The sequence below is a fragment of the Intestinibacillus massiliensis genome, assembly GCF_900155735.1.
GTDB lineage: Bacteria > Bacillota > Clostridia > Oscillospirales > Butyricicoccaceae > Intestinibacillus > Intestinibacillus massiliensis.
This window is the reverse complement of the sequence record NZ_LT707059.1, coordinates 75376-133046: the sequence shown is the minus strand read 5'-3', so window position 1 is coordinate 133046 and position 57671 is coordinate 75376. Positions and strand designations below refer to the sequence as shown.

The following is a 57671-nucleotide window of genomic DNA, read 5'->3' as shown; positions in this document are numbered from 1 at the left end:
GAAGTACACGCCTTCTTCCTTGATCTTGCGCAGTTCCGACAGGGAGAACACCTGGAACCCGCCCGAATCGGTCAGCATGGGGCCGTCCCAGCGCATAAAGCGGTGCAAGCCGCCCATCTGCCGCACGATTTGGTCGCCCGGGCGCACATGGAGATGGTAGGTGTTGGACAGTTCGACCTGGCAGCCGAGCGCCTTGAGGTCGAACGCGTCGACCGCCCCCTTGATCGCGCCAGCTGTGCCGACATTCATAAACACCGGCGTCTGCACCGTGCCGTGCGCGGTTTGGAACACGCCGCGGCGGGCGGCGCCCTCTGTTTTTAAAATCTCAAAGTTTCCTACTTCCATAATTCCCTCTCTGTGTTTTGGTGTGATCCTCTTGCTGCGGCCTGATCGCGGCGCAGCATGCAGTCCCCCAGCATCTCCAGCAGGCGGCTGACCTCGATAGGCTTGGACAGATGCCCGTCCATGCCGCTGTCCATGGAACGCCGCGTATCCTCGTCAAAAGCGTTTGCCGTCATTGCGATGACCGGCACGTTGCGCGAATCCGCCTTGCCGAGCGTACGGATGCGCCGGGTAGCCTCCAGCCCGTCCATGACCGGCATGCGGATATCCATGAGGATCGCATCGTAATAGCCCGGCTCGCTTTCTTCAAATTTATGGACCGCTTGCAGCCCGTCCACCGCGGTTTCGACCACCATCCCGTTCATGCCAAGGATTTCCTCGGCTATTTCACGGTTCAGATCGTTATCCTCTACCAGCAGCACCCGGCGGCCGTGCAGGTCGCACAGACCTTCCTTCGCCGGCTGCGGCTCCACAGCAGCCTGGTCGGGCGCGTACGGGAATGTCAGCGTAAAATAGAACACCGAACCCTTGCCCGTTTCGCTGTCCACCGCGAGCTTGCCGCCCATCATCTGTACGATGCGGCTCGAAATCGACAGCCCCAGCCCGGTGCCGCCGTATTCCGCGGCCGTGCTGCACTTCTCCTGCTCAAAAGCATTAAAAATGCGTTCCTTCGCCTCTTCCCCAATGCCGATGCCGGTATCCTGTACGGAGAAACGGAGCGTGATGTCCTGTGGGCGCATCCGCACCTGTTCCAGCCGCACGTCTATCCGGCCGCCGGAAGGCGTGAATTTGATCGCATTCCCGATGATGTTCACCAGCACCTGGTTGAGCCGCAGCATGTCCGCGACGACGCGGCGGTTTTCCTTGTAGCCGTTTTCCACCCGCAGGGCAACCCCCTTGGCTTCCGCCTGGGGGCGCAGCATGTCCATCAGGCTTTGCAGCATTTGCGCCAGATCGGCATTCTCGAGGTTGAGCTCCATTTTGCCGCTTTCAATGCGCGACATATCCAGGATATCGTTGATCAGCTCTAACAGATAGGCGTTGGCCCTTTCAATCTTATGCAGGCATTCCATCGCCTTCTGCTTGTCGTCCAGCGCGTTTTCCGCAATCACCGTCATGCCGGAGATCGCGTTCATCGGCGTGCGCAGCTCGTGCGACATGCGCGACAGGAAATCGGTCTTGGCCTTGCTGACCGCGTCGGCGCGCGCCTTCATGATAAAGGATGGGATAATCCGCACCAGCTCCTTGAGCAGCTTGCGTTCTTCCTCGCTCCATTCATAGCCTGCCTGTTCCCGTTCAAAGCCCAGGGAACCCACAAAGGCGCCGTGGTTCCAGATAGAAGCGTGCAGGGCGGCGGCAAACCGGGACGGGTGCCCGGCCATCGCGCGGCTGGAAAGCCCCTCCGCGTCATACTGTTCCGCAGTTGCACGGTACTCTTCCTGTGTGATATAGACCACTTCACCCATGCGTAAGTCGGCCTTATTCTGCGCCCACTGGTAGCTGAAGCGGCAGGTGAGGAATTCGGGGTCGACTTCAAGCAACGTCACACGCCCCAGGCCGTACGCCTTGCCCACGCGCGAGAGCAACAGCGTAACCGCGTCGTCCAGGTTTTTTGACTTGTCCAGCAGTTCCAGCGCAAAGGAGACAAGGTCGGTACTGCGCGATGCGGCCTGCCGCTCGATCGCGTTTACGGGATGCCTGTCCGTATATAGGTCGGTCAGCATCACGCCCAGCTCGTTCGAGGTGTCCAGGTAGCACGCGGCGCGCCCCTTGCCGTGCGCCTTGACGTATTTGAGCGTGCTTTCCGCGCAGCGGTACAGGCCGCTGTAATCCTCGACAACTTCGGTCACGCACATGCCGATGCTGACGGAAACGGAAACCGCCTTTTGCGAGGTGAGCAGCAGCCCATGCACCTGCGCGGCAATCCGCGGGCCGAGCACAGTGGCGCGCGCCTTGTTGCAACCCTTGAGGAACAGCATAAATTCGTCGCCGCCGAGCCGGATCCGGATATCATCCTCCCCGGTTTCGGCACGTAGCACGTCCGCGACCTCCTGCAGGACGGCGTCTGCGAACACATGCCCCTCCTCCTGGTTGATCGACCGGAAGTCGTCCATATCCAGCAGCATGAGGCCACAGACCTCGTCCGGGCGCTTGTTTTCCAGGTACTCCCTCACCATGCGGACGCCGGTTTCTTTATTGTAAAGGCCGGTCAGGCTGTCCCGGCTGTGCGCCTCCTGCAGCGCAAATTCCTTTTCCTTTTCCGACTGGATATTGGAAATCTTGCCGATGATGCGCCGCAACGCGCCCTTGCGGTCCGGCACGCGCGTGATCGTCACGCGCGCCCACACCGTGTCCGCGCTACCGTAATACGGCGCCATCTGCAGCTCCATCTGGTTCCCGTTATCCCCTTCCAGCAGGCGGCGGAAGCCCTTCTGGAATGGCGCGCGGACCTGTTCTTCCATATGCTGCGCAAGGTATTGCGTCTGCGCCAGCTCCACGTTATGCTTTTCCACGCCCTGCTCCAGCGTACCATACGCCGTGTACCGGTCATTCTCCAGGTCGTATTCAAACACCACCACGGGCGTGCTCTCGACCGCGACGCGGAAGCGCTGCCGCTCCTCCTCCAGCGCAAGCTCCAGTTCCTTCTTGTCCGTGATATCGATCATGATACGCTGGATCGCGGTATCCCCGTCCGCTGCACAGATACGCTCGGTCGTGCCATATACCCAGATCGTGCCGCCATCCGGCCGGCAGATCTGGTATTCGTCGTGGAAGCTGCTGCCCGGCTCATGCAGGCGCGCAAGCTCCTGCCGGACCCGGTTGCGGTCGCGCTCATGGATACGGCTGTAAAACGCCTCCACCCCCAGTGCAAAACACTCGCTTTCCGAGGCGTATCCAAGCATTTTCAGCGCCTCATTGTTCATTTTGACGGAAGTGAACGCGCCGCCGTCTAGCTGGTACTGCACAATGCCGCACAGGATCGAACTGTAGATGCTGTCCAGGTACTCCTTTTGCTCGGCGATCTTCTGGTTGGCCTGTTCAATTTCGGTCACGTCAAGATAGATGCTGTTGATAATGGTCACGCCTTCCGGCTCCCGCACCTTTTTCCCGCTGTCGATGATCCACTTCAGCGAGCCGTCCTTGCAGCGCACGCGGTATTTGATCGCATACTCCACGCCCCCGTTTGCAAAAGCCTTGTCGCATTCCCCGAGCACACGCGGCAAATCCGGCGGGTAGACCGCGCCGACCGCCGTACCGCCTGTAGCCTTCATAAATTCATCGCGCGTATAGCCGAACAGCGCGCACAGCTCTTCGCTGACATAGGCATAGGAAAAGTTTTCGTCGTCCCGGCTGATCTTCAGGCCGCCCTTGATCGCCTGCAGGATGACCTGCATCTGGCGGTTTGCCTGCGCCAGTTCCTCGTATACCTGCTTCTGCGCCTGCACCGCTTCCACCATGGCCGCATTCTTCTGGCGCAGCGTATCCTCCATCTCGGCGATGCGCTTCTGTAAATAGTCGGCGTTGCGGTGCGCCGCCTTTTCCGGGAACAGCTCGTCCCCCTCCAGGTCTCGGTACGGGTTGGAATTGTGGATATGGACGCATTCCAGCCGCCCGCCGGCCTCGCGGAAGATGTAAGTGACACGCTGGTGCGCCTCCAGCAGCCCGGTCGCAGGGTCGTCCACCGCGACCCAAAACACGCCCATGCATAAATACAGGCCGCCGCCAAGTTTGGAAACCGTAAATGTTTCATCCCATATGCGGCACTTCGGCAGCACCCCGCGGAAACGGCGGAAAAACGCGGCGGTTTCCGCATAGCCGGCCGCCTGCTGCCCTTCCCCCGCGCCGATCCAGGTGATATCAGGCGCAAAGGATGCAATGACAGCTTCCACATCGTTGCCACTATAGTGTTTATGCAATAATTCGCTGGCAAAACGCCGTATTTTTTGCTCATCCACGGCCTGATGCCTCCTTTCACGCCCCTAAAAACAGGTGCAAAATAATGATGGTGTTATTATATCATACATCGCGCCCTAATTCCACCAACGCCTGCCAAAAGTGACAAAACGCCTGCCAATGTAAAAAACGGGCGGCGCAGTGCATCCTGCGTCGCCCTTTTAAGGCCCTGCTTTTATAAGATCAGCATCGAATCGCCAAAGGAAAAGAAGCGGTATCCCTCCCGGATTGCCTCCCCGTAGGCCGCCATAATGGTTTCGCGGCTTGCAAATGCCGAAATCAGCATCATCAGCGTGGATTCCGGCAGGTGGAAGTTCGTAATCAGATGGTCGACCAGTTTGAAGCGGTAGCCCGGATAAATAAAGATATCCGTCCAGCCGGACTGCGCGCGCACGCGCCCCGCATCGTCGGCAATGGTCTCAAGCGTGCGGCAGGCTGTCGTGCCGACCGCAAAAACATCGTGCCCGGCGTCCCTGGTGCGGTTGATCAGCGCCGCCGTATCCTCGTCCATCATGTAGAACTCGGAATGCATCTTGTGGTCGGTAATCTCGTCTTCCTTTACCGGGCGGAACGTGCCAAGGCCGACGTGCAGCGTCACATAGGCGAGGTTTACGCCCTTGTCCGCAATTTTTTGCAACAGCCCTTTTGTAAAATGCAGGCCCGCGGTCGGCGCCGCCGCCGAACCGGGGGTCTTGGAATACACCGTCTGATAGCGCTCCTGGTCGTCCAGCTTTTCCTTGATATACGGCGGCAGGGGCATGGTGCCCAGCTTTTCAAGCAGCTCCAGGAACACGCCTTCATAATGGAAACGGATCATGCGGTTGCCGCTTTCCGGCTCGACTGCCTCGACCTCGCCTGTCAGCAGGCCGCCCCCGAAGGACAGCTTGGTCCCCACGCGGGTCTTTTTCCCAGGGCGCGTCAGGCACTCCCAAACGCCCTCCCCCTTGTCGGTCAGCAGCACTACCTCAATCGGCGCCGTGCGCCCCTCGGCCGCGCCCATCAGGCGCGCCGGAATTACGCGGGAATTGTTCATCACCAGCGTGTCGCCGGGCTGCAGGTAATCCAGCAGGTCGGTAAAGTGGCGGTGGGCCACGCCGCCGCCCGCAGCGCGGTCCAGCACCAGCAGGCGCGACGCGTCGCGCTGGTCCAGCGGGTGCTGGGCAATCAGGCGCTCCGGCAGGTCAAAATAAAAATCGCTTTTTTTCATTACAAAGGCGTGGGTACCCATGCCGGGCACCCACGCTGCCTCCTTTTTGTCTTATCGTCGTCACTGCCCGGCAATTTCAATGCCGGTGTAGTAGAATTTTAAAATTTCATCGTACTTTTTGCCCTGTTCCGCCATGGCCTTCGCACCGTACTGGCTCATGCCGACATGGTGCCCCCAGCCGCGGCCGGAAAAGGTGAAGCTGGTGGAAACCGCGCCGGGCGCCGCGCTGCCGGACGGCGTGCCGCCAGAGAGCTTCCCGCCGGTAAACGCCGCCTTCGCGCCGCCCAGGATATTGCCGCCCAGCCCCTCCGTCGCCGCCGTGGACGCGGAACCGCCGCTTGCGGCGTTGCCCGTCACGCTGTAACGCTGGCTGTTGAGGCCGAAGACCGAGCGGGTCTTGGCCTTTTCGATCGTCACGCTCTTGCCCGCGGTGTCGGTCACCGTGACTTTGAGCACATTGCCCATATCGGTCGTTTCCGATACCCGCACGTCCGCCACCGTGCCGACCTGGTAGCCGGCGGCCTTAAGCTTGTCCCCGACCTGCGCGGCGGTCATCGTGACCGTCCAGATTGCGTTCTGCGCCTTTTCTGTATCCTCGTAGGGGTCCTTGACGCCCTTGAGGTAGCCATAGTCCCCGCCCCAGACGTTGGCCGCGTCCTCCGTCGCGCCGCCGTCCGCCGCGAAGTAGTAGCCCACCACCGGCTTGCCGTTATAGGACAGCGTCTGCCCCGCGGTCTGGTCGACGGCGGTATCGGAATTCGCGGTCGCCTGGTTCGCGCCCTTGTAAACCTGGCAGTCCGTGCTGTTGCACACGTCAAAGCCGAGGGACGCGTGTTTGCCCTCCCCGCTTACCGCGAAGGAACGCGCGCACACCGCCTGCGCCTTGAGCGCCTCGACATTCCAGGACGGGCTCATTTCATAGGGGATAACACCTTTCACATAATCCTCAAGCGGCACATAGTTTATAACAGAAAGGTTGCCGCCGTCCTTGCGCGGATAGGCGAAATTCCCGTAGTACTTAAACCCCTTCGACCAGGTCAGCGGGTGGCTGCCCTGCGGCGCCATGGCGAAAATGCCGTTGCTGTCGTACTCGAACAGGATGTTGCCCGTGCCGGTTTCCACCACCGTGACGCCGGCCGCGGAGCCGCCGACCACCGAACCGCCCGCCGCAGAGGCCGCCGCCTGGGCGGCTTCCGCGGACGGGTACTGGCCGGTACGCACATAATAGGTGCCGCCTAGGTAGGCGGCAAAGGCCCCCGTGCCCGCCGCCTGCACCGCAGCGCGCGCCGCATCCGCCGTATCGTAGCTCTGGGGCAACTGGACATGGTACGCGCCCACGGTGTCCGCGCCGCCCGAGACCCCCTCCGCGTAGGTATTGTCGGCATTCAGGATGTAATTTGCATCCTTCAGCATGACGACCTTTTCCTGGGAAATCGGGTAAAGGCTGTGGAACACGGCGCCGCCGTCGTAATAGCCGGCCTGATAGCCGCTGCCCTCAAAATTCTGGAGCTGGGGCGCGGCGAGCGCGGCCGAGCCGTAATACAGGCCGACGCGCACGGCCTCCCCCGCATCCGCCGCGGCGGCCGGGACGGCAAGCAGCGACGCGGCCAAGCATACGCCCGTCACAATGCTCAAAAAGCGTTTCATGGTTTATGTCTCCTTTGCGTTTCTCACTATTGACAAAAAAGGTACCGTACTCTAAAATAAGGAGTGAAATACACATATATAAACGGATAGAGGCGCGGTTTTCATCAGTACCGTTCGTGAGGGCGCACCCCCTTCGACCGGATGGGAAAGGGAAGTACCGCCGAAGCCAGCCGGGGCGGTGCGCGTACGGCTGTGCTGGATGGCCCGGAGAAGATCCCGCCGTCTGTCACCGCACAACCGGTGGAGTGCTATCACGATAATATACGGAGCGACTGCTCCTATCTATTATAGTATAGCTGGAACCGGTTTTTCAACCGGTTTTTTCTTTTTCCGGCGTATTTCCACAGAAGCGCGCGCAAACGTGCATCCTGCGGGCTCATATGCGGCAAGTTCATATTTTTAGGAGGAATATAGAGACATGAAACAGTATAACGTAGGCATCGTCGGCGCGACCGGTATGGTTGGCCAGCGCTTTGCGACTATCCTGCAGGACCATCCGTGGTTTAACGTCGTCGCAGTCGCGGCAAGCGCGCGTAACAAGGGCAAGACCTACGCCGAGGCTTGCGAGGGCCGCTGGAAGATGGCCGCCCCGATGCCGGAAAAGATGAAAAATATGATTATGCTCGACGCGGACGCCGACGCGGAGGAGCTTGCTTCCCAGGTCGACTTTATTTTCTGCGCCGTCGATATGAAGAAAGACGAAATCCGCGCGCTGGAGGAGCGTTACGCCAAGCTGGAGTGCCCGGTATGCTCCAACAACTCCGCAAACCGCTTCACCCCCGACGTGCCGATGATCATCCCGGAAATCAACCCGCAGCACGCGGAGGTCATCCACGCGCAGCGCAAGCGCCTGGGCACCAAGCGCGGCTTTATCGCCGTCAAATCCAACTGCTCGATCCAGAGCTACGTCCCGGCGCTGACCGCGCTGATGGAGTTTGAGCCGACCGAGGTCGCCGTGTGCACCTACCAGGCGATCTCCGGCGCGGGCAAGACCTTCGAGTCCTGGCCGGAAATGCTCGACAACGTCATCCCGTATATCGGCGGCGAAGAGGAAAAGAGCGAAAAGGAGCCGATGAAGGTCTGGGGCCGCGTCGCGGGCGACCACATCGAAAACGCCGTATCCCCGAAGATCACCGCGCAGTGCCTGCGCGTCCCGGTCTCCGACGGCCATATGGCGGCGGTGTTTGTAAAGTTCGCCAAGAAGCCGACCCGTGAGCAGATGCTCGAGCGCTGGAAGGGATTTTCCGGCCGCGCGCAGGAGCTGAACCTGCCGTCCGCGCCCAAGCACTTCCTTACTTATTTTGAAGAAGACAACCGCCCGCAGACCCGCCTGGACCGCGACCTGGAAGGCGGCATGGGCGTTTCCATCGGCCGCCTGCGCGAGGATTCGATTTACGATTATAAATTTGTCAGCCTGTCCCACAACACCCTGCGCGGCGCAGCGGGCGGCGCGGTCCTGATGGCCGAGCTGCTGTGCGCCGAAGGCTACATTGACTGAGGAGGTCCCTTATTATGAAGAAGCCTGTATTCACCGGCGCCGGCGTAGCGGTTATTACGCCCTTCAAGTCCACCGGCGAAGTCAATTATGAAGAGTTCGGCAAGATCATCGACCACCAGATCGCCAACGGCACGGACGCGATCATCGTCTGCGGCACCACCGGCGAGGCTTCCGCGCTGCACGACGAGGAGCACCGCCGCGTGCTGTCCTGGTGCTGCGAATATGTCGACCACCGCGTGCCGGTCGTCGCGGGCGTAGGCTCCAACCACACCGACTATGCCGTTGCGCTGACCAAGTTCGCGGCGGAGTGCGGCGCGGACGGCGGCCTGTCCGTCACCCCGTATTACAACAAGACCACCCAGCGCGGCCTGGTCGCGCATTTCACCGAAATCGCGGACTGCTCCGACCTGCCGATCATCCTGTACAACGTCCCGAGCCGCACCGGCATCAGCTTCACGGCCGAGACCCTGTATGAGCTGTCCCGTCACCCGAACATCAACGGCCTCAAGGCGGCTTCCGGCAACTTCTCGCTGCTGGCGGAAACCATGGCCATGTGCGGGGACGACCTCAACGTCTGGTCCGGCAACGACGACCAGATCGTACCGCTGATGTCGCTCGGCGGCAAGGGCGTCATTTCGGTGCTGTCGAACGTCGCCCCGCAGGTGACGCACGACCTGACCCAGCTTTGCCTCGCGAGCAACTTCCCCGAGGCCGCCAAGCTGCAGCTCAGCCTGCATAACCTGATCAACGCCCTCTTCTGCGAGGTCAACCCCATCCCGGTCAAGAAGGCAATGGAGCTGCTCGGCTGGGACGTCGGCGGCCTGCGCATGCCGCTTGTCGAGCCCAGCGAAGACCATATTGCGTTTATCCGCCGCGAGCTGGAAGCCGCGGGCTGCAAGATTTAACGAACCGTACGTCCCGCAGGGGCATCCCGCCCCTGCGGGCGTGCTTATTGGAAGCCAAGGAGTTTTAAAATGCTAAGAATTGCGCTTTCCGGCTGTAATGGCCGCATGGGCCGCGTCATCACGGACATCTGCGCGCATAAGGACAATGTGAAGATCGTCGCCGGGTTCGATCTTGCCGGGCAGAAGCTGGCGGATTTCCCGGTCTATGCCGACCCGCATGAGTTCACCGGCGCGTGCGACGTGATCATCGACTTTTCCAACGTCTCTTCGACCGATTCCCTGCTGGATTACTGCCTGAAGAACAAAACCCCCGTGGTCATCTGCACGACCGGCCATGACGAGGCGCAGCTTGCGCGCATCGCGGCCGCTTCTGCGGAAATCCCGGTTTTCCGTTCGGGCAATATGTCGCTCGGCATCAACCTGATGCTCGACCTGCTGCGCAAATGCGCCAAGGTGCTCGGCGAGGGCTTTGACGTCGAAATCGTGGAAAAGCATCACAACCAGAAGCTGGACGCCCCTTCCGGCACCGCGCTTATGCTCGCGGACGCGGTCAAGGAGTCCCTGCCGTATGAGGCGGAATACGTATACGACCGCCACGAGCGCCGCGAAAAACGCCCGGCGCACGAAATCGGCATTTCCGCCGTGCGCGGCGGCACGATCGTCGGCGAACACAGCGTGCTGTTCTGCGGCCGTGACGAGGTGATCGAAATCCGCCACAGCGCCCAGTCGCGCGAGGTCTTCGCGGTCGGCGCGGTCAACGCCGCGGTGTTCCTTGCCGCCTGCAAGGCGCCCGGCCTGTATAACATGCAGGACGTCATCGCCTCGCTGTAAGCGGCGGCTAAAAGCCCCGGAACCATGGGTTCCGGGGCTTTTTATATTGTAACTTCCCCCTTCGTGCGCGGCATGATAAAATCAGGATAAGGAGGTGCATGATGATGAAAAAATTGCTCCGCGGCGCGTTTGCCGCCCTGTTTGCCCTGGGCTGCCTGTCTGTTGGCGCGCTCGCTGCCGGCGAGGGGTTTTCTACGGTGCGCGTCGATCTCGCGCCGGACGCCGGGCTTCATATGAGTTGGCACGAGCAGGAGATGCTGCGCCTCCGCTACGCCGACGATAAGGCCCCGGTCCCGCTCTCCTTCTACTATGACGGCAGCGTTTTCGGCACGGTACCGGACGTATGGAAAGGCCGCCCGGTCGAAGCCTACCAGGCAGAAGGCCTGCAATTTACAGACAGCACTGCCGAATCCTCTTACCGCTTCCATTGGCTGATGGAGTTATCCCGCACCGGCGTGATCACCGGCAACGGGAAGGGGGAAGCCCTGCCCGGCCAGCCTATCACCCGCGCGGAAGCCGCCGCGATCCTGGTGCGCGCGCTTGGCGTGCCTATGGCGGACGGCGCCGCATCGGGCTATCGCGACGTGCCCGCGGACGCCTGGTACGCCCCCGCCGTCGCGACGGCCAAGGAATACGGTATCGTTGCCCCGGATACTTCCTTTGCGCCCGGCCGGCTGGTCAGCCGCGAAGAGCTCGTGACCATGGCCGCCCGCATGTTTGCGCGCCTCGGCATGGCACGCCTCGACCCGGACGCCGCGCCCGGTACCCTGTACCAGGATGCGGACGACATTTCCGGCTGGGCGCGGCCTGCGTATGCCGAATTCGAGATCACCTCATACGCATATTCCCAAACCGAAACGGATGAGGAGGGCGCGCCGTTGGTCTCCTACTACGCCCACCCGCAGCAGCCTGCGACCCGCGAGGACGCCGCCGAGCTGCTGGGGCGCAATATGGAAAACCGTCCGTGCTACCCGTCCGCGGCGGCGCGCGCCTTTGGCTTTGACCAGGCGATGCCGTCCATCGACGGCTCGACCTCGACCCATCCGTTTACCGATGCCGTTTACGGCGCCCTGTTCCGCAACGGCACGCACCATCCGCAGTATCCGGCAAAACACAGCAAAAGCCATGCGTCCTATGAGCGCCTGATTAACGGCGAAGTCGATATGCTGTTCGCATCGGTATATCCCGCGAGCGATATCCTCGCGCTGGCCAAGGAGAAGGGCGTGGAGTTGGAACTGATCCCGATCGCCTATGATGCAATGGTCTTTTTCACCAACGTGGGCAACCCCGCCACCGGCCTTACTTCCAAACAGATCAGCTCTATTTACGTGGACAACGCATACGGCAACTGGAGCGCGCTCGGCGGCCCGGACGCGCTGCTCTATCCCTATTGCCGCAACAACGACAGTGGCAGCCATGCGCAGATGGAGCGCCACTTCCTGGACGGGCACGAGATCCATCCCGCCATCCGCGCGGAAACGACTTCGCTTTCCATGCAAAGCGTGCTGACCGACGTGATCAGCGCCGAAACGCAGGAACCGCGCGGCTACGGCCTGGGCTACAGTATCTACTACTACTTCTGGAATGCGGACACCGTCCTCGGCACCGCGCACGACCTCAAGCTGCTCGCGGTCGACGGTGTGGCGCCGACCGATGAAACCATTGCGGACGGCTCTTACCCGCTGTCAAACAACACCTATGTTGTGCTGCGCGCGGATACCCCCGCGGGCGCGCCTGCGCGCCAGATGGCGGACTTTATGCTGACGGAAGCCGGGCAGGACTGCGTGCGCAGCGCCGGGTTCGGGCCGCTGTCCCCCGCCTCGCTGAAACCGCATTGACCCCCTCCGCCCGCGTCCCCCTCCGCGGGCAAACCAACCGCCTATCGTTGAAAAGGCGTGGGCTGTGTAATGTACACAGCCCACGCCTTTTGCATGCCCGGATGCGTTTAGCAAGACGGGGCTGTCCCCGTCCCGTCCCACGTGGGGATAAAGCTTTCGCCGATTGCTTCGCCTTCCTGCAAGTACCCGGCAAGCCCCAAATCCTGAAAAATCTCGACCGCATCGGCGTATTCCCGCTCGGTCAGCGTGCGGTCCAGCTCCGGGTAGTCCCGCTCCATGCCGAACGGCGTATACTGCCGCATCAGGCTGACGAGGATCCGATCCCCAAACCGTCCCGCCAGATGGCGCAGCACCTGCGCCGTGTCCCCGGCAAGCCCGGGCAGCATCAGGTGCCGTACCAGCACGCCGCGCACGAGCAGCCCTTCCCCGTCGAATACCGGCGCGCCGGCCTGCCGTACCATCTCCGCGACCGCGTCGGACGCCACCTCAAAGTAATCGTCCGCGCCGGAATACCGCGCGGCATAGTAGCTGCTGTAGTATTTGAAATCCGGCAGGTAAACGTCTACCAGGCCGTCCAGCAGCCGCAGGGTTTCCAGCGCTTCATACCCCCCGCAGTTATAGACGACGGGGATTTGCAGCCCGTCCGCTTTTGCCCGCCCCAGCGCGCGGGCGATGTGCGGCGCATAGTGCCCCGGTGTTACCAGGTCGATATTATGCGCTCCCTGCCGCTGCAAATCCAAAAAGATCGCCGCCAGCCGCGCTTCATCCACCGGCACGCCGCTCCCCTGCCGCCCGCTGATCGCGCGGTTCTGGCAATAGACGCACCCCAGCGTGCAGTGCGAAAAGAATACCGTCCCCGCCCCGCGTGTGCCGGACAGGCAGGGTTCCTCCCATTGGTGCAGCGCGGCGCGCGCCACATGTACCGTATTGTCCGCGCCGCAGAAGCCGCGCTGCCCTGCCGCACGGTCGACGCCGCACCGGCGCGGGCACAACATACATCCTTCCATCCCGATCCCCTCCTATTACCCAGTGTACCATAAAAACTTTTTCTGCAAAACCCCTTGACGCATCGTGTCTATTGTGTATAATGAGTATATACAATATTGTACCGGATCACAAGGAGGCACCCATGGACCTTATCATCAGCAATGCGGACGGGCGGCCCATCTACGAACAGATCGCAACACAGGTCAAAGGCTTGATCCTGACCGGCGGCCTGCGCCCCGGCGACGCCCTGCCATCCATGCGCACGCTTGCCAAGGATTTACGCATCAGTGTCATCACCACCAAACGCGCCTATGAAGAACTGGAAAACGACGGATATATTTATTCACAGACCGGGCGCGGCAGCTTCGTTGCGGAACGCAACCCGGAATTGCTGCGGGAAGAGCAGCTCCGTATCATTGAAACGCACCTGCAAAAGGCGGTGGACGCCGCACGGCTCGGGCAGCTCACCCTGTCCGAATTTCTGGATATCGCCACAACCCTGTTTCAGGAGGAATCATGATGGAAAACGCACTTGAAATCAAAAATCTCTGCAAGCGGTATGAACGCTTTGCGCTCGACCAGGTTTCCTTTACCCTGCCGCAAGGCTGCGTGATGGGGTTTATCGGCGAAAACGGCGCGGGCAAATCCACAACGATCAAAGCGGTGCTGAACCTCATCCGGCACGACAGCGGCACGGTCACCGTCCTCGGGATGGACAGCGTCAAGCACGACCAGGAGATCAAGCAGCTTTTGGGCGTCGTGCTGGAGGACAGCACCTTTCCCGCATTTTACCGCGCCAAGGATGTCAACGCCGTTTTGCAGGGCGCCTATCCGGCCTGGCACCCGGAACAGTTCTACGATTACCTCAAACGCTTCAAAATCGACGAACGTAAAAAAATCTCGGAGTATTCCAAGGGCATGCGCATGAAACTTTCGATCGCGGCCGCACTCTCGCATGAAGCGCGCCTGCTGCTGCTCGACGAGCCGACCAGCGGGCTTGACCCGGTCGTGCGCGACGAGGTGCTCGACCTATTTTGGGAGTTCCTGCAGGACGAAAACCATTCCGTGCTGATCTCCTCCCATATCACCAGCGACCTGGATAAGATCGCGGACTATATCACCTTTATCCATGAGGGGCGCATCCTGCTGTCCGAGCGGCGCGACGAGCTGCTGGATACGCTCAGCATCCTCAAATGCCCGGCCGGGGCGCTGGCCGGCCTCGACCCCGACGCCATCGTCGCAACGCGTACCGGCGCTTACGGCGCGGAAGCGCTCGTGCGCCGCAAGCACCTGCACGGCAACTACACGCTTGAACCCGTCAACATCGAACAAATCATGCTGTTTTTTACCAGAGGTGATCATAAATGAAAGCGATCCTGCGTTCCGACTTCCTGAATATGCTGCAATCCGCGAAGACCATGGGGATATTGGTCATATTCTTCGCCGCCCTCGCGCTATTCACGCAAAACGTCAGCTTCCTGGGCACCTTCCTGGTGATGGTCTGGCTGATCGTACCGTTTAACCTGTTCAGCTACGATACCGCCTACGGCTGGGATAAGCTGACGCTCTCCCTGCCCATCTCCCGCAGCAGCGTTATCCTGAGCAAGTATTTGCTTTGCGCCGGGCTCGGCCTGGCCCTGTTAGTATTTTCCGGCGCGGTGAGCGTCCTGTATTGCCTGCAGTATCCCGGCGAATCCCTGCCTTCCCTGTTTGCCATGCTGCTCCTATGTACCTCCGTGGCGCTGCTGCTCCTTGCGATCATGCTGCCGCTGGTCGTCAAATTTGGCGTGACGAAAGGGCGGTACATCCTGCTTGCCGTGGTCTGGCTCCCGATCCTGCTGCTGTTCTTCCTGAAGGGCAGCGGCACATCGAACCCGTTTGACGGGCTTGACGCCCTGCAAGCGGTTGGCCGCCTGCTCCCCTTTTCGGCGCTGCTGCTCGTCGTATGCCTTGCCTGCTATGCGGTGTCCGCGCTGCTGTCCATCCAAATCTACCGCCGCAAAGAATTTTAAAACAGAAGCCCGCCGGTTTCCCGGCGGGCTTTCCCCTGTCATTTATGCGGTTTTCCCGGACCAGGCGCGAAAGGTCGGGATCTTTTGCAGGACGGGCAGCAAAACCAGCGCGATCAGGATGCCGGAAGCGCCCTGCACGATGTTGAATATCACCCCGGCGCCCGCCGCCGTCGCAGCCGCGGCAAAGCCGCTGCCGGCAACCATCGTCATACCGGTTTCGTAAAGGTAGTAGCCGCCCACCATAACGGCTTCGCCAACCAGGCCGCCAAAAGCGATGCGCACGCTGTTTTTGCCGCGCAGGCCGCGGTAAAGCATGCCCGCCGCAACCGCCGTCAGCAGCTTGATCACCAGCGTGCCGAACGCATAGGAAACGTACCCGGAAAACAGGTCTGCCAGCATGGAGCCGATCCCGGCCGCCAGCCCGCCGATCCCCGGCCCCAGCAGCGCGCCGCACAGCAGCACCATGCCGTCGCCCGGGTGGATATATCCCATGGTTGGCGTGGGGATTTTTATCACCATGGTCGTCACGCAGGTGAGCGCTGCGAAAAGCGCCGCGACCACGAGCTTTTTGGTATCTTTCATTCGTTTTCCCTCCTGTCATGTCACCCAGTATACCGCCCGATTGGCTATATTAAAATGCTCAGTTTTCGTTTTTTTAACCATGCCAGTCAGGGGCGAGGCATCCGCCCGCCCCCTGCCGCCACACCGCCATGGCGCGGCGGGACTGCGCAGAAGCCCGCCGCTTTGATGCAGGAGAAGCGATACCCCTCCCTTTCGCTCCCCAAATTTCGCCATAGCAAATTATCGAAACATATTAGCAAAGAATCTTCTTCCTTTGCCTTCCCGCGTCCCCTATAATTAAGCCATCATAAAACAACAAAACAACGGATTTGTTTCAGGGGAGGAACCGACTATGACATCCCGGGAAAGAGTGCTTGCCGCCATCAACCACCAGCAGCCCGACCGCGTGCCGATCGATTTCGGCGCGACCGGCCAGACTGGCATCAGCGTTTGCGCGCTGGCCCGCCTGCGCGAATACCTTGGCCTGCCGAAAAAGGATATCGATGTTTTTGAAATCTGCCAGATGCTCGGCGTGGTCGACGAGGATGTCCGCCAGATGATGAAAGCCGACGTTATCGGCATGAACCATCCGGAGGACAGCCTGGGCGTTCCCTATACCGGCGAAAAAAAGGTATTTACCATGCCCGACGGCACCCCCGCCCTGGTCAACGCCGGGAATGAGTGGGATGTGCTGCCGGACGGCGGCATTAAAATGTACCCGCAGGGCGACCGCAGCGCGCCGCCGTCCATCTACATGCCCTCCGGCGGCTATTTCTTCGATATCATCGACCGCGCGCCCGAGTTTGACGAGGACGACCTGACCCCGCGCGAGGATTTCGAGAACTTTTTCTCCGTTATGAGCGATGAAACCGCGCGTTACTACGAGCAGGAGTCCCGCCGCCTTTATACAGAGACCGATTATGCGGTAATCGGCAACCTCGCAGGCGCGGGTTTCGGCGATTCGGGGGCGATCCCGGCGCCGTTTGAAAAACACCCCAAGGGCATCCGCAAATTCGACGAGTGGTGCATGGCGCAGCTCCTGTATCCCGACTATGTCAAAGAGGTCTTTGAGATGCAGACCGAATTCATGCTCAAAAACCTCGAAATCTACAAGCAGGCATGCGGCGATAATATCCAGATCGTCTGGATCAGCGGCACGGACTTCGGCACGCAGAATGCGGAGTTCATGTCCTCCGACCTGTTCAAGGAGCTGTATAAGCCCTATTACAAGCGCGTCTGCGACTGGGTGCACCAGAATACCCAGTGGAAGACCTTCTTCCATACCTGCGGCTGCGTGGTCAAGCTGCTCGACGACTTCGTGGACATGGGCATGGATATTATCAACCCCGTGCAGCTTTCCGCGGCAGGTATGGACGCGCACATGCTCAAGGAAAAGTACGGCGACAAGCTGGTATTCTGGGGCGGCGGCGTGGACACGCAGAGCATGCTGCCGAACGGCACACCGGACGAAGTCGCGGCGCAGGTTATCGAGCGCCTCGACGTCCTGTCCAAGGGCGGCGGCTATGTATTCAACACGATCCACAACATTGTCGGCGATACCCGTGCGGAAAATATCTGGGCCGCTTTCCACGCGGTACACGAATATAACGACAAGCACGCGCGATAATACCCCCTAACCCAACCAAGCCAAACGGCGCGGGCGCCCCTTCCCTCGGGGCGCCCGCGCCGTCGTTTCCGTTTTATAATAAAAGCGCAAGGGCACTGCCAAATCTGGCGGTATCCTTGCGCTTTTTCATGGTATGAGCAATTCTATAAGCCGGGTTCTGTATTGAGCGATCATCTATCTGGGACGCGCGTCGCCGCGCGCCTCAAGCCATCGGTCGGGACGGCCGGGCAAGCCATGGTCCCGGTTGATGTTGCTGCGGATAGAGTTTACAGGCCCCCCATGTTACCATGGGGCGCGGTGAGCTCTTACCTCGCCTTTCCACCCTTACCATATCGCTATGGCGGTATTTCTCTGTTGCACTATTCCTAGGGTCGCCCCCGGCAGACGTTATCTGCTATCCTTGCCCTGTGCAGCCCGGACTTTCCTCATGGCGCAAGCGCCACGCGACCGCCTGAATTGCTCATGCCCTTTATTATGACGGAAATCCTGTGTTTTGTCAAACCATATTCCTTGAAAATTATCTGAAAGGCGTGTAGAATAAAGGATACTGATTGTATTATTAGGAGGCGCTCTATGAATATCGGGCAGTACTTACAGGATATACAGGGAAAACAGATTGCGGTGATCGGCGCGGGCGTCAGCAACATGCCGCTCATCGGGCTGCTGCGGGAGGCCGGCCTGCCGGTGACCGTGCACGACAAAAAAACGGCCGAAGCGCTGGGCGGTCAGTATGAGGCGCTGTGCGCGCTGGGCGTGGAAACCGTGCTGGGCGAGTCCTATCTCGAAACCCTGCCGGAAGATATCATTTTCCGTACCCCCGGCCTGCATCCGCACCATCCGGCGCTCGAGGCCGCGCGTGCGCGCGGCGGCGTGGTAACCAGCGAGATGGAGCTGTTTTTTGAGGTCTGCCCCTGCCAGATTATCGGTATCACCGGTTCCGACGGCAAGACGACCACCACAACGCTCGTGTACGAGATGCTGAAGCATGCCGGCCGCACCTGCCATTTGGGCGGGAACATCGGCGCGCCGCTGCTGCCGAACGTCTCCCGGATGCGCGAGGGGGATATCGCAATCGTAGAGCTTTCCTCCTTCCAGCTCATGGATATGAAAAGCAGCCCCGCCATTGCCGCTATCACAAACCTCAGCCCCAACCATTTGGATTATCACAAGGATTTCAACGAATACGTGCTGGCAAAGACCAATATCTACATGCACCAGCAGCCGGGCGACCGCCTGATCCTGAACCTGGACGACGAAACCTCGATGCGCCTGCCCGCAGAGGACAACAGCGTCGTTTCCCTGTGCTCCATGCAGCGTCCGGTCGATACCGGCGCCTTCCTGCACGACGGCACGCTGTACCTGTCCTATATGGGCAATTCCCGCGCGCTGCTCGCGGCGGACGAGATCCGTATCCCGGGTATGCACAATGTGGCCAATATGCTGATGGCGTCCGCGATTGTACAGGGCATGTGCCCGGACGAGGACATCTGTGCGGTAGCGCGCAAATTCCCCGGCGTACCGCACCGTATCGAGCTGGTACGTGAAAAGGGCGGCGTGAAATATTACAACGATTCCATTGCGTCCAGCCCGTCCCGCACGATTGCCGGGCTCAACTCTTTTGCGGAAAAAGTGATCCTGATCGCAGGCGGGTACGACAAGCACATCCCCTACGACGCGCTCGGGCTGCCGATTTGCGAGCATGTAAAATCGCTCATCCTGACCGGCGCGACCGCGCCTAAGATCCAAGCCTGTGTGGAACAGGCGGACAGCGGCGAAAAACCCGCTATCCATTGTGCCGCCGACCTTGCCGACGCGGTAAAGCAGGCCGCGGCCATCGCGCGCCCCGGCGACGTCGTTATCATGAGCCCGGCCAGCGCATCCTTCGACGCCTTTAAAAACTTTGCTGAGCGCGGGGATACCTTCCGCGCGCTGGTGCAGGCGCTTTGACCCCCCAGCCCCATTTTCAACCGATAAACCGATAAAAGCCCCGTCAAACCTACGATTGTGTGGTTTGACGGGGCTTTCGCCTTATATCCCTTTTTATTCCACGTCATAATATATTAAAACTCCATTTACTTTATGGACATATTGTTTAAATCCTCTTTACATTTGTCGTCATTATATACATAAATCAACGTGTTATTATGTGCTATATTCATAAATTCCGACTCTAGCATTTTGTTGCACCATAGGGTATTATAATATCACAAAGAACGAAAGGAGGGAAACAGCATGAACGTAAAGGAATTTTTCCGTGGACTCGTCAGCGCACGCGAACTGGAACTTCGCATCAACAGGGTTCCTTCCCGTACGGGCAGGAAGTAAAACAACGTCATCCGAAAGGGGTCTTGAACAATGTTGAAAGAATTTTTTAACGGCCTGGTAAGTGCCCGTGAGCTGGAACTCCGTTCCACCAGGATACCTGCCTATAAAAATAAAAAGTAAAACCATCTCGATCAGAAAGGGGATTTCAAATGTTTAAAGAGTTTTTTAACGGCCTGGTAAGTGCCCGCGAGTTGGAATTAAGGGCAAACCGCATCCCGTCTAAGCGTATCAAGAAGTAAGGACGGGGATCGAAGATATGGGAACGGAACAGCCGCAGAACTAAAGCCTCCTGTTGCACTTTGCAGCAGGGGGCTTTTCATCTTTTAGCTGCAAAAGCCCTTGTACCGGGCAAACTATAAATCCTTTTCACCCGTACTTCGGTATAAAACATAAGGGAAGCCCCGTATTCCAATTGAATACGGGGCTTCCCTATGGTGCCGGTGACCGGACTCGAACCGGTACGCTGTTGCCAGCGGTGGATTTTGAGTCCACTACGTCTACCAATTCCATCACACCGGCAGGCACGATTTATTATAAACTACCCGGCCTTAAAAATCAAGTGGATTGCTGGAAAAAGCATGCTATGCATCAACCTTGCAAATCAAAGCAGGAGAACAGGTATGCCTGATGCTCCCCAGACCACGGTACCTTTGCAATATGGATACGCACCTCACGGGACAGCAAATAACTGAACATCGTGCCGCCGCCTTGCCCATCGTCCCGCATTTCCCGGAGCGGGCAATTTTCACAGGGCGCGCCCCGCTTAAAGAACGCCTCATAACAGCAGGTTTCTGGCGCCAGGCACGGCAGGAGCTCCTGCATTTTCCGGTTCATATACAGGATGCGGTGCGTTTCAGCTTCTACCGCATAAATCCAGCTATCCTGGTGATCCAGGATTGCCGTCAGGTTTTGCAGCATTTCCGAAGTGTGGCTTTGCGCACGGCTTTTGAGCAGGAAAATGCTGATGATCTCTGCAATCATGGAAAGCGCGCTGATTTGCTCCTGCGTCCAAAAGCGGTTCATACGGCATTCATCGAAGCCGACAAAGCCGCGGTTCCGGCCGTTATCGCGTATCGCACATTGCAGCAACGACTTGATATCCTGCTCCTGCAGCATGTCACGCGGGTTTGCGGGCAAGAGCCCGACATCGCGGCAGTAAAATACGCCGTTTTCGTCAAACAGGGTATAGTAATCGCCCAACAGCTCGGCATAGGAAACCTGCTGCAGGTTGTCCTTTTGCGGCTCGCAGTCGGCGCTGCACCATTCATAGGTATTATTGCAATAGGAACCGTCCGCGCTATCCTCGAAGACATAGACGCGGCTCACATCAAACTGCCGCCCGACGATCTCTAAAATCGGCGGGATCGCGGACATGATATCCTCCGACTGGTACAGCACATGGAATACATATTCCGCGAGCTGCGCCTTGATACTGGGGGCTTCCCGCTCGGAATCAATCGTCTTGCTCACGGCGGTACCATATCCGGCGCGCCCTTCCCGTGCGCCCAGGACAGGCAGTTCTGGCGAGTAGAAGGCAAACTGGTTTTTGCCCTTCATCTTTGCATGGTAGAGCGCGGTATCCGCCTTTTGGTAAATTGTCTGAAAATCCATGCCGTCGGCAGGGGCAAGGGAAATGCCGATGCTGCAGGAAAGGTTGCACCCCTCCTGCTGCGCGTTGAGTAAATGGGAAAAAGCATATAAAATGTCCTGTGCCTTGATCGGGATGGCGCCGATGTCGCTAATGTCTCGCATCAGTACGGCAAATTCATCCCCGCCGATACGCCCCAGCACGTCATGGCCGCGGAACATCTTTTGCAGCATCGCACCGATGTCCGACAGCATTACGTCGCCGCTCAAATGGCCGAATACGTCGTTGACATATTTAAAATCATCCACATCGATGATCATAAAGGCGCAAAGGTGCGCACTGTCCGCTTCGGAAATATAGCGCTCCGCGAGCGCCTGCGCCGTGCCCTTGTTATAAAGGCCGGTCAGCGTGTCCCGCTCCGCCCGCGCCAGCAAATTCTGCGCCGTACGCTTTTCTTCATCAATGTCTACGATGACGCCGATCGCCTTGGTAATGCGCCCGTCGCTGCCCTGCTGCGGCGTGACGCGCGCGCGGCACCAAATATATTGGCCGCTGTCCTTCATGATGCGGAACTCCACCTCGACATATGCCGGGGACGATGCAATGCGCTCCATGGCCTCGCGGATCTTCGGCAGGTCGTCCGGGTGCAGGTGCGTCGGCGCGGAAAACAAGCTGGTACTGATCTCGCTGCAAACCGGCCGGTAACCGAATTTCTTCTTCCAGTTCTGGGAAAGCACCAGGCTATCGCTTCCAATATCCCACTCAAATATAATGTCCGTGGTCTGATCCATGATGATTTGGTAGCGCTCAAAGCTCAGGCGCAACGCCTCAAGCGCCTGCTTGGTCTCCGTCTCATCGATCAGGATACAGCAAAAGACGGGCTTCCCGCCCTGTATCATGAGCTGCCCACGGTCGAGGACGGATATCAAGCGCCCATCCTTGTGCTTCACGCGGTATTCAATCTGCTTGGTATTGCCCTTTGCCATCTGCCGCCGGACGTCCGCCCAAGTGGCTTCTATGTCCTCCTGCCAGATCATCTCGGAGAAGCGGTTGTGAAAGCGGGTTTCAATTTCCTCCCGCGAATATCCGAACAGCGTCAAAAACCCATCGCTGTATTGGATGAGGTTCAGTTCCGGCGTCGCATCACAGGACATGATCCCGCCGGGCAAGTTATTGGTCAGCATGTTGAGGTCCCAGCTATTTTCCGGGGCGGGCACTGCCACGGCCACCGTTCCGCCCTTGCGCGCACGGCACTTGCGGATCCGCCTGATATTCATGCCGTCCCCCCTTTCGGAAATCCCATGTACGCCGGCGCGCACCCTTTTTCTGGTTACACGCCGTTATTGGTATGGGGCTTATGTAACAACCCGGACATCTGTCCCCATACAAGACGATGTATCTGGAATGTTATACTTATTTTACCTGATCCCGCCGCAGAACACAACTGCAAAAACAAAAATGTATCATCCCGCTGCTATACGGGTACAGCGCCATGATTGCGGGTTTCAGGACGTTTTTCGGAAACGGCCTGATTTCGCCCCGCCTGTCTTGACATATGACAAGTTTATGGTATATGATAGCGGGGAAAGACTGTTACCGTCTCAGGAAGGATGAAAAAAATGTTAAATGCGGCTGTAATGGGTACAGACGCCCTGGAACATATGAAAAACCGCGCGGAAGAATTGCTCGCTACGCGCGGTTTTACCATTGACCATAAGCTTTTGTGCGCCGTACTCGCCGAACGCGGCTGCCTGGTGGACGGCAACCGCGTCCGCATCCCCCGCGAGGTGCTGCGCCGCGCGGTCGCCGAAGTCCCGCGGCAGTTTACACTATACTCCCCTTCCGGGGAATACGACCTGCCGTTCCCCCGGCCGGACGGCGGTTTTTATACCCGCACCAATACCGGCGCGCCCAATTTTCGCACGGTGGACGGGGATACGCATGCGATCCGGCTGCACGAGGCCGACGCGTGGTTCACGCTGATCAACGCGCTCCCCAATATTGATTTCTGCGCGCTCCCCTCGGTCTCCGGCGACGAGGTGCCGCCCGAGGCGGTCGACCTGTGCACCCTCGAACGCGCCCTCAAATTTTCCAAAAAACACATCTGGGTACAGCCCTACGAAGCCAAAAACGTGCGCAGCCTGATCACGCTTGCCGCCGCGGCCGCGGGCGGGGCGGACAAGCTGCGGGAAAAACCGATCGTCAGCTTCATCTCCTGCAGCGTGCCGCTGCTTACCTTTAAGCACATGGACGCGGAGATCATCTACCGCTGCGCGGAAGCCGGCCTGCCGGTGCAGCCCTGTTCCCTGCCGACCGCGGGCGCAAACACGCCCGTCACCGCGCAGGGCACCGCGCTCGTATGCTGCGCCGAAGTGCTTGCGCAGATCGCCATGCTCGAGCTGCTGCACCCCGGCCTGCCCGTGATTGCCACGCCGCTGCCGTTTTCCATGGACATGATGACCACCTACACCCTGCAGTCCGCGCCCGAGACCACGCTCGGCCGCCTGCTGTGCATGCAGTTCTTTGAGCAGGGCTACGGCATCCCGGCGCACACCTACGCCACGGGCACGGACAGCCTGACATTGGACGGGCAAAACCTGATCGAGCGCACCTCCCTGGCGCATATGCTGGCGCTTTCCGGCGCTTCGGTGCTGGGCGGCGCAGGGCAGCTGGAAACCGCCAAAACGCTGTCCCCGCTCGCGCTGATTACAGACGACGAGATCTTCGGCATGGTGCAGCGCCTGCGCCGCGGCCTGACGGTCGACGACGAAACCCTGGACTGGGAAGAACTTTCCGGCGACCCGGAGGAGATTGCAGACGGCTTTATCATGACGGACCACACCCTGCGCCATTACGCCGAGACGACGCGCCCCGCGCTGTTCAGCCGCGTCGGCGTGCCGGTCTGGCAGGAACAGGGCTGCCCCACCATGGAAGACCGCGTCCGCGCGCGGTATCAAGAAATCATGGCCGACCCGGAACGGCTGGAACTGCCGCAGGAGCGTGCCCAGGCGATTGATGCCGCGCTTGCGCAGGGGCTGCGCGAGGTCGTCGGCACCGGCCGCGAAACATCGTAAGGGGGCGGTACCTGTGAAAGTAACAAAGACGGAAAAAATCTGGCTCGGGCTGACCGTCCTCTTTTTCGCACTCTATAACCTGCCCGGCGTGCCCGCCTACGGCGATGCGCGCGGCCTTCTGGTGCACGCGCTGCTGACCGTCCTACCCCTGTGGATTTGCGTCTATGCCGGGCTGTTCAAGGTGCTGCGCCGGTACAAGCTCAAAAAGAAGAAGTAGGAGGGGCATATTTTGTTACATCAAAGCGCTATTTGGATCGCGTTCGCGGCCTACCTGCTCTTCCTGCTCGTGGTGGCCGGCTATGAACACATAAAAGAAAAAAACCGCAGCGCACGCGGCTTCTTAACCGCCGGCGGCTCCATCCCGTGGCCGCTGCTCGTCATGACCTACCTCGCCTCGCTCATGAGCACCTGGGTCTTTTTCGCGGGTCCAGGCGGCTATTACCGTGGCGGGCTGGGATACTGGGTTTCCGAACTGAGCTATATCGTCCTGTTCCCGGTCGTGGCGCACTTTACCATGAACAAGGTCTGGCTTTTGAACCATGCCCGCGGCTATACCACGCCCGCGGATTTTTATGACGACCGCTTCAAAAGCCCGCTGCTGCGCGTCATCCTGTCTCTCATTTTCCTGGTGTCCTCCTTCCCCTATATCGCCTCCGTGCTGGTCTCGATCGGGCAGGCGGCCGGGGTCGCGACAGGCGGCGCGATGGACTACCGCGCGGTGATCTGTATTGTCGGCATCGTCATTATCCTGTACGTGATGATCGGCGGCATGAAATCGGTCGCCACGACCGATACGATCCAGGGGCTGCTGTTCATTTCCCTGCTGTGGGTCATCGCGGCGGCCTGCCTGCTGATCGGCTTCGGCGGCTCGCTCTCCCGCGCGGTGTCCTCCATATGGGAAAATACGAACGCCTGGTTCTCCTATCCGGGGCCGGACGGCTGGGTGCCTTACGGCTCTAGGCTGGGGTATCCGCTGTCCTGTGCGATCGGCTGGACGATTATGCTGCCGCATGTATTCGTGCGCTCCGGGTATTCCGGCAAGGACTTACGCACCCAGCGTAAGCTGATGGTGCTCACGCCGGTCTTGCAAGCGTTCGTGTGGACGGGCACCATGGTGATCGGCCTTGTGGGTATCGCCCTGCTGCCGGGGCTTGCCCAGGGCGATACCGAGCTGATTATCCCCTATATGATCAATAACGTCATCCAGAATATCAACCCGCAGCTTGCCGTATTCCTGATGCTGGCGTTCTTCATCGGCGCGAGCGCGGTCGGCATTTCCACTGCGGATTCCTTCCTGCTCGTGTCCAGTTCCATCGTGTATGAAGACATCATCCACCACACCCTGGGCATTGAACTGTCGGAAAAGAAAAAGATGCTGGTGATCCGTATCACAATCGCCGTCATCGGCGGGATCAGCGTGCTGCTCGCCCTGCGGCCGCCGCAGCTCATCTATACGCTCATTATGTTTGCCATTGCAATCGTCATGCCCCTCTTCCCCATCCTGGTGTTCGCCATCTACTGGAAACGCGCGACCAAACAGGCGGCCATCGTTTCCGCGGTGCTGGGGACGGCGCTTGTGCTCGCCACCTATTTTGTATGGGATATCGGCGGCACCTGGTACGGTGCAATCGGTATGTTGGGCTCGACCGTGAGCATGGTGGCCGTCAGCCTGCTGACAAAGCCGGATGAAGCCGCAAGCCGTGAGTTTTATCAGGCGCTGGAACAGACGGCGGACGAATTTTATGAAACGGAAAATATCGCATCTGGCGACAGGCATTGTGAATCCGCCTCGGCTACGGATTAAAAAAAGCGGCGCCCATGAGGGCGCCGCCTTCCCTTGCTGCATCGGGCGCAGGAATGGGCAAACCGCGGGCCTTTCCAACTCCGAGCCGGGTGCAGCCCGTAACGGTATGCGAAAAAGGGGAACCGGATTTCCGGTTCCCCTTTTTAATACTATGATAGGATGGAATTAGCCGAAGTAACGGTTCAGCAGGCCCTCGAAAGCCTTGCCATGTCTCGCTTCGTCCTTTGCCATCTCATGAACGGTATCATGGATCGCATCGAGGTTCAGCTTCTTTGCCAGGGCAGCGAGCTCCTTCTTACCAGCGGTTGCGCCGCATTCCGCATCGACACGCAGCTCGAGGTTCTTCTTGGTGGAATCGGTGACGACCTCGCCCAGCAACTCCGCGAACTTGGCAGCGTGCTCAGCCTCTTCAAAAGCAGCCTGCTTGTAGTACATGCCGATCTCCGGATAGCCCTCGCGCATTGCAACGCGGCTCATCGCCAGATACATGCCAACCTCGGTGCACTCGCCCTCAAAGTTCATGCGCAGGCCCTTGATGATCTCCTCGTCGACACCCTGGGCTACGCCAACCTTGTGCTCGTCCGCCCAGACGCGCTCGCCAGACTGCTCGGTGAACTTATCCGCCGGGGCGTGGCAAACCGGGCACTCAGCCGGGGCGGAATCGCCCTCGTGAACATAACCGCAGATCGAGCATACAAACTTCTTCATAACATTTTCCTCCTGTGTAATTAAGTTTTTGGATCAATTCTTTTCATGTATCAGGTAAACTGGTCGAGCGTTACACTATACAGCTCCTTGCGGAGGTGTGCATTGATCGAACCAAACACCTTGTGAAAGTCGCACTCGCTTTTGCGAGTCACCCTGCTGCAATCAAATTCGTTGCTCAGGCAATGGTTAATCATAATCGGGCCGTCGATACATTCGATAATCTGGCCGAGGCTGATCTCGTTTGCCGGGTGGTTAAGGATATAACCGCCGCTGACGCCTTTGAATGATTTAATCAGGTCATCTTGAATGAGCTTGCGCAGGATTTTTAAAGAAAACCGCAAGGTCACGCCCGTTTGCTCCGCAATATCCTTTGCGCTGAGGCGCTCGCCCGCAGCAGCCAGACAATACATCACACGAATGGCGTAATCCGCTTCATGTGTGATTCTCATTTGCGTTCCCTCCGTCTCTTGTTTACGTTTTTAGTATACATTCCTATTCCTGATTTGTCAACACTTCAAGATGTTTAAAACTACACTAAATCCGTATTTGATTTTTGTGCGATTCGATCAATTCCGCATAGATGGAAAAATCCTTGAAAAATTTGCGGAAAATCGTTGACAAATTAAGGGGCATTAGATATAATACATATTGTCGCTGACAGTGAAGCGGCAAAAAGAAGTGTATATGCGAGTGTGCTGGAACTGGTAGACAGGCACGTTTGAGGGGCGTGTGTCAATCGACGTACGGGTTCAAGTCCCGTCACTCGCACCACTCAAACTTAAAAATGTAATATGCAGATGTGGCGGAATGGCAGACGCGCTAGCTTCAGGTGCTAGTGTTCGCAAGGACGTGAGGGTTCAAGTCCCTCCATCTGCACCAAAAAGGATTTGGAGTTTTCCAAGTCCTTTTTTATTACCCTCATCCAAAACCATAATAAAAAGCCCGGTATACAGATACCGGGCTTTTCCTATTCCTGCTCTTCCAAGAAATACGCCTGCAACACCAAGCGATTTGCATCGCTGACCGTACAGGTCGATAATGTGATGTACCGTTCCACCTGCGCGGGTTCGACTTCCGGCGTGATGTTGGAACGCCTTGCCGCCCGCTCGATCTCCGCCGTGCGCGCCTGTGCGCCGTCAAAGCTGCGGGTATAGCATTGATCCACGGCCTGCGTATCATATACGGCGAATACGCGGTAAACCAGCGTCTTTTCCGGCGTAATGATATATACGAGCCGATGCCCATCCGCAAATGCCTGGTCGCGGTATTTTTTCAGCGTGCCAAACATCGAATGATCCTTCATGTTGTGGCCGTAAATGATGGTATTTTCATCGCTGAAATCCCCGTTGTTGCGCGCATCCATAAAGATGCTGCCGGACACGCTGTGTTCTCCGTTAAACGCCGTGTCCAAATACCGTTCGTTGTTGCTGCCATGCAGGATCGGATATGTAATTTGCGTGCCCGGCATCCACAGCCACGCACAAATATCGCTGTTGATCTTTTGCAGCGATGCAAAATCCACTTCCGGCGGTACCGGCGGCGCAGCCGGGACGTCTGCTTCCGTCTGCTCCGGTTCGTCCGCCTGTGGCTCCGTCTGCATATGCACAAAGGCCTGCGCCTGGTCATTCCGGGCACGGGCGTCCATATACTGCTTAATATAACCTGCAAGGATCGCTGCGCTGCCAATGAATATAAGCAGCAAAAGGATCAGCAGCACCTTGCGAATACGTTCCCGCTTCATGAAACCCCTCCCTGTGCGGCCTGCCACTACGGCTTAGGTCACTCTTTTCCCGCAGTTAGCGCGCTGTCCATCAGGAATATAAGCTCCAAGGCACTGCGGAACGTTTCTTCGCTCGCCCCCTCGCTCCAGGTAACCATCCCCTGCCAACTGGCGTTCTGCCGGAACATCATGCGTACAAAAAAGGTTGCCAGACGGCCGGTGCGGGGCTCGTCCCCCGCGTTTTCCTGGGACAATACCGCTGCACTTTTGCTGAATGAGCGGCGCTCGTTCATTGCGCGCGGGAAGTCCATATCCTCTAAAATATGTTCGACCGTCAGCAGGAGCTGCATCAGGTTATCGAAACGCCTGCCACCCGCGATCGTCTGATGGTACACGAACCCTGACATTTCCCGGCCCTTATAGGCATCCACACAAATCTGTATTGTTTTCATCCCTTCGGCAACGGTTTTCTTCTGGGCTAATGACATAATCCTCCACCTCCGCCTTCATCAATCCTTGTCTTATATTAATACTATACCACCCGTCAGTTACGGCATAGTTACAAATTCACAAAAGCGGCTTGTTTTTACACAGTTCTGTAAATTACATCCAGCATCTTCCCGCCGGACTTGCAACTGCACCCCCTGAAACGCATAGGATGTAACACAGTCTATCCGGGAAAGGCGGGATTTACATGATTTTTACCGCGACAGCGGCGCTGCTGGCCAGCGCCGTCTTTTTCATTTTACGGACCCAGGCCTCCGGTGGCACCTTCCCCCGTCCGCTGTCCGCGGATGAGGAACAGGATTGCCTCCGGCGGCTGGCCGACGGGGAGGAGCACGCCCGCACCGAGCTGATCGAACACAACCTGCGGCTGGTGGCGCACATCGTCAAGAAGGGATGAAGCGGAAGGAGAGAAACCCCACAAAGCCTTTACTGATACGGCTTTGCGTGATTTGATTAGGGATAAAGCAAAAGTAGAAAATTTCTGGAAGACCAGTGGACAAGCGATATTCAGGATTTGTCAAGGGGAAATGCAGTACCACTATTCCGCGATGTTGACGCTCTGACACACCAAAAAGCCGACTTTTGGATAAATTCCAAAAGTCGGCTTTTTCCGTATGCTATCTGTAGCATAATAGGATTGCTATCGTGGGGAGGCATGCAATATGAGGAAAAATGGGCGCAGGCGCGTTTGGCTGTATGGCCGCCACCAAATTGACATTAAATTTTTGTTGGAGCGTCAAATGGCTTTGGGAAATACTGTCCTTGGATGTTCCGTCCTTCAGACGGATTCGACATTTCCGTTGGCGGGGCTCACACAGGCAATGCAGGCAGCAATACGGGGCGATTTGGATGAACTTGTGCTGTCGGACAATGGGCTTCTGGGAAGTAGCACGGCAGCGGTGTCACTGACCGAGATTTTTACAGGTTATGGAGTTGCCGTCAAATCCGCCAGCAGCGATGGCAGAAGCAATTCCTGATATCCGGCGCGCTTTTGATGCAAAATGGCAGCGGCTGTGGCTGTGAGCCGGAAATCCGTCAGAGTTCGCAGCGGCTGCAGACGGCTGTCCGGTAAGTTGACCTCCGGGCAAGTTCGTGCATAGTCCTCCGGCGCCATGTGCCATGTTCGCAGCAGCTTTGGATAGCGGGTCATGAGCCGTGCCGCAATGGAAAGTCCTTCGCCGTCAAAGTCACCGGAATAATAAAACTGTGTTCCGGCCGTCGCCAAAAGATCCAAAAGGCGCAATACCGCCACCTGCGGCTGACCAGAGGTGCAGATCAGAGGGGAGTGAAACCGCTTCGCCTGATCGCAGAGCTGTGAGAATACCATCTGGTTTTCCACCAGATAGGCCTGCCCGGACGGGCTATGCCCAGATGAGAGTGCGGCAAGATTCATAAGTGTTAGCGTACAGCTCTCATGCCGCTCACGAAATGCGCGAAAGGCCGGGTGTTCACCATTTTCATCGCATAAAACCAACCCGACTTGGGTCACCGAGCTGGCGATGCTGTCACAGAGGATGCCAGCTTCATAATACAGCGAATCCCGGTCCTCTGCAACGGTCGAAAACACGCGTCCTTCCAGAGCCGCCAGAGCGTGCAGAAAAAGCTTTCCTGCAAGGCGGCCGCCGTCCAGTGCATGGGGGTCCGAGGTGGCACGGGCGCTGAGCACAGCCAGCCGAACCACTTCTCCTGGATGGAGCGCCAGCCAATCCACACCGCGGCATGCCTGACGCAGCGCGGGTTCTGCGGTTCTATCACCCATAGATTTTCGCAAGAGCTGGTAACCGTCGTTTTTATCACCCAAGCGCGAGAGCCAATCACGGCCGGCACTGCTCTGCGTTTCGGACGAGACGCGGGTGAGCATCTCAGAAAAGTCGAGTTCGACTTGACGTTGGATCTCTTTTTTTGTCCGTATTGTTGTATGGAAGTAGGATTCCAACAGCTTTTTCAACGTCACGCCTTGGAATTTCGTCTGCTGCAATGCATTGTCGAACGCCTGCAGCTTGAAACGCAGAGGAGGGGCATAGGGCCTGCCGAAAAGGGCCTGCGCCGCCTCACACTCCTCCTCTGTCGCATCGACTATGGAGACTTGCCCCACGGGACCGCCATAGGCTTTGTATTTCTTTAACATCTGCTCCAGAATGCGGTGATAGCCCGGACGACTTTTAAAATAGGCAACGCATTCGCTGATCTGTCCGCTCATGTGGCGTTCTCCATAAGAACCCGCTCGGTTCCATCCCAGTGATAGCGCAGGATCGTGACGACCTGCGCGTTGGACGGACGGTGAAGCTCCGCAATGTCGAGACTTTTCACCCCGGCATAGCAGCCCCAAAGCGCTTGAGAATTCATGATGTAATCAAAGTCCAGCACATGAACCAGCTCAAACATGGCGCTGATATTTCTGTCATCCACTCCGGCAAAGGCCTCATCCAGCGCCAGGAGCATGGGGCAGCTCTCGCCGCCCTTTTGATACTGAGCCGAGACTGCCGCAAACAGCGGCACATACATGGCCATCGCTTTTTCACCGCCGCTGAATTTGTTGAAGACCCGGTCGGTTAGCTCCTTTTTCCCCTCGCTGTCCCGCTGATAGAACAAAAGAAACTCATACCAATCCCGATAGTCCAGCACTTCACGGATCAGGTCGGCGTAATTTGTCTGCAATTCCTGCTCTGCCGCGTTTTGACGGGCTTTCTTTACTTTGGTACGGAAATGAGTGGAGACACGTTTGCTATCTTCTGGAGTTAAGAGGGCTCTGTCTTTGCTCAGAAGCTGAACCAATTGCGCGGTATCCAGCTCCGCTGCTTCCTCCGCCTTTTTTGCTTTCCAGTCCAGACTGAACACCAGGCCCATGGAGGTTTTCAGCGTACCCATCAGCGCCGTCATGGCTTGTGCCCACTGCTGACTTTCATTGATGCGCGCACTCAGCTTATGGCTGATGGTCTCGGTTAGAATATCCTCAAAAAGCTCCCGATCTTTTTCTTCCAGCAGCGTTGTGGTCATGTCGACATCCATTTGCAGCCGAGCGATGAACTCCTGCAGGGAGAGCTCCTTCCCATCCCGCTGAAGCGTGATGCACAGGCGCTGGCGCAGCATGGTTTCCCGGGACGGCGGTTCAAAGACAGGTTCAATCTTGGGCTGATATCTTAAAAGAGAGTTATTGTGCTGTTGATAGTTGTTCCGCAGAGAATCTTCAATTTGCATCTGTGTACGCTCGCGGTCAGACGCCTGAATTTTGCTCTGCGCCTCCCGGGCGCATGCGGCAAGGCCGGCTTCACGGTCAAGCGGGAGTAAGCCCAGAGACAAATCTTCGGAGAAATAGGTCTCATAATCCTGCTCATCCATGACGGCCTGCGTGAATGCCTGACGGCGGAGCTGAAGCTGGTCGCGGGAACTCTGGATCTGACTGCTCAGTACGGCGGTCCGCTTGTCGGCCGAGTGTTCTCGTTCCTGCTGACGCTCGATCTCGTCGGAAAGCTCCGCCAGCCGCTTTGCACGTTCCCGGTTCTCGGGCGCATCTAGAACGGCTTGTATCTCCTGTATGGCGGCATCCGCGCGTTCGATCTGCGATTTGGTGCCGCGGTTTGTTTTTTGTAGTGCGTCCGCCTGATCCCGCTGTTCGGCAATGCTGTCCTCCAATGCAAGCAGAGACTGCCGAGAGTAGTCCAGTTTCATGGCAGTCTGCGACAGAGCCGTCAACTGCACCAGATATTCTTCTGCGGCGTCCAGAGCCTCCTCGTATGCCGCAGAGGCTCTTTCATATGGAAGTCCGCGGCTCAGCGTGCGGCACTCCTGATCCAATTGTGCGGCAAAGCGCTTTGCGGTCTGCTCCGCGCTGGAGCACTTTTGTACGGCGGCCTCTGCGTCGACCAACGCTTTGCGGGCCGATGAGAGCATCTCCAGGGACTGATCCAGGTCGATGGCCGTTGGCATGTGCTCGCGTTCCTCCCGCAGCAGGTTCAGCCGCCGCTCCAATTCCACCGTAGCAGCATGCCTTTCGTCCAGCTTTGCCTGCATTTCTGCCAGCTGCTGTTCCAATGCCTGTAATTGGCGCTCACGGTTTGCACGGCGGGCCGCTGCGCCCACAAAACCGGCGGGTTTCTCCGCTTGGCTGTGACCGTTAATCATCCCGCACTTGAAGCGCCCGTCCGGCAGCAGTGCGGTATGTGCGTTCAAATCAGATTGAGAAATACTGCTCAAACAGGCGGCTGCCATCTCCTGGTAGTGGGAGTCACCATCCGGCTGGAGACCTGCGATCGGATCGTCTGAGGGGGGGCCGGGGAGCAGAAACCTGTCCGGATATTGGCGGAGAAGCCCCTGAATTTGCACAAGCGCCGTCTCCGGGACGATGAGAGCGTCCAATAAACCGGCGTCGGATAGCTGTGCTTCCAGCAAATTGCGTGCCTCCTGAGACAGATCCGGAGAAAAATCCACCGTTTCATAAAATGCGGCGTGGGGAATTCCCTGCATGGTGAGCTGGATACGCGTAGCCTCGATCTGTGAGTTGCGAAGAGGAACGGGGTCCGGGTTGTTAAGCAGCTGATTCTGAGTCCGCCGAAGTGCGTCACACTCCTTTTGAAGCGCGTTTAACTCGGATTGTAACCCCAGCTTTGCAGTTTCAAGAGCGGTGCGTTTTTGGTAGGTGCAGCCATCGATCTTTTCCCGGATAGCGCTCCAATCGGCGGGAGAAGCATATCTTGCGATAGCCTGCCGCAGAGCCAAGAGCTCGCCCTCCGAGAATAGGAGCTCTTCATTCAGAATTTGACGGTGTGCGATCCCCTCAATCAGGCGGTCACGCTCCTCCCGCTCTTGGGTTTCCGCGTCCCGCAGCGTCACGCGGGCTGCCGATTCCCCGGTGCGGGCCTCATCCAATGCCTGACAGGCGGCATCGTATGCCTCATTCGCTTGCTCAAGTTTTCGTAAGGTGGATAGCGTTTCTGAAATTTGTTTCTTCCGCCGCTGGAGCGCGGTATGTACACATTCAAAGTCGGTGTTCTGCTCCGACTTGAGGCGCGAACTGTAATCCGTGTGCTCCGGACCCAGTTCCAAAATGGCATTCTGCGCTTCCAGCCCCCGTAACGCCGAACGCAGCGCCGCGCGCATGTCCTCCACCGCCCGCGTCAGCTCCCGGAGCTTGACTTCCCGGCTGTATATCTGTTCTTGCAGCTTCTGCACACGCGCCGTCCCCTCGTCCAGCTGCTCCTGATAACGCCTGAGATCCTCCTCCTCGCGTTTCAGACGTTCTTGCTGGATGGTGAGATCATCCTCACCCAGAGCCTCCTTTTGTGCCTTTGCCTGTGCGAGCCGGGACGCAGCCTCTTCCTTGACCTGTACGCAGGCCGTAATCTCCGCCTCCTGCGCCGTTAAGGTTTCCTGCTCCGTATTTACCTGGTTGCTTAACCGCACAGTCTTTTCCAGCGCCTCCAGGTAGGCCTGCCCCTTCTTGCCCAGCATATACTGGTTGTAGCGGGTATACTCATTGCGAATGATCATCGCGTCCCGCATCGCGGTTTGATAATCCCGCAGCGTATCCTCAAGAACGTCCATGCGCTCCATGGTGCTAACCATGGCGGAGAGATCTTCGTCGGTCAGCACGCGCAGAGAATCCTTCAGTACGGCTTTTACCGCCGTGGGACGAAAGGCCTCTTTGGAGAGCTTTGGCGTGCGTACCTTGATAAGTAGTTGAATCAACTGCTCGTACTGACGAACGTCCCGAAACCGGAAAATCCGGTCATTCACAAGCTGCTTATAAATACTGGGACTCTCGGCCCAGTTATTTTCATCATTGATTAGGTTTTTAAGCTTCTGTTTGCTCAGAGGAAGAAGCTGCTTGCCCAGCGTCTCGTACAACTCCACGCCGCCTTTTTGAATCCGTCTGCCGTCGCACAGGCAAAATCCCCAGAAGTCAATGTTCTTCCCCTTCTGGGCGCGCATACCGACCCCGATGGTGCTGTACTCATCCAATCCCTCTTTTTTGAATTCCAGGTACAAATAACCCGTGGACTCTTCATGCTCTCCGTCCCCCAGAAGATAATAGTCCATCTTACGGTCGCGGGAACCGAACGGATCCAGACGTTCAGGACTTTTGTTCCCGTCCAGCAAAAACGGGATAAAGCTCTGAGTTGTAATGGATTTCCCGGAAGCATTATCCCCCCGCAGAAGAAGGTGTCCGCTGTCCAGGATAAATTCCTCTCTGTCGTACAGCCAGAAATTCAGGAACCCCAGTTTATGCATCCTCCAGCGGTTCATCGAGCGACTCATCTCCAATCTCTCCGTGATAATTGGCAGGGAAGCTACCGGTCCATCTGGCCACGGCGGGGCAGAGGTACAGCATACCGCCGCGCTCAGTCAAAAGCATCCAGTCCCGCATATAGGTCGTCAGCTCCTGACACAGCGCTTCGTCGGATACCTCCCGCAGGCGGCGGCCCAGGCCGTTTCCGTACCGCCCACGGCATTGGCTGACCTGTTGGCGAAACTCTCGCGGCGTCAATGGAACCGTATCATCCGGCTCTCGGGAGAATTCACCCTGTCGTACGCATTCCCGAAGCTGTGCGCAGAGCAAAAGCACGGCGTCGCAGAGCGCCAAATCCCGCGGATGCACCATACCAAAGCGCTGTGTTTCATCCAGTACAAAGAAGGCGCCGTTTTTGTAGACCTCCAGAGTTCCGTTCAACGCGTCCCCCATGTTTCGGGCGATCCATGCGCGTTGATTCTTAACGTACTCGTAGTCGCCCCGCTCCTCCTCCGACCAGTAAAATGCAGGGGCTAAGGTAAGCTGCTGATAGACGCGGTGAATCCGCTGCCGTCCCCGTTCGGCCTCATCACCCTCCCAGGAAAAGGCCTCGAAGTCCGCAATGGATTGGCAATGCAGAATATCACGCCCAAAATGAACCGTAAAATGCCTGGACAGCCCTGTGTTTTCGTAGAGCACCTCCTGATTTTGGTCGCTACCAAAGCCGTCGCTGTTGCCGTCATACACAAGGAGCAGCCCCATCTCCTGCGCATATCGAAGAACCCGCACCAGAGCTTTCCGATGGAGAAACTTTGTCCAGTCAACCGCACGATATTGGGTCATAAAATGTTCGATTGCCTCTGTCAAATAGGAGAGCAAGAACTGCTCCCCATCATCCAAATCAGATAAATACAGCAGCAGGGCGCATAGAAGGCAGTAGTCCAGCGTATCTTGAAACGCTTGGATGCCCATCCAGGGCATCGACTTGGGCGGAACTTTTTCCAGCTTGACCACGGACTCGTTGATCACTAGGTTCCAGCCAAGCTGCTCATTGAGAAATCTGCGATATTGGGGTAGCGCGCGCTTCACGTTGAAATAAAGCTCTTTGTTTTCATTTCGTGTGACCCAAAAGCGATCCAGCAAATAGCGAAACTCATACATTGGCAGTCTCCTCAAAGAGAAGGATGCAATTTGGCATCGTCAGCACCCCGTCTGTACAAAGCATCTGACAGGTTTCATCGCCGCTCTTTTGCAGTGTAAAGCGCTGTCCATATTCCGTGCGTCCACACCGATCCGGGCTCAGATTCGCCATTGCGACCCAGGAGAGCAGGACTGTCCGCGCCTCGGGCGGTACAGGCTCTGAAAGCGCGGCGAACTCCAGCTTACCGTTGTGGATATACCCCATGAGCTGCCTGCGAAGCCGCTGTGCCTCTTCCAGAATTTGCTTACGCTGGGCGGCTTTTTCCTCGCTCTTGTCGGCAAATCCGCTCCGATCCATACGAGGCTTATAGGTGCGCACTCTGGGCGCCAGTGCATATTTCAGCGGTTCTTCCTCATACGTACTTACGTCAATTCGCTCCGTCTTTTTTTCATCGTTCACGTAAAAATGTCGGCAGCTCTGGGCACCAAATACCAGTGCTGACAGCCGATGTGCTTCCTCCATTGTTTCGCAGTTTGCAAACAATCCCAGCAGATGCTGCAATTCCGCTTTGTTGCTGACGCCCATGTTCTGCATCTGTACCAGAAGCGACGCATTCTGCACTACCCGCCGGATGACTTCGTTTGTGACCTCCATGACCTGTCTGGCGGTGGCGTTTTCCCCTGAAAACCATCCGACCAGCGACTGCCACACTCCCGCATCCTGCATCTTGAGTTCTGCCTCCCAATTGGGTGTGTGCCGTGAGTTGGGGCGGGGAATTTCCAATTGACTCTTATGAACCACTGCAAGGATGTGCTGCGCCTGCGCGGGGGAAATGGCTTCCAGCAGTGCGCCGATTTGTGCGGAACTGCTTTGAAGCTCTTGAATGAACTCCTCCAAATAGCGGATCAACCGCTGCTTATAAAGGATAAAATCGGTCGATTTCATCTGTTGGTCGGCACTGGGACTGTAGAATTCACGCAGATAATCCTGATAGTTCTGACTGAGACGCTGAAAATCCTCCTGCAAATCCTGCCACCATATGCTAACTTCCTTCAATGACATGTCATCCAGATGAGTTGCCTGACGCAGAGCGCTCTGAATCCGGCGGAACGCGCTGGAGGAGAGGCCGGCAGTGCGTGTGAAGAGGTTTTCCAAGGTGATTGTCATTCGTTCTATTTCCAAAGCGGACTGCGTCATCATGTACTGGAACTGTCGGTTTTTAAAGTCGGCGACGGTGTAGACTTTATGCGGGTCTTGAATGGGTGTGAGATTTTTCCAGCTTACCAACTGATCCAAATCGGCATTCAGTTGTTCGGGGGTATACTGGGCAAAGATTGCCTCTTCCCGGAGATGGGAGATGATCATATTTTTGTCCATCTGGTAGTGCATCTGCTGGTGTTCCAGATAAAATATCCGCATAATGGATCGATACTGTATATAATGCTCCGCCGACAGGTACCGCGTCTGTGGGATATTTTCCAAAAGTTCCGCATGAAACGCCATTACCAATCCTCCGTCCAAGAATTTCTCCGCGGGTGGTGGAATCATTCCACTTATATTATTCGTAATAGCAAAACGTACTGCCGAATGGCAACACAATAGGTGGAAGAACTCGGCCGATTTTTCCGTATTCTCCCTATTTCAACTTTATTATACCCGTATGTGCTATGAAGCGCAATCATTTTTAAGTTTAGACGTAGCTTCTTTTTCGCAACAAGAACTCCGGAATCTGGTTTGTGCTCCATCTCTCTTTGCGCCGCTGAATCCTTCTTGCACAAGGGTTCGGCGGTCTTTTTTGTCCACGTGTTTCCGGAACGTCCGGATGACACTTCCTCTCATTTTAAGAGAAGAAACTATTAAAATCTGTTTTTAGAACCCTCAGCTCCGGCTACTTTCTAAATCATGTAGTTGAAAGTCCTGTTCAACCCGGTTGGGAGTTTTGTAATGCAACGTTCTATGCGGTCGACCGTTATTATAGAAATCCATGTAGTCGAGGACCCGCCGTCGAAACTCCGCTTCTGAATGATAATTGGTTCGGTATAGCTCTTCTTTTTTGAAGGACGCAAAAAAGGCTTCCGCCACGACGTTGTCATGGGGCGTCCCCGGTTTAGAAAATGATTGCGTCACCCCCAGCGTCTTTAGGAGCTTGCGGAAAGCATAGGCGGTATACTGCGCCCCCTGGTCGCTGTGGAAAATCAGGCCCTTCTTTGGCCTTCGCTCCGCAAATGCTTGTTTAAATGTTGTGGTAATTAGCCGGGTACTGTTTTTCTGCGAAATGCCACAGGCGACTACTTTTCGGGAAAACAAGTCGATCATCACACAGATATAAAACCATCGATCCTTCAGCCGAAAACAAGTCACATCGCTGACCCATACCTGATTTGGCTCTTGCGTTTGAAATTGCTGCTTTAAAATGTTTGCTTTCTTCTCGTAGCTCTGCAATCTCTCGTAATCCCGCTTGGCGGTGACGCGGATACTGGAAAGCCCCATCTCCCGCATCAGTTCCGCCACCAGCTTCTGACTGACCCTTTGACCACGTTCCACCAATATGGCCCGAATCTTACCCGCGCCAAACAATTGCCTGTTTTCCTCGTAAACATCGCGAATCTGCACCCGAAGCTCTTCACGGCGCATGGCGGCGGCTGAATTTCCCGGCTTACTTTGAAACATGAAGTTGTAAAAGGTACCGCGGGAAACCTCCATGGCCTCGCACAAAACGTGTACGCTGAATTGCCCGTACAGCTTTTCCAGCTCCTTCAGCTTCTCCTGCAAGGGTGCGGACACCGTGCAACCCGCTGTTTTTAATACCGTAAGCATCTCTTCCAACTTCTGTACCCGCCGCCGGAGAAACTCAAACTCCCGCGGCGTCATCACCTGACCGCTCAGGGTCCTGGTTTCCCGGTATTGTCCAATCCACTCATTGGACGCACCCACCTCCGCACACAAGGACTTGACCGGTTCACCAGACTGGTAACGGGCTACCAGTCTCTGCTTTTCCTCTGGCGTCAATCGCTTTTTCATCAAACCACTCCTTTCCGCGTTGATACTATAATCATACCACATCTTTATGCCGGACGGCTTGGCCGCCCGGCATTTTTGTGTTCCCACCCTCATACTTTGAAAAAGAGGTGATGCAATTTTGGAGAGCGCACAGAGAGAGGTCGTCAGCGTCCTGCTGGGACGCGTTTTTTCCCTCGGCCTTATATCGAAATCCACCTATTCTCACGCGGAAGATTTGGTGCATTCTGTGATAGACTTGCCGGAGCTTTTTCGGTATCCTGTGTGCTTGACAGAGGAGGCGAACAGGCATGAATGTACTGAAAATACGCAATGAGATGAGAAGCGGGAAGTCCATCTTCGACCTCCCATTGCGCGTGACATTCTACGCGCGGGTATCCACAGATAAGGATGAACAACTCAACAGCCTGGAAAACCAGGTACAATATTATACCGAGCTGATCCAGAGCAAGCCAAACTGGACCTACGTCGAGGGATATATCGACGAGGGGATCAGCGGGACAAGTACCAAAAAGCGGGATAGTTTCAATCGGATGATCTCGGACGCCAAAGCGGGACGCTTTGACTTCATCATCACGAAAGAAATATCCCGCTTTTCCCGTTCCACCCTGGACAGCATCCAGTACACCCAGGAGCTGCTGGAACACGACGTGGGGGTTTTGTTCCAGAACGACAACATTAACACCCTGGATTCAGACAGCGAATTCCGTCTGGTGGTCATGGCCGGCGTGGCTCAGGATGAGGTGCGCAAGCTCTCCGAGCGGCTGAAGTTCGGCTTTCGTCAGGCCATCAAAAATGGCCATGTGTTAGGTAACGACAAGCTGTGGGGCTATTATAAGAAAGACTGCGTACTGACCATCAACGAGGAGGAGGCCCGAGTGATTCGCCGCATCTTCGACCTCTACGCCAACCAGCAGATGGGCATACGGCGCATCTCGCAGACATTATTCGATGAGGGGTTCACCAGCCGGAAGGGCAACGCCTTCAACGTACTGACCATCCGGCACATCCTCTGCAACCCAAAGTACAAGGGCTGGTACTGCGCCAACAAGTCCCAGACGGTGGACTACCGCAGCAAACGGAAGGTCTTCCTGGACGAGAGCGAGTGGGTCATGTACCCGGACCCCTCCATCCCGGCCATCGTGTCCGAGGAACTGTGGGACCGGGCCAACGCACTCTACAAACGGCGCAGCGAGCAGATGATGTCCCACCAGAGCGCCGCCGAATTTCACAACCGTTATCCATACAGCGGTAAGATCATCTGTGAGGAGCATGGCACCAGCTACCACCGGCAGGTGCTAAAAAGCGCCAAGGGAGAGAAAGAGGTCTGGCAGTGCCGGGTCTACCGCAACCGGGGCCGGGCGGCCTGCTCCGCGCCCCAGCTCCGCACCACAGAGCTGAACCAGATCATGGCGCACATCTTCGACCAACTGGCCCAGAATAAACAGGCTATCGTGGATGCGGTGGTGAAGGTGATCCAGTCGGTCCCCGACGAGCACGACTATGGACGGGACACTCTGCGGATCGAGGAGGACTTGTCCGCCATTCACGCAAAAAAAGACCGTCTGTTGGAGATGAGCATGGCGGAGGCTATTACCATCGAGGAGTTCAAGTGCCGAAACGACGGCTTCAACGAGCAGATTAGAGGGTTGGAGGAGCGGCTGGAGCTTCTGAAAGCGGAAGAGCAAAAGGGCAAGCGCTCTGTGGAGCAGCTGGAGCAAATCCGCACCGCTCTCGAACAGGAGCTATCCTTCGAGAACGGCATCAATTCCGAGCTGGTGACCACCATCTTAGACCACATCGTGGTCAAAAAAGGCTCTACCCGCGAAGAAGTACATCTGGACATCCACCTGAAATTTGGCGGCCCCTATGGGGTCGTTTTTGACCGGGAAAATTCCTCCTTTCGTTTCAGCCGTTTAAGAAATACTACGCCATGCCCTGCGACCAGGACGACCTGATTTCCATCGGCACGATCGGCCTGATCAAAGCGATCAGCACCTATAAGCCCGACAAGGGCACGCGCCTCGCCACATACGCCGCACGCTGCATCGAAAATGAAATCCTGATGCATTTCCGGGCAGCGCGAAAAAGCGCTTCAGACGTGTCCCTGTCCGAAGCGCTGGACACCGACGCAGACGGCAATTCACTGGCGCTGATGGACGTTATCAGCTGCGAGGACGAAGGGCTCCTTCAGGTGGAACAAAACGACCATTACGCGCAAATGCACCGCTTCATCGACCGCTGCCTCGACGACCGGGAAAAAGAAATCCTTACCCTGCGCTACGGCCTGCATGGGAGCGAACCGCTGACACAGCGCGAGATCGCCAAGGCGCGCGGGATCTCCCGCTCGTATGTCAGTCGGATTGAGAAGAAAGCTGTCGAAAAGCTGCGCCGTGAGTTTGAAAAATACAACAGCTGACGCGCCGTCCTATGCGCGTTCCTGCTGTTGTGATGGGGGCGGGTAGACCGTCGCCGGGAAACCTGTCCGCTGCTCCCGCAGTAACCGGAAAAAGGTGCTCTTGCAGATACCCAGCATTTCCACGGCCTCATTGATATGCAGTTCCTTATGCTGCCAGCGCTGCGCCACCGTATCGAACGGGACCGGCAAATCCTTGCGCGGCCTGCCGAATTTGACGCCGCGCGCCCGCGCTGCCGCAATGCCTTCGGCCTGCCGCTGCCGGATGCTGTTGCGCTCATTTTCCGCAACGAATGAAAGAAGCTGCAGCACAAGGTCGGAAATAAAAGTGCCGAGCAGGTCGCGGCTCAGCGTTGTGTCCAGCAGGGGCATGTCCAGCACGCGGATGTCCGCGTGCTTTTCCTTTGTAATAACCCGCCACTGTTCCATGATTTCCTGATAATTGCGCCCAAGGCGGTCGATGCTCTTGATGATCAGCAGGTCTCCCCGCCGCAGCCGGGACAGCAGGCGCCGGTAGCCAGGCCGCGCAAAATCCTTCCCGCTCTGCTTATCCACATACACCTGTTCCGGCGGTACCCCATTTTCCTGCAACGCGTCAAGCTGCCTGTCTTCATTTTGCTCTTTACTGGAAACGCGGACATAGCCGTACACCTTGCTTTCCATATAACCCTCCACATGATGTTATTTGCTTGCGCATAACATATACTATACACGCATATTTATTATATGGAAATTTCCCCTTTTTGTGCAGGGTACCAACGCAGGGAAAGGCCCGCGGCATGGATTTGCCGCGGGCCTTTCCCCTATTTGGAAATTGTGAGAAGAAAAGTAGTGGGCTGGATTATTCGCGACCCATGACAAAAACATAGTTTGTCGTCGCGGAACCGCCGATATTGAGCATGCAGCCCGTATCGGCCTTGATCAGTTGGTAATCCCCCGCCTTATGGGCGATCTGCTTATACAGGTCGAGGAACATCCGCACGCCCGACGCGCCGACGGGATGCCCGCAGCCGATCAGGCCGCCGGAAGGGTTAATCGGCTTTGTGCCGTCGAACGCAATCACGCCGTCTTCGACCGCCTCATACTCCTTGCCCGGCTCCGTAATGCCGAACGCGGAAATCGCGGCGTACTCGCTGGAAGTAAAGCAGTCGTGCGTCTCAAAGAAATCGATATCGTTGACCGTGACGCCGGCGCGGCAGTACGCGTCCACGACGGTCTGGCGCGTCCACGGCAGGATATAATCCATGTCGCGGCTCTCCTCCAGCTTCTTGGAGAACTGCATCGGCGCCACGCGGTGGCCAAAGCCTTTGACGACCGGCGTCGGGCCCTTCAGCCCGCTCTCCTCCTTGTACTTTTCGGAGCAGAGGACGACCATTGCCGCCCCGTCCGTAACCTGCGAGCAGTCGGACACGGCTAGCTTGCCGCCGACCAGCATATTGGTTTCGGTGTCGCGCATGTTAGCCTGTTCGCGGCTCATAAACCACTTACGGGTCTGCGCGTTCGGGTTGCGCTTGGCGTTTTCATAGTTGATTTCCGCAATCGAGGCCAGGGCGGACATGTAGCGGTCCTCCTCGCCGTAGCGGTCGATATACGCGTCCGCCAGGCGGCCGAACAGCTTGGGGAATGGGAAGTCAATGCCCTTGCCTTCCTTATCGTAATAAGCCGCGCGCCCCAGGTAATCGCCGCCGACCTTGGAACTGACCGTCTTCATCATTTCCCAGCCGACCACGATGGCAACGTCATAATCACCGCTGCGGATCTTGGTAATCGCCGCGTCGAGCGCGACCGAACCGGAAGCACAGGCTGCCTCATAGCGCGCAGAGGGAACGCCGTAAAACGCCGGATGGACTTCGGTCAGCAACGCGCCCAGATGCCCCTGGTTAGCATACAATTCCGCGATGAAGTTGCCCACAAAAAAACCGATGCGGTTTTCCTTATTAAGCTGCTCGATCTGCGCATAGGTCAGGCTGGCGTCATAGCAGCCGTCGGAGATGACCTCGCGCAGCAGCGCGATGACGTTTTTGCCCTCTTTGCTCCAGTTGCGCTCAAAATCCGTCTGCGCGCCGCCCAAAACATAAACTTTATTTGTATTCATAACTGTCGTTCTCCTCCCCTTACTTCTTGCCCTTGAAGTATCTGCGGAAATCGTATGTGGACGCGGCCGGGATGCCGGCCATCGTCTCCTCGACGTTGATTTTGGCAATCAGCGCGGGGTCCAGGCGTTCCTTTGCAAGTTTCATAAATACGTATTTGCCGCCGAGCGCATCAATAATGGAGAGCGGGGGCGCCCAGCCAAAGCCGGCGGCCATGACGTGATCCGCCGCGTGCGCGCTGTCGGAAACCAGCTTCGCCGCCGTAATGGAATACAGCACATATTTGATCAGGAAGGACAGGCAAATCTGCGCCTCCGTCGAGTGGTTGGAGGTTAAGACGTCCATCGCCCGCTTGTATTCGCCGTTTTTCAGGTGCTCGATCATTTTGATGGAGAACGGGAAGGAATACGTCATCTTGTCGCGGTACTCGCCGGACTCGATATCATATACATAGGTGATACGGCGGCCGTCCTCGCGCTTGATGGACTTGTAAAGCCCCTGGCCGGTCTTGCGCCCCAGCTTGCCTTCCCGCACCAGGCGGCAGCAGTATTCCGGGAAAATGAATGTCTCATGCGCGTAATCGTCCGTATTCTGATAGATATTGTCCACAACGGCCTTGGAAACGTCCAAACCGACGAAGTCTGCCGTATTGATCGGCGCCATATTGCGGCCTGTGAACTGCCCCAGGATCGCGTCGATATAGTCGATGCCGCCCGAGTCCTTGTACCGCTCGGCATACTGCAGCGCCTCGTTGATGAACTGGAAGCCGATACGGTTGCCGAGGAAAGCCGCGTCGTCGCGGATCTCGACGACCGTGCGTACCAGCGTCTGCGCCGCGTAGCACTTGATATACTCGATGACCTTGTGTTCCGTATAGAGCGACGGGATGATCTCGCACAGCGTCAGGCTGTACGGCGGGTTAAAAAAGTGCATGCCGAAGAAATACGGGCGCAGTTCTTCCGGCAGCATTTCCGCCAGCCGCGTAATGGACAGGCCGGAAGTACCCGTGGCGATCAGCGTCTTTTTCTTAATAAAGGGCGCAATCTTGGCGATAATGGATTCCTTGGCGTCAAAAGTCTCTGCAACGCTTTCAAAAATCAGGTCAGACTCCCCAACGCATTTTTCCAGCATCGAATAATCGCATGGGATAAGGTTGCTTTCGACGGCTTCCGCCTTTACGGACTGCGCCGCCTTGGCGACCGCGGCCTCCGCCTTTTCCATGCTGCGGCTGACCATATAGACCTTTGCATTGCCGAAGGATGCGAAGATACCCGATATGTTGCATCCCATCGTGCCGTTTGCGCCGAGGACTGTGACTGTGTTGATATTCAATGTACTCCCTCCAATAATGTAAAGCGCCTGAAATTTATTTTGTTAAAGTTTTGTCAATCTCTTTATGCTTCTATTGTACGCTCTTGTTAATTAATTGTCAATCTGTTTCTTGATAATTTTTTCACAATTTTCCGGTTATTTTTTTGTCACGCACAGGCCATGGAAAGGCCGCGGCGGGAGCCAGCCCGCCGCGGCCTTTTGTCACGGTACCAGATATACTTTTTTGTGCGCCACGCCCAGCGCCTCGGTCTCCCCATGGCCGCCCACCAGCACGTCGACCCGGTTGCCCTTGATCGCGCTGCCTACATCCTCCGCGACGAACGTCCCGCTGCCCTCTATATAAACGCGCGACCCCAGCGGGATGACCGATGGGTCTACCGCAATGGTATGCCATGGCCGCGGCGGCGCGCCGGTCGAGGTCTGCCCGCTCCATTTGCCGTTGCAGCAGGCGCCGGTACAGTAATAGGTCACGCGGAAATCGCCCAGGCAGGTCATCGCGTCATCCCGCCGCATCAGGCCGCCGCGGGATACCGCGGGCGTATGCGTGGCAGCCCGTCCGTTTCCGTCACCGCCCTGTGCCCCCAGCGCCTCCGCCGGGAACGGCAGCTCGCAAAAAAACTGCCCCGCCGCCATATCCGTATCTCCCGGCAGGCCTGCCGCCGTAGGCGGTTTGCCGGCGGCCAGCAGCCCTACCGCCACCGTAAGCAGCAACAGGTCGGCCACCCAAAGGGTCCTTTTCATTTGCGCCTCCTTGCCGTGATTGCCTCTCCATCCCCATCCTATGCGGCGCGGGGTGGGAATATATCAAAAAGCCCCCGGGCATCCCCGGGGGCTTTGGCGCTGGGCTAGTAAAACGGGTTTTTACCGGCGGTCCTCGACGATCATCACCTGGACTGCGTCCGCCGTATTGCCGCGGCTCAGGATATACATCGTATAATTGGAATTGGCGCGCACCGTAAAGCTGGAAGACGCCAGCGAACGGGACGATTCGAACTGGACGACGTCGGCGTCCAGGGTCTCGATATCCTGTGTGCGCGGCATCGGGCGCAGGTCGGTTTCCGCCAAGTAGAACTGATACGTACCCGGCCGGATGCGCTTATAGGCCGTGGTCTCCTTAAAACGCACATCGCTGTAAACCACGCGGCCGTCCGCCAGGATAACGTCGAGCGGCCGGCTATTATAGGCGAGGTTGCTTACGCGGAAGCAGGAATAGTTAAACGGGGTATTGCAGGGCACATCAGAAATCTGGATCAGATCCAGGCCGCTGGCCGTGTTGATGATTGCAATGGTCGAGACTTCATCCGCACGGAAGGGCATGGACTTCTGCAGGTATACATAGCCGTTGCGGCCAGTCACCGTGACGGTCTGGAACCCGCCCGACACGCGGCCATAGGGCGTAAGCTGCGCATAACCCAGGTTGTTCACTACGATACGGTTATTGATATAGACGCGGAACGGGTTATATCCATAGCCGGCATTGAGGAAGCGTACCCGTCCGGTACGCCCCATGCCGCAGAAAAAGCACGGCGGCTGCGGCTGGATCGGTACGGTGATGATCGGCCCAACCGGCCCGCCCTCCCCGGGGTTCGGCAGCGGGATTACCGGTATGTTGGAGCCATTGCCGGGATTCACCGGCCCGCCTTCGCCCGGGTTCGGCAGCGGGATCACGGGGAAATTGGGGCCGTTGCCGGGATCCACCGGCCCACCCTCGCCCGGGTTCGGCAGCGGGATCACAGGTACGTTGGAGCCATTGCCGTTGTTTCCGGGATCCACCGGCCCGCCTTCGCCGGGATTTGGCAGCGGGATTACCGGCATATTGTACCCGTAATCAGCGGCCTCCCCTTCGGGCGGCGTAGCTGGCATATCCGCGGCGTAGCCTTCCCGGTCATTTGATGAGTTCATGTTGTCCCATCTCCTTTCTAACGCTATATGCCATCCTATGAACCCCGATCCTGTCCGGTGCGGCCGGCCGCGCGCAAAAAAGCCGCGTCCCCCTGCGAAGCAGGGGGACGCGGCCTTGCCTGATTTTATACCGTTTCTCTGTATTATGGTGTCCCGTCCGTTTTACCCGGCACTGTGCCGACCGGGCTGCCGTCCTTCAGGATGCTGCGGATTTCACCGGTCGGGATGGTAAAGGTCACCGCGCCCATGTACCCGGGCGCAACTTCGTATTGATCAAAGGATAGCACCAGCTCGTGCGCCCGGTTCAGGTAAAAGGGCTGCGTGGGGCTGATCTCGGAAAAATCCTCGTCGTAGGCTTTTTCGTTGTCCTGCTGCACCTGCCTTTCCATCTGCCCCTGCACCAGCTTGCTGAGCACGCCTACGTAATCCGCATCCTCCTGGAACAGGTCCGCAAGGGATAGGATTTTCCCCGCCTGCTTGTCTACGACGTAGTACCGTTCGATTTGCTGCGCACTGCCCGCGGACAATACCGTGTGGATGTTGACGCACAGCAGCCGGTCGTCCTCCAGCATCAGGCTGTAGCCGGAATCAACCCCCATATACGCCTGCCCGCCCATCGTGTCCTCGACGTCCTGGCGGTATTGCTCAATGAGCTGTTCCCCGTACGCGTCAAACCGCCCGTTCAGCAGCGCCTGCAGGGTCTCGTCCTGCAGGCCAACGGCATGCGGCGTCTGGATGTTCGCTTCCATCGTCCCCTGCTGCTCCCGGAAATCCCGGAAAGTCACAAGCTGTGTAAACGCGCCGATCACCGGGATGTCCGCAAGGTATGCGGAAACCTGCGGGCCGGCGTTCGCCGCGACCACCAGCGCAAGCGCCGCTGCGGCCACGCTGCCCACAGCCCGCCTGCAATATTGCAGTACGCGCCGGCTGTTGCGCTTCCGGCGCGCCAGCGCCTCCATCTGTTCGGACAAGGCGCGCGGCACGGGGATGCTTTCGTACGCCTCGCGCAGCTCCTCCATCTTATTATAGGCATGATCCATGGCGATCCTCCTGTTCTATCTGTTGCTTTAACTGGCCGAGCCCTTTATAGAGCCTGTATTTCACCGTGCTCAGGCTCTCCTGCAGGATGTCCGCAATCTGCTGCAATGTGCGGTCTTCAAAAAAGCGCAACACCACGACCGCCCTGCTCTTTTCGTCGAGCGTCTGCAGCAGTTCCACGACGTAAATACGGCTGTAATCGTCCGGCAGCCCCTGCTCCTGCTCAGGCAGGCCGACCTGCGTACGCTTATGCTTCCGCAAAAAATCCAGCGCCGTATTGATCGTGACGCGGTAAACCCAAGTATCTATATGTTCCGGACTGTCGATCCGGTCAATGTGTTTCAGCAGCTTATATGCAGCGTCCTGCACAATATCCATCGCGTCCTGTTCGTTTTTCACATAGCTGTATGCAAGACGGTAGAGCCGCTCCGTCTGTTCCACGATATGGCGGCTCACAAGTTCCTCCATATCCCTTTTCCGGTTCAAGGGCCATGCCCCCCTTCTTTTTCCTGTGCTGCACTTTCGATGTCCATCATTTATTAGACGCAGCCCGGCCTAAAAAAGTCTGCCGTGCCGGGGTCAATTTCAGTCGTTAATAAAAGAAAGCCGCCGGACAAAACAGCCCGGCGGCTTGGCATTCCCCTTATAGGAGCGGTGAAAACACCCGTAAAATAGATGCGACGATGGAAAGCGGCCACGGCATGCGCCGGATCCACTCCTCGTCGATCTCGCGGCTCTGCGCGATGCAGTCCTCCACGTCTATGCGCACCGCCTGCGGGATATTGCCGCTGTAAAACACGGTGCCGCACTCAAAGTGCAGGAAAAAGCTGCGGAAATCCATATTGATCGTACCAACGACGGCAACATCGTCGTCGGCAACCACCATTTTGGCGTGTATGAAACCCGGCCGGTATTCGTAAATCTTTACGCCCGCGCGGATGAGCTGCTGGTAAAACGACCGCGTGACCGCGTAAACCGCCGGCTTGTCCGGGATACCGGGCGTCACGATGCGCACGTCTACGCCGCTCTGCGCGGCCGTCGTAAGCGCGGTGAGCATTTCATTATCGAGCACCAGATACGGCGTCGTGATATAGACGTAGCGCTGCGCGTTGTTGACGATCTGCATATAGACCGTTTCGCTGACATTGAAGTTATCCATCGGGCTGTCGCCGAACGGCTGCACGAAGCTGTCCGACGGCCAGCTCGCCGTCGGCAGGTAGGCCGCGTGGTCGCCCACATATTTGCCGGTAGAAAACTGCCAAAGCTGCAAAAACATTTCAGTCATATTGGCGACCGCTTCCCCGCGCACCAGAACCGCCGTATCCTTCCAATAGCCGAAGCGCACGGTCTTGTTGATGTATTCATCCGCGAGGTTAATACCGCCCATATAGCCGACGTTGCCGTCGATAACGCATATTTTGCGGTGGTCGCGGTTGTTGAGGTACGTGTTCAGGGTGGGAATAAACTTATTGAACCGTACCGTCTGGATGCCGAGCGAGCACAGGTAATCGTCATACTTCCACGGCAGCTTGGAGATGCAGCCCGCGTCGTCGTACATGACCCGGACGTCAACGCCCTCTTGCACCTTCTGCACCAGGATATCCAGGATGGTGTTCCACATCTCGCCCTCTTCCAGGATAAAATACTCCATAAAGATAAAGCGTTCCGCCTTGGCAAGCTCGACCTTCATCGACGCAAACTGTTCCTCGCCGGAGCGGAAATACTCCGCCTGGGAACCGCCCCAGGCCGGGCAGCCGCATATGGATTCAATATACCGCGCGCGGCGCGCATAGTGCGGCATGACGTGTTCCAGCCGCTCCGTGGCCGGCGTCAGCGGCTTATCCGTGTAATCCGGGTCAAGCTTCTCAATCTTATGCATGGTGCGCGCACGGTTCACCGGCGTATTGCCCCAGAACAGGTAGAAGATGCCGCCGAACAGTGGGAACAGCAGGATTACGATGATCCACGCGATCTTGTAGGCGGGGTTGTCATACTTCCGGATGAGCCAGATCACCATAATTATGCTGAGCACTTCAAAGACACGGTACAGAACAAACCACTTTGAGCTTAAAAATGTAATGCAGAGCACCATAAGCACCATTTGCAGGATCAGCAGGATGCCGCCGATCAGCAAACGGTCTTGCAGGATGCCGCCAAATTTCTTCTTCATATTTTTCCTCGTTATGTCCGTCACCGCCAATCAAGATACATATCCACTATAACGCGATCAGCGAAGATTGTCAATCCAGGCCAAATCTTAAATCTTTTTGTAGCCCCTCCAACGCCGGTTACGTTTAGCGTATCCACTTTACCGGCCTGCATGCGGGCACAAAAAGAAAACAGGCCCCGCAATCGGCGGGCGCCTGTTTTCCTATTACCCTATGCAGTTTCCTGCCTGTTAAAACCGGGGCGGCAATCCCCGCAGTCACTCTTGTACGACGTAATGCATGATAACGCTCAGCGCCAGCAGGGTCATCGCGGGGACGCCAAGCAGGATGCAGGCAAATACCATTGCCCGCACGTCCGGGATCGTCCTTAACGCAATCACGAACAATACCATCAACACCGCGCAGGCCAAAGCCGCGACAACACTCAGCGTCATAAACAAATTCCGTTTCATAACGCACCTCCCCATATTTTAACCTAATCTGTAAACCCGGTTCCTTTGGTTCGATACCATACTACGATACCCGCAGGCAAATAACAAGGGGTTTTAGCTTAACTTTTTCCTATCCTGAACATCATTCAAGATTAAAAAATGCTATTATATCGCACAATATCTGATTTTTATTTTGTGCCCGCCCCGGGCTCTGCCGCTTAGGCACAAGGTTTAAGCTGCCCTGTCGCCCTGCAAAATGAATTGCACATTGCACGGCTTCCAAAAATATGCTATCATAGCATTGCCGGCCATGCCCCCAGCGCGCATCCACGGCCGTATGCGGCGTCCGATAGCCGTAAAAATACGATTACAGGAGCTTGTTATGTCACAAACTACGACACGGCGGCAATATCTGGACGTCCTGCGCGTGCTGTCCATGCTGGCCGTGGTTTACCTGCATACCGCCGCGCCTTCCCTGCGGCAATTCGACCATATGGCGCTTTGGCATGTATCCAACGCGCTGACCGCGCTATGCACCATCGCCGTACCGGTTTTCTTTATGATTTCCGGCGCGCTGCTGCTTTCCAGCAGCAAAACGGCCGACCCGCGCGACCTGCTGCGGCGCCGCCTCCCCCGTATCCTCGTACCGTTTGTCGTATGGTCACTCATCGCGGTCTGCGCCGCCGTCTGGGAGGCAAGCCCGGAAACTGCAAAAGGCATGCTGCGCGGCATCGCCGGGTCGCCGGTGATCACGCCGTATTGGTTCATCTACGCGCTGATCCCGATTTACCTGCTGTCCCCGCTGCTCAAAAAACTTGTGGACGCAAGCTCCCCCTCGCTGCTTGGCTACGCGCTCGCGCTGTGGTTTATTTTCTCCAGCGTGGTCAAAACGGTACGCGAACTGCTGCCCGCCGCCTATGCGCCGCTGCTTAACGGCAACGCCTCCTTTAATTTGACAATGGTGGGCGGCTTCCTGGGCTACTTCCTGCTCGGCTACGCCCTGTCCACCCTGCGTCGCCCGGTCAGCAAGAAAGCGTTGTGGGTGATTGCGCTTGCCGACCTCGCGGTGATCATCGCGGGCACCTGGAAACGCAGCGTGGGCGCGCAGGAATATTCCGAACAGTTTAAAAGTTATCTTTCCGTTTACGTTGTGGTGCTGTCCGCCGCCGTCTTCCTGCTCGCGCGGGAATACCTGGACGGCAAACCGCCCCGCGGGCGCTTGCTGCCGCTGCTCTCCGGCGCGTCCTTCTGCGTCTACCTTGCCCACCCGCGCATCATCACCCTGCTGCATACCTATGTGCTCGACCAGCACTTCACTGCGGTCTGGCAACAGGGCGTATTCTATGTCTTGACGCTCGCGCTCGCGCTGCTTGCGGCTTTCGTGCTTGCAAGCATCAAGCCGCTTTGCTGGCTCATGACCGGCCAGCCCTTCCAGGGCGCTTCCAACCTGCAGGCGGTTTTCCGCAAGCGTAGCCCCCGTGCATAAAAAAACGTCTCCCAATATTGGGAGACGTTTTTTATGCCGTCAAAGCAAGCCGGAAACCAACGCCACGCCTTGCGACGCGATCGTCATAATGATGCCCGCCGTAATCACGCCGAGCGAGATCGAAAAGAAGGCCTTGCGCACCGGCATCTTGAGCAGCGCCGCGATGGCCGCGCCCGACCATGCGCCGGTGCCGGGCAGCGGGATGGCGACAAATAGGAACAGGCCGATATTGGCGTACCGCGTGACCCTGTCCGTCTTATGGAGCAGCTTGTTCTTATACCAGTTGGCAAAGCCTGCGAACGGCCGCAGCGTGGCAAGCCAGTCCAGCAGTTTTTCCGCAAACAGCAGGATAAACGGGATCGGCAGGATATTGCCGGCCAGCGCGATCAGCAGCACCTGCACCCACGGCATCCCGATCGCCGTGCCCAGCGGCACCGCACCGCGCAGCTCGACGAGCGGCACCATGGAAATGATAAAAACGGCTACCTCGCGCCCCGCACCCAGCAGCCAGTCAAAAAAAGCCTGCATTCCTCAAACTCCTATCTAAAACCTTTCACGGTTGATGCTACCGTAAACTGCCTGCAAAGTCAAGCAAATTTTTGTAAAGTTTTCGTATCTGTGCCGTATGCGTATACAAATCGCATCATTTGCGTTAAAATAGAACAAGTCCAACTGCAAAGGAGCTTTTTATGAACCCGATTACGCTGGTTGCCACCGACCTGGACGGCACCCTGTTTTATGACCGTGAAAACATTACATCCCGCGACCGCGCCTGCCTTGCGCGGCTGCGGGACGCAGGCGTGACGCTGGTCTTTGCCACCGGGCGCGAGCTGGACGGCGTGCGCCCCGCCCTGCACCGCCTCTCCCTTTGGGACGCGCCCCGCTACATCATCCATTCGGGCGGCGGCGGCATTTACGACGTGGCGCAGGACCGCGACGACGCCCTCGGCGTGATGGATGTGGCCACGCTGCGCGACATCTACCGCCGGTACAAGGGCTACGGCGTCCCGATTATGATTTCGCAGCACGGCCGCCTCTATACCTCGATGCTGACCGATATCCTGCGCAACGAGGCGCGCCTGCTCGGCTACGAAATCACCGAGGTGCCGGATTTCGAGTCCGTCCTGACGGAGCCGAACGGCAAAATCGTCATGAACGGCACGATCGCGCAGCTGGAACGCATGCTCCCAATCGTCACCGCCGATCCCGACCCGCGCTACCGCTGGCACCGCAGCCATGACAACTATATCGACTGCTACCGCGCCGGGATCGACAAGGGCGCGGCGCTGGGCAAGCTGTGCGCCATGCTCGGCGTGCCGCTATCCGATACGCTTGCCATCGGCGACAACCTGAACGATCTGCAGCTCCTCAGTACCGCGGGGCATTCCGCCTGCCCGGGCGACGCGCACCCCGACGTGCTGCCCGCCGTCGATTTTGTCGCCTGCCCGGCGCAGGAAGGCGCGGTCGCGTGCGCCTGCGACTATTTTATCCCGCCGCGCCCTTAAGCGGGCGGCCGCTTTGGTTTGACAGCCCCCCGCGCAAGGGGTATACTAAAAATACCTAGAAAACCGAGGCATGCCGGAAAGGGGCGATCCTGAATGAAGGAAAAACAGCAATTCCCAGGCAGTATGACCCTGCTGGTGCTCGCCCTGCTGGAGGGCGGGGACAAATACGGTTACCAGATGATCCGCGAACTCGAGACGCGCTCGGATCACACCTTCTCCCTCAGCGAGGGCACGCTCTACCCGATCCTGCACGGCCTGGAGCGCCAAGGGGAAATCCGTTCCTATGAGTCGGCGTCGGAATCCGGCCGGCGGCGCAAATACTACAAGCTCACCCGCCAAGGCGTGCGCACCCTGTCCCGCAAGCGGCAGGAATGGCAGCTATTCTGTGCGAAGATGGGCAAGGTTGTCGGGGGTGAGGCCTGTGGCCCCGTCTAAGACTGAACTTTTCCTGGATACCGTCTGCGCGCAGGTGCGCTGGCCGTATTCCCGCAAGAAAATCCGCGCAGAGCTTGCCGGGCACATTGAAGACCGCATCTGCTACCTGACCGCGCAGCGCGGCTATCCCTACGCGGAGGCCGAGGCCGAGGCGGTGCGCAACATGGGCGACCCGGCCGCGCTCGGCCAGGCGCTGAACGACCAGCACCGGGCGGGGCCTTTCCTGCTGTACCTTGCGATCACGGTCGCGTTCTGGGTTGCAATCTTCTATGTCGCCTATCTGCTGGTACACGACCTGCGGATGCTATAAAAAAACCGCCCGGATATGTCCGGACGGTTTTTTGCATGTCAGCGCACGTATTCGAATTCAATCTCGCCGATGACGACAAAATCGCCCTCGTTGACGCCCAGCTCCTCCAGCCGGTCGTACACGCCGGCGTTCTTGAGCATGCGGTCCATATACATGCGGGATTCATAGTCGTCGGTATTGACGCTGCCCATGAGCTTGTCCACCCATGCGCCGCTGATGACGAAGTAATCCTCCACCTTTTCGACCTTGATGTCGCGCTCCGTAACCTCGGGTTCGGTCTCCACGAACTCAGGCTCGTACACGAACACCGGCGGCAGCTCCTGCAGGCTGTCCCATGTTTTGTGGATCAGCTCCTGCACGCCGGTATTGGTCGCCGCGGAAAGCTCCAGGAAATCGAAGCCTTTCTCCGCGGCATAGGCGCGCAGGCGCTCGGCCGGCGCCCGGTCGTCCCCCAGCAGGTCGGTCTTATTCGCGACGATGATCTGCGGACGCGCCGCCAGGAATTCGCTGTAGCCCGCAAGCTCGGCGTTGATCGTCTCGACATCCTGCACCGGGTCGCGCCCCTCGCTGCCCGATACGTCCACCAGGTGGAGCAGTAGGCGGCAGCGGTCGATATGGCGCAGGAAGTCGTGCCCCAGCCCCGCGCCCCCGGCAGCGCCCTCAATGATGCCCGGGATATCCGCCATGACGAAGGACTGCTCCTCGCCGACGCGCACCACGCCGAGGTTCGGCACCAGCGTCGTAAAGTGATAGTTCGCGATCTTGGGACGCGCCGCGGACACCATGCTGAGCAGCGTCGACTTGCCGACGTTCGGGAAGCCGACCAGACCGACGTCTGCAAGGAGCTTCAGTTCCAGCACGATTTCGCGCTCTACCCCCGGCTGACCCGGCTTGGCAAAGCGCGGGGCCTGGCGGGTCGGCGTGGCGAAATGCGTATTACCCCAGCCGCCGTTGCCGCCCTTGGCCACGACGAACGGCTCGTCGCCCGACAGATCCTTGATGACCTGCCCCGTCGCCTGGTCACGGATCACCGTACCGCGCGGCACGCGGATCACGAGGTCTGCNTATAGAGGAAGTCCAGCAGGGTGGACAAATTATCATCCCCCTTGAAAACCCCGCTGCCGCCGCGGCCGCCGTCGCCGCCGTCCGGGCCGCCCGCCGCGACATATTTCTCGCGGTGGAAGCTGACCTTGCCGTCCCCGCCCTTACCGGACGCGATACGGATCTTTGCTACGTCAATAAACAAATGGGTTCCTCCTTTCAGAAGGGGGCTAAAAGAAAATCTCAGGCCGGTTGGCCTGAGATTTTGTCAATTACTGGGGATAGACCGAAACCTTCTTGCGGTCCTTGCCGACGCGCTCATAGCGGACTACGCCGGTTACCTTCGCGAACAGGGTATCGTCAGAGCCAATACCAACGTTCGTACCCGGATGGATCTTCGTGCCGCGCTGGCGGACCAGGATGTTGCCGGCCGGAACGGTCTGGCCGTCCGCACGCTTTACGCCCAGGCGCTTCGCCTCGGAATCACGGCCGTTCTTGGTAGAACCAACGCCCTTTTTATGGGCAAAAAACTGTAAGCTGATCTTAAGCATCGTGTTGCACCTCCGTTACATGGATAAATTGCGCATACTCTTTTTCAAGCTCCCCATAGTGCACCCGCAGCGCACGCAGGGCGTGCTGTGCCTCCCGGGCTTCGTCGGCCGTCAGGCCGTCCGGCAGGACGATGCGGATAAACGTCGCTTCCTGGTCGACCTCGGTGTCGATATCGAGCAGGAGCACGTCGTCGAGCAGCACATGGGTAAGCTGCATCGCGCTTGTGATTGCCGCGCAGACGATGTCCTCGCCCTCATCGGCGTACCCGGCGTGGCCGGTAACGCTGACGGATCGGAACGCGCCGCGCTGCTTGGTAAATACGACCTTGGTCATACCATTACGCGTGGATCGCGCCGATGGTCACCTTGGTGTAGGGCTGTCTGTGACCCTGGCGTCTTCTGTAACCCTTCTTGGGCTTCATCTTGAAGATGTTGATCTTCTTCTGCTTGCCGGTCTTGTCAGCCGTACCGGAAACAGTCGCGCCTTCTACGTACGGAGCGCCAACCTTCAGCTCTGCGCCGTCGCCAACTGCGAGGACCTTATCAAAGGTCACATTCGCGCCGTCTTCAACGCCCAGCTTTTCAACGAAAATTACGTCGCCTTCGGATACTTTGTACTGCTTGCCACCGGTCTCTAAGATTGCATACATTCGGTAGCACCTCTCTTTCTTTAATAGAGTCACGCTCGTACGGGCGGCGCCCAGTTCTGGGCACACTTCCACTACCCGCTTGATGCGGCTTTTAATAGGATAGCATACCGGACAACGCCTGTCAACCGTTTTTCCATATTTTTTGTTTTTTATAGGGCGTCCCGCGCACATTTTGCAAGCCCTGTTAAAATCCCCGCCGGTGTGGCACACTATCCCCATCCGGGATGGAAAGGGTGACCGATTGATGAAACGCCAAGCGCCTGCGCAAACCGTACTGGACGGCCTGCTGTTTGCCGTCGGCAGCCTACTGTTCGCCGTTTCGGTGAACGTTTTTACCGCGCCCAACAATATCGCGCCGGGCGGCGCGACCGGCGTGGCCGTGCTGGTGAACGCGCTCACCGGCCTGCCGATCGGCCTGACGAACCTTGCCGTTAACGTCCCGCTGTTTGTGTGGGGCGTGCGCGCGGCCGGCGCGCGCGCCATGGCGAAATCCGCCGCGGCGGTGGCGCTGTCCTCACTCGCGATCGACCTGACCGCAGGCCTGCTGCCGCCCTACTGCGGCGACCCGATGCTCGCCTCCGTGTTTGGGGGCGTGCTTGCGGGTTCCGGCCTTGCGCTGATTTTTATGCGCGGCGGCACGACGGGCGGCACCGACCTCGCCGCTTCCCTGCTCGCCCGGCGCCTGCGCCATATTTCACTGGGGCGGCTGATCCTGTGCATCGACCTGCCGGTCGTTCTGTGCTCCATCCCGGTGTTCGGCAGCATCGAAAGCCCGATGTATGCCCTGATCGTC

General features: G+C 57.7%; 49 protein-coding genes, 3 tRNA genes, 1 other RNA gene, 1 pseudogene and 1 riboswitch (1 of these 55 running past the window's edge). Of the genes and pseudogenes, 22 read left to right on the top strand and 32 right to left on the bottom strand.

The genetic code is table 11. From position 1 onward, the window contains the following. From tgt to CZ203_RS08530, 4 genes are all read right to left on the bottom strand, one after another. A protein-coding gene (gene tgt, locus CZ203_RS08545; RefSeq protein WP_087065693.1) for a tRNA guanosine(34) transglycosylase Tgt crosses the window boundary here: on the bottom strand, positions 1-345 show its 5' portion. 798 nt of this gene lie to the left of the window's left edge; 345 of the gene's 1143 nt are visible here — the first part of the coding sequence; its start codon is at positions 343-345; its stop codon lies off the left edge, out of view. Then, positions 336-4298 carry a PAS domain-containing protein gene (locus tag CZ203_RS08540; protein ID WP_087065692.1) on the bottom strand — a complete coding sequence of 1321 codons (3963 nt, stop codon included), beginning with the start codon at positions 4296-4298 and terminating at the stop codon, positions 336-338. The genes tgt and CZ203_RS08540 overlap by 10 nt, the downstream gene beginning before the upstream one ends. Before the next feature lie 173 nt (positions 4299-4471). After that, a complete protein-coding gene (queA, locus tag CZ203_RS08535; RefSeq protein ID WP_087066215.1) occupies positions 4472-5503 on the bottom strand; it encodes a tRNA preQ1(34) S-adenosylmethionine ribosyltransferase-isomerase QueA in 1032 nt (343 codons plus the stop codon). Positions 5504-5563: 60 nt separating this feature from the next. Then, positions 5564-7150, bottom strand: coding sequence for a SpoIID/LytB domain-containing protein (locus CZ203_RS08530; RefSeq protein WP_087065691.1), 1587 nt, complete (start codon positions 7148-7150; stop codon positions 5564-5566). 79 nt (positions 7151-7229) lie between these two features. After that, positions 7230-7409, top strand: a riboswitch (Lysine riboswitch). Between the two features lie 159 nt (positions 7410-7568). Here CZ203_RS08530 and asd point away from each other — a divergent pair. The 4 genes from asd to CZ203_RS08510 all read left to right on the top strand — a co-directional run bounded on the left by asd (position 7569) and on the right by CZ203_RS08510 (position 12222). Beyond that, the gene (gene asd / locus CZ203_RS08525) at positions 7569-8648 is read left to right on the top strand and encodes an aspartate-semialdehyde dehydrogenase (RefSeq protein WP_087065690.1); all 1080 of its coding nucleotides are present in this window, start codon (positions 7569-7571) and stop codon (positions 8646-8648) included. Positions 8649-8662: 14 nt separating this feature from the next. Beyond that, entirely contained in the window at positions 8663-9553 is an 891-nt protein-coding gene (gene dapA / locus CZ203_RS08520; protein ID WP_087065689.1) for a 4-hydroxy-tetrahydrodipicolinate synthase, read from the top strand. A gap of 69 nt (positions 9554-9622) precedes the next feature. After that, entirely contained in the window at positions 9623-10384 is a 762-nt protein-coding gene (gene dapB / locus CZ203_RS08515; RefSeq protein ID WP_087065688.1) for a 4-hydroxy-tetrahydrodipicolinate reductase, read from the top strand. Positions 10385-10488: 104 nt separating this feature from the next. Next, entirely contained in the window at positions 10489-12222 is a 1734-nt protein-coding gene (locus CZ203_RS08510) for a substrate-binding domain-containing protein (protein WP_159456435.1), read from the top strand. Positions 12223-12329: 107 nt separating this feature from the next. On the opposite strand, the gene CZ203_RS08505 is transcribed toward CZ203_RS08510, so the two are convergent. Further along, positions 12330-13229, bottom strand: a complete 900-nt coding sequence (locus tag CZ203_RS08505; protein WP_087065686.1) for a radical SAM protein — start codon at positions 13227-13229, stop codon at positions 12330-12332. A 122-nt stretch (positions 13230-13351) separates the two neighbouring features. On the opposite strand from CZ203_RS08505, the gene CZ203_RS08500 reads away from it, so the two are divergent. From CZ203_RS08500 to CZ203_RS08490, 3 genes are read left to right on the top strand one after another with little or no spacing between them, the layout of a single operon-like run. After that, a complete protein-coding gene (locus CZ203_RS08500) occupies positions 13352-13729 on the top strand; it encodes a GntR family transcriptional regulator (RefSeq protein ID WP_087065685.1) in 378 nt (125 codons plus the stop codon). Beyond that, positions 13729-14577, top strand: coding sequence for an ABC transporter ATP-binding protein (locus CZ203_RS08495; RefSeq protein WP_087065684.1), 849 nt, complete (start codon positions 13729-13731; stop codon positions 14575-14577). The genes CZ203_RS08500 and CZ203_RS08495 overlap by 1 nt, the downstream gene beginning before the upstream one ends. Beyond that, a complete protein-coding gene (locus CZ203_RS08490) occupies positions 14574-15221 on the top strand; it encodes an ABC-2 transporter permease (protein ID WP_087065683.1) in 648 nt (215 codons plus the stop codon). Before CZ203_RS08495 ends, CZ203_RS08490 begins: the two co-directional genes overlap by 4 nt. A 42-nt stretch (positions 15222-15263) precedes the next feature. Here the strand turns inward: CZ203_RS08490 and CZ203_RS08485 are convergent, their stop codons facing one another. After that, positions 15264-15803, bottom strand: coding sequence for an ECF transporter S component (locus CZ203_RS08485; RefSeq protein ID WP_087065682.1), 540 nt, complete (start codon positions 15801-15803; stop codon positions 15264-15266). A gap of 331 nt (positions 15804-16134) precedes the next feature. Between CZ203_RS08485 and CZ203_RS08480 the strand changes: the two genes are divergently transcribed. Then, positions 16135-17409: a uroporphyrinogen decarboxylase family protein gene (locus CZ203_RS08480; protein WP_087065681.1), complete on the top strand. Its 1275-nt coding sequence runs from the start codon at positions 16135-16137 to the stop codon at positions 17407-17409. 130 nt (positions 17410-17539) lie between these two features. Here the strand turns inward: CZ203_RS08480 and rnpB are convergent. After that, an RNA gene (gene rnpB, locus CZ203_RS08475) (RNase P RNA component class A) lies at positions 17540-17872 on the bottom strand. Between the two features lie 110 nt (positions 17873-17982). Between rnpB and murD the strand changes: the two genes are divergently transcribed. Continuing rightward, positions 17983-19356 carry a UDP-N-acetylmuramoyl-L-alanine--D-glutamate ligase gene (gene murD, locus CZ203_RS08470; protein WP_087065680.1) on the top strand — a complete coding sequence of 458 codons (1374 nt, stop codon included), beginning with the start codon at positions 17983-17985 and terminating at the stop codon, positions 19354-19356. 810 nt (positions 19357-20166) lie between these two features. Here murD and CZ203_RS08465 read toward each other — a convergent pair. Next, positions 20167-20253: transfer RNA gene (locus CZ203_RS08465), tRNA-Leu, on the bottom strand. A 69-nt stretch (positions 20254-20322) separates the two neighbouring features. Further along, positions 20323-22599 (bottom strand): sensor domain-containing diguanylate cyclase, encoded by a 2277-nt coding sequence (locus tag CZ203_RS08460; RefSeq protein ID WP_087065679.1) that lies wholly within the window; start codon positions 22597-22599, stop codon positions 20323-20325. A gap of 342 nt (positions 22600-22941) precedes the next feature. On the opposite strand from CZ203_RS08460, the gene CZ203_RS08455 reads away from it, so the two are divergent. From CZ203_RS08455 to CZ203_RS08445, 3 genes are read left to right on the top strand one after another with little or no spacing between them, the layout of a single operon-like run. Beyond that, entirely contained in the window at positions 22942-24396 is a 1455-nt protein-coding gene (locus CZ203_RS08455; protein ID WP_207651265.1) for a trimethylamine methyltransferase family protein, read from the top strand. Positions 24397-24409: 13 nt separating this feature from the next. Continuing rightward, on the top strand, positions 24410-24613 hold the full coding sequence (locus tag CZ203_RS08450) for a hypothetical protein (protein WP_087065677.1): 204 nt from the start codon (positions 24410-24412) through the stop codon (positions 24611-24613). 12 nt (positions 24614-24625) lie between these two features. Beyond that, positions 24626-26200, top strand: a complete 1575-nt coding sequence (locus CZ203_RS08445; RefSeq protein ID WP_087065676.1) for a sodium:solute symporter family protein — start codon at positions 24626-24628, stop codon at positions 26198-26200. 165 nt (positions 26201-26365) lie between these two features. Here CZ203_RS08445 and CZ203_RS08440 read toward each other — a convergent pair whose 3' ends face one another. Then, positions 26366-26908, bottom strand: a complete 543-nt coding sequence (locus tag CZ203_RS08440) for an NADH peroxidase (protein WP_087065675.1) — start codon at positions 26906-26908, stop codon at positions 26366-26368. A gap of 50 nt (positions 26909-26958) precedes the next feature. Next, entirely contained in the window at positions 26959-27357 is a 399-nt protein-coding gene (locus CZ203_RS08435) for an RrF2 family transcriptional regulator (protein ID WP_087065674.1), read from the bottom strand. Positions 27358-27594: 237 nt separating this feature from the next. On the opposite strand from CZ203_RS08435, the gene CZ203_RS08430 reads away from it, so the two are divergent. Together CZ203_RS08430 and CZ203_RS08425 are read left to right on the top strand one after the other, a co-directional pair. Then, positions 27595-27679 (top strand) — tRNA-Leu (locus CZ203_RS08430). A 22-nt stretch (positions 27680-27701) separates the two neighbouring features. Beyond that, positions 27702-27787: transfer RNA gene (locus CZ203_RS08425), tRNA-Leu, on the top strand. Between the two features lie 88 nt (positions 27788-27875). Here the strand turns inward: CZ203_RS08425 and srtB are convergent. Then, positions 27876-28649, bottom strand: coding sequence for a class B sortase (srtB, locus tag CZ203_RS08420; protein WP_087065673.1), 774 nt, complete (start codon positions 28647-28649; stop codon positions 27876-27878). A 38-nt stretch (positions 28650-28687) separates the two neighbouring features. Continuing rightward, entirely contained in the window at positions 28688-29116 is a 429-nt protein-coding gene (locus CZ203_RS08415) for a hypothetical protein (protein WP_087065672.1), read from the bottom strand. 206 nt (positions 29117-29322) lie between these two features. Between CZ203_RS08415 and CZ203_RS14930 the strand changes: the two genes are divergently transcribed. Then, entirely contained in the window at positions 29323-29532 is a 210-nt protein-coding gene (locus CZ203_RS14930; RefSeq protein WP_200809461.1) for a sporulation sigma factor SigK, read from the top strand. Between the two features lie 528 nt (positions 29533-30060). On the opposite strand, the gene CZ203_RS08405 is transcribed toward CZ203_RS14930, so the two are convergent. The 5 genes from CZ203_RS08405 to CZ203_RS08385 form a co-directional block, all read right to left on the bottom strand. Then, entirely contained in the window at positions 30061-31335 is a 1275-nt protein-coding gene (locus CZ203_RS08405) for a TIGR02679 family protein (protein WP_087065671.1), read from the bottom strand. Beyond that, the gene (locus CZ203_RS08400) at positions 31332-35390 is read right to left on the bottom strand and encodes a TIGR02680 family protein (protein WP_087065670.1); all 4059 of its coding nucleotides are present in this window, start codon (positions 35388-35390) and stop codon (positions 31332-31334) included. Before CZ203_RS08400 ends, CZ203_RS08405 begins: the two co-directional genes overlap by 4 nt. Then, complete coding sequence (locus CZ203_RS08395; RefSeq protein ID WP_087065669.1) at positions 35356-36522, bottom strand: TIGR02678 family protein; 1167 nt, start codon at positions 36520-36522, stop codon at positions 35356-35358. The genes CZ203_RS08400 and CZ203_RS08395 overlap by 35 nt, the downstream gene beginning before the upstream one ends. Beyond that, positions 36515-38005: a TIGR02677 family protein gene (locus CZ203_RS08390; protein ID WP_159456433.1), complete on the bottom strand. Its 1491-nt coding sequence runs from the start codon at positions 38003-38005 to the stop codon at positions 36515-36517. The genes CZ203_RS08395 and CZ203_RS08390 overlap by 8 nt, the downstream gene beginning before the upstream one ends. A 375-nt stretch (positions 38006-38380) precedes the next feature. Beyond that, a complete protein-coding gene (locus CZ203_RS08385) occupies positions 38381-39523 on the bottom strand; it encodes an IS3 family transposase (RefSeq protein WP_143436180.1) in 1143 nt (380 codons plus the stop codon). Between the two features lie 287 nt (positions 39524-39810). Here CZ203_RS08385 and CZ203_RS08375 point away from each other — a divergent pair, with 287 nt between their 5' ends. Further along, positions 39811-41478, top strand: coding sequence for a recombinase family protein (locus CZ203_RS08375; RefSeq protein WP_087065666.1), 1668 nt, complete (start codon positions 39811-39813; stop codon positions 41476-41478). Then, positions 41454-41939: a sigma-70 family RNA polymerase sigma factor gene (locus tag CZ203_RS08370; RefSeq protein WP_087065665.1), complete on the top strand. Its 486-nt coding sequence runs from the start codon at positions 41454-41456 to the stop codon at positions 41937-41939. Before CZ203_RS08375 ends, CZ203_RS08370 begins: the two co-directional genes overlap by 25 nt. Positions 41940-41948: 9 nt before the next feature. Here CZ203_RS08370 and CZ203_RS08365 read toward each other — a convergent pair whose 3' ends face one another. From CZ203_RS08365 to CZ203_RS08325, 9 genes are all read right to left on the bottom strand, one after another. Next, positions 41949-42599, bottom strand: coding sequence for a recombinase family protein (locus CZ203_RS08365; RefSeq protein WP_087065664.1), 651 nt, complete (start codon positions 42597-42599; stop codon positions 41949-41951). Between the two features lie 178 nt (positions 42600-42777). Continuing rightward, entirely contained in the window at positions 42778-44031 is a 1254-nt protein-coding gene (locus CZ203_RS08360; protein WP_087065663.1) for an acetyl-CoA acetyltransferase, read from the bottom strand. A gap of 19 nt (positions 44032-44050) precedes the next feature. Next, positions 44051-45361 (bottom strand): 3-hydroxyacyl-CoA dehydrogenase family protein, encoded by a 1311-nt coding sequence (locus CZ203_RS08355; protein ID WP_087065662.1) that lies wholly within the window; start codon positions 45359-45361, stop codon positions 44051-44053. Positions 45362-45562: 201 nt separating this feature from the next. Beyond that, on the bottom strand, positions 45563-46102 hold the full coding sequence (locus CZ203_RS15370) for a 3D domain-containing protein (protein ID WP_200809460.1): 540 nt from the start codon (positions 46100-46102) through the stop codon (positions 45563-45565). A 120-nt stretch (positions 46103-46222) separates the two neighbouring features. Next, positions 46223-47263, bottom strand: coding sequence for a DUF4397 domain-containing protein (locus tag CZ203_RS08345; RefSeq protein WP_235847487.1), 1041 nt, complete (start codon positions 47261-47263; stop codon positions 46223-46225). Positions 47264-47406: 143 nt separating this feature from the next. After that, positions 47407-48303, bottom strand: coding sequence for an RsiV family protein (locus tag CZ203_RS08340; RefSeq protein ID WP_087065661.1), 897 nt, complete (start codon positions 48301-48303; stop codon positions 47407-47409). Beyond that, positions 48287-48787, bottom strand: a complete 501-nt coding sequence (locus tag CZ203_RS08335; RefSeq protein ID WP_087065660.1) for an RNA polymerase sigma factor — start codon at positions 48785-48787, stop codon at positions 48287-48289. The genes CZ203_RS08340 and CZ203_RS08335 overlap by 17 nt, the downstream gene beginning before the upstream one ends. A 157-nt stretch (positions 48788-48944) precedes the next feature. Next, complete coding sequence (gene cls, locus CZ203_RS08330; RefSeq protein ID WP_087065659.1) at positions 48945-50471, bottom strand: cardiolipin synthase; 1527 nt, start codon at positions 50469-50471, stop codon at positions 48945-48947. Positions 50472-50726: 255 nt separating this feature from the next. Further along, positions 50727-50921 carry a hypothetical protein gene (locus tag CZ203_RS08325; protein WP_087065658.1) on the bottom strand — a complete coding sequence of 65 codons (195 nt, stop codon included), beginning with the start codon at positions 50919-50921 and terminating at the stop codon, positions 50727-50729. Between the two features lie 361 nt (positions 50922-51282). On the opposite strand from CZ203_RS08325, the gene CZ203_RS08320 reads away from it, so the two are divergent. Further along, a complete protein-coding gene (locus CZ203_RS08320) occupies positions 51283-52386 on the top strand; it encodes an acyltransferase (protein ID WP_159456432.1) in 1104 nt (367 codons plus the stop codon). A gap of 39 nt (positions 52387-52425) precedes the next feature. Here CZ203_RS08320 and CZ203_RS08315 read toward each other — a convergent pair whose 3' ends face one another. Continuing rightward, positions 52426-52914, bottom strand: a complete 489-nt coding sequence (locus tag CZ203_RS08315) for a COG2426 family protein (RefSeq protein WP_087065656.1) — start codon at positions 52912-52914, stop codon at positions 52426-52428. A gap of 161 nt (positions 52915-53075) precedes the next feature. Between CZ203_RS08315 and CZ203_RS08310 the strand changes: the two genes are divergently transcribed. The 3 genes from CZ203_RS08310 to CZ203_RS08300 all read left to right on the top strand — a co-directional run bounded on the left by CZ203_RS08310 (position 53076) and on the right by CZ203_RS08300 (position 54636). Continuing rightward, on the top strand, positions 53076-53891 hold the full coding sequence (locus CZ203_RS08310; RefSeq protein ID WP_087065655.1) for an HAD hydrolase family protein: 816 nt from the start codon (positions 53076-53078) through the stop codon (positions 53889-53891). A gap of 93 nt (positions 53892-53984) precedes the next feature. Further along, positions 53985-54326 (top strand): PadR family transcriptional regulator, encoded by a 342-nt coding sequence (locus CZ203_RS08305; protein ID WP_087065654.1) that lies wholly within the window; start codon positions 53985-53987, stop codon positions 54324-54326. After that, positions 54313-54636 carry a permease prefix domain 1-containing protein gene (locus CZ203_RS08300; RefSeq protein ID WP_087065653.1) on the top strand — a complete coding sequence of 108 codons (324 nt, stop codon included), beginning with the start codon at positions 54313-54315 and terminating at the stop codon, positions 54634-54636. The genes CZ203_RS08305 and CZ203_RS08300 overlap by 14 nt, the downstream gene beginning before the upstream one ends. A gap of 38 nt (positions 54637-54674) precedes the next feature. Here the strand turns inward: CZ203_RS08300 and obgE are convergent. The 4 genes and pseudogenes from obgE to rplU form a co-directional block, all read right to left on the bottom strand. Continuing rightward, positions 54675-55882 (bottom strand): annotated as a pseudogene (obgE, locus tag CZ203_RS08295) (GTPase ObgE). A 67-nt stretch (positions 55883-55949) separates the two neighbouring features. Next, the gene (gene rpmA, locus CZ203_RS08290) at positions 55950-56228 is read right to left on the bottom strand and encodes a 50S ribosomal protein L27 (RefSeq protein ID WP_087065652.1); all 279 of its coding nucleotides are present in this window, start codon (positions 56226-56228) and stop codon (positions 55950-55952) included. Then, positions 56221-56562, bottom strand: coding sequence for a ribosomal-processing cysteine protease Prp (locus CZ203_RS08285; RefSeq protein ID WP_087065651.1), 342 nt, complete (start codon positions 56560-56562; stop codon positions 56221-56223). Before CZ203_RS08285 ends, rpmA begins: the two co-directional genes overlap by 8 nt. 4 nt (positions 56563-56566) lie before the next feature. Next, positions 56567-56878 carry a 50S ribosomal protein L21 gene (rplU, locus tag CZ203_RS08280; RefSeq protein ID WP_087065650.1) on the bottom strand — a complete coding sequence of 104 codons (312 nt, stop codon included), beginning with the start codon at positions 56876-56878 and terminating at the stop codon, positions 56567-56569. Positions 56879-57122: 244 nt separating this feature from the next. Here rplU and CZ203_RS08275 point away from each other — a divergent pair. Further along, a partial coding sequence (locus CZ203_RS08275) for a YitT family protein (protein WP_143436198.1) occupies positions 57123-57671 on the top strand: 549 nt, incomplete at its 3' end.

Bases quoted from the DNA above. Each gene is read 5' to 3' on its own strand.
- queA (WP_087066215.1), bottom strand. From the start codon at position 5,503: ATGAAAAAAAGCGATTTTTATTTTGACCTGCCGGAGCGCCTGATTGCC.
- CZ203_RS08530 (WP_087065691.1), bottom strand. From the start codon at position 7,150: ATGAAACGCTTTTTGAGCATTGTGACGGGCGTATGCTTGGCCGCGTCG.
- asd (WP_087065690.1), top strand. From the start codon at position 7,569: ATGAAACAGTATAACGTAGGCATCGTCGGCGCGACCGGTATGGTTGGC.
- dapA (WP_087065689.1), top strand. From the start codon at position 8,663: ATGAAGAAGCCTGTATTCACCGGCGCCGGCGTAGCGGTTATTACGCCC.
- dapB (WP_087065688.1), top strand. From the start codon at position 9,623: ATGCTAAGAATTGCGCTTTCCGGCTGTAATGGCCGCATGGGCCGCGTC.
- CZ203_RS08510 (WP_159456435.1), top strand. From the start codon at position 10,489: ATGAAAAAATTGCTCCGCGGCGCGTTTGCCGCCCTGTTTGCCCTGGGC.
- CZ203_RS08505 (WP_087065686.1), bottom strand. From the start codon at position 13,229: ATGGAAGGATGTATGTTGTGCCCGCGCCGGTGCGGCGTCGACCGTGCG.
- CZ203_RS08500 (WP_087065685.1), top strand. From the start codon at position 13,352: ATGGACCTTATCATCAGCAATGCGGACGGGCGGCCCATCTACGAACAG.
- CZ203_RS08495 (WP_087065684.1), top strand. From the start codon at position 13,729: ATGGAAAACGCACTTGAAATCAAAAATCTCTGCAAGCGGTATGAACGC.
- CZ203_RS08490 (WP_087065683.1), top strand. From the start codon at position 14,574: ATGAAAGCGATCCTGCGTTCCGACTTCCTGAATATGCTGCAATCCGCG.
- CZ203_RS08485 (WP_087065682.1), bottom strand. From the start codon at position 15,803: ATGAAAGATACCAAAAAGCTCGTGGTCGCGGCGCTTTTCGCAGCGCTC.
- CZ203_RS08480 (WP_087065681.1), top strand. From the start codon at position 16,135: ATGACATCCCGGGAAAGAGTGCTTGCCGCCATCAACCACCAGCAGCCC.
- murD (WP_087065680.1), top strand. From the start codon at position 17,983: ATGAATATCGGGCAGTACTTACAGGATATACAGGGAAAACAGATTGCG.
- CZ203_RS08460 (WP_087065679.1), bottom strand. From the start codon at position 22,599: ATGAATATCAGGCGGATCCGCAAGTGCCGTGCGCGCAAGGGCGGAACG.
- CZ203_RS08455 (WP_207651265.1), top strand. From the start codon at position 22,942: ATGTTAAATGCGGCTGTAATGGGTACAGACGCCCTGGAACATATGAAA.
- CZ203_RS08440 (WP_087065675.1), bottom strand. From the start codon at position 26,908: ATGAAGAAGTTTGTATGCTCGATCTGCGGTTATGTTCACGAGGGCGAT.
- CZ203_RS08435 (WP_087065674.1), bottom strand. From the start codon at position 27,357: ATGAGAATCACACATGAAGCGGATTACGCCATTCGTGTGATGTATTGT.
- srtB (WP_087065673.1), bottom strand. From the start codon at position 28,649: ATGAAGCGGGAACGTATTCGCAAGGTGCTGCTGATCCTTTTGCTGCTT.
- CZ203_RS08415 (WP_087065672.1), bottom strand. From the start codon at position 29,116: ATGTCATTAGCCCAGAAGAAAACCGTTGCCGAAGGGATGAAAACAATA.
- CZ203_RS14930 (WP_200809461.1), top strand. From the start codon at position 29,323: ATGATTTTTACCGCGACAGCGGCGCTGCTGGCCAGCGCCGTCTTTTTC.
- CZ203_RS08405 (WP_087065671.1), bottom strand. From the start codon at position 31,335: ATGAGCGGACAGATCAGCGAATGCGTTGCCTATTTTAAAAGTCGTCCG.
- CZ203_RS08400 (WP_087065670.1), bottom strand. From the start codon at position 35,390: ATGAGTCGCTCGATGAACCGCTGGAGGATGCATAAACTGGGGTTCCTG.
- CZ203_RS08395 (WP_087065669.1), bottom strand. From the start codon at position 36,522: ATGTATGAGTTTCGCTATTTGCTGGATCGCTTTTGGGTCACACGAAAT.
- CZ203_RS08390 (WP_159456433.1), bottom strand. From the start codon at position 38,005: ATGGCGTTTCATGCGGAACTTTTGGAAAATATCCCACAGACGCGGTAC.
- CZ203_RS08385 (WP_143436180.1), bottom strand. From the start codon at position 39,523: ATGAAAAAGCGATTGACGCCAGAGGAAAAGCAGAGACTGGTAGCCCGT.
- CZ203_RS08375 (WP_087065666.1), top strand. From the start codon at position 39,811: ATGAATGTACTGAAAATACGCAATGAGATGAGAAGCGGGAAGTCCATC.
- CZ203_RS08370 (WP_087065665.1), top strand. From the start codon at position 41,454: ATGCCCTGCGACCAGGACGACCTGATTTCCATCGGCACGATCGGCCTG.
- CZ203_RS08365 (WP_087065664.1), bottom strand. From the start codon at position 42,599: ATGGAAAGCAAGGTGTACGGCTATGTCCGCGTTTCCAGTAAAGAGCAA.
- CZ203_RS08360 (WP_087065663.1), bottom strand. From the start codon at position 44,031: ATGAATACAAATAAAGTTTATGTTTTGGGCGGCGCGCAGACGGATTTT.
- CZ203_RS15370 (WP_200809460.1), bottom strand. From the start codon at position 46,102: ATGAAAAGGACCCTTTGGGTGGCCGACCTGTTGCTGCTTACGGTGGCG.
- CZ203_RS08345 (WP_235847487.1), bottom strand. From the start codon at position 47,263: ATGAACTCATCAAATGACCGGGAAGGCTACGCCGCGGATATGCCAGCT.
- CZ203_RS08340 (WP_087065661.1), bottom strand. From the start codon at position 48,303: ATGGATCATGCCTATAATAAGATGGAGGAGCTGCGCGAGGCGTACGAA.
- cls (WP_087065659.1), bottom strand. From the start codon at position 50,471: ATGAAGAAGAAATTTGGCGGCATCCTGCAAGACCGTTTGCTGATCGGC.
- CZ203_RS08325 (WP_087065658.1), bottom strand. From the start codon at position 50,921: ATGAAACGGAATTTGTTTATGACGCTGAGTGTTGTCGCGGCTTTGGCC.
- CZ203_RS08320 (WP_159456432.1), top strand. From the start codon at position 51,283: ATGTCACAAACTACGACACGGCGGCAATATCTGGACGTCCTGCGCGTG.
- CZ203_RS08315 (WP_087065656.1), bottom strand. From the start codon at position 52,914: ATGCAGGCTTTTTTTGACTGGCTGCTGGGTGCGGGGCGCGAGGTAGCC.
- CZ203_RS08310 (WP_087065655.1), top strand. From the start codon at position 53,076: ATGAACCCGATTACGCTGGTTGCCACCGACCTGGACGGCACCCTGTTT.
- CZ203_RS08305 (WP_087065654.1), top strand. From the start codon at position 53,985: ATGAAGGAAAAACAGCAATTCCCAGGCAGTATGACCCTGCTGGTGCTC.
- rpmA (WP_087065652.1), bottom strand. From the start codon at position 56,228: ATGCTTAAGATCAGCTTACAGTTTTTTGCCCATAAAAAGGGCGTTGGT.
- CZ203_RS08285 (WP_087065651.1), bottom strand. From the start codon at position 56,562: ATGACCAAGGTCGTATTTACCAAGCAGCGCGGCGCGTTCCGATCCGTC.
- rplU (WP_087065650.1), bottom strand. From the start codon at position 56,878: ATGTATGCAATCTTAGAGACCGGTGGCAAGCAGTACAAAGTATCCGAA.